The following is a 43,429-nucleotide window of genomic DNA, read 5'->3' on the forward strand; positions in this document are numbered from 1 at the left end:
CCAGCCTTCGCGGCACTGGCGATTCTGGACAGCACGCCGCCGGGTGCCCTGTGCCGTCAGCCCGAGCTCTGCTATTTACAGGAGAAACAGCAATGAAGATCACCACCCTGCGCCTGGCGCTGACCCTGTCTATGCTGTTCAACCTTGGTGTAGTCGGGGCTTTGAGCTGGCAGCAATTTACCGAACACCAGCGCTCGCAGCCCGGCGAACCGCTGCTGGTAAGGGAGCTGCAGCTCAACGATGAGCAACGCCAGCGCTGGCAGGACACCGAAGAACCTTTTCTGCGCGAGCTGACCCAGTCCGGTCTGGTGATTGAGCAGCAACGCAATCAACTGATCGAAAGCATCTTTGCCGAGCAACTGGACCACCAGCGTATCGCCACAGCACAGACAGCGCTTGCCGAACAGCAGAACCATCAGCAACGCCTGGTCATTGATCAGTTGCTGCGCGAGCGGGAGATTCTGAACGGGGCCCAGCGCCAGCGGCTGGCACAGCTGTTGAAGCACGACTCGTCACTGTCTTCGCACGCGGAAATGCTGCATAACGAATGACATTCAACAAGCAATGGAACAAAACCGGGGGCAGGTTCGTTAGTAGATATGAAGCCGGTCACAATAGCTGACCACCCCTCTTTCAGACTCGAGGTACATTATGAAAATCAAAGCACGCCAAGCTGCCATTCCCTTTGCCCTGACGACTGCCCTGCTGTTTTGCGGGGTCAGCCTGGCGGCAGACAACGCGGCCCTCCACGATCATGACCATGGAGATGCCTCTTTCGAGTTGCAACTGGATAACGGCCAGAAGTGGGCCATCGATCCTCCGCTGCGCAAGGCGATGAACGATATCAACGGGGCGATGCGCTCGTCACTGGAGGCAATTCACCAGGATCGCCTGTCAGACGAGGATTACGCCGCACTGGCCAATCAGGTGAATGACGGTGTCGCCTATATGGTTGCCAATTGTGAACTGCCACCCGATGCCGATGCCCAGTTGCACATGGTCATCGCCCAGCTGATGGCTGGCTCGCAGAAGATGACAGGCGACAGCGATGCGTCCGCCCGTGATGGGGCAGTACAGGTGCTCGGCGCCCTCGATGCCTATGCACAGTACTTCGATCACGCGGATTTTGTGCCCGCTGCGCACTGATCACCGCCCTCATCCTGATCCGGACCGGCGCGCAGCTGCGCGCCGGTTTTTTTCTGCCTAGCCTGGAGAATCCCCGGGTTCTGGCCAACAATTGGGGCATGCCATTCACTACTGTCGAGTACCTGCCATGACGACCAACGCCGCCACCGGCCAGACCACCATCGATACAGCCACCGGCGCAACAGACCTGAGTGAGTTCGAGCGTCGCAACTACAGCGGTGATCAGGATGAGCAGAGCGCTTTCGAACGGCTGGTCACATCATGCAAGGAAGTGGCCCGCCACCTGCGCGCCCAAGGGCCCGGGGTGGTAGCGGTTATCGCGGATCACGTGTGCTGGGTGTCGCCGCTCTTTACCGCCGAAGAGCCTTTAGTATCCGCGCTGGGCAAGGACCTGACGCGCACCGAGTTCACCTACGCGTTTTTTCCTTCCCATACCGAAGACCTGACAGCCCGGGAGCTGGATGACATTTCCGATGCGGTTCAGTCCTGGCTGGATGATCCGGTATTCCAGCCCCTGAACCAGACGGAACTGGACAAGGCGGTGCCGGTGATCATCGAACGCTGGACGGATGACGACTGCAGATATCTGCCCTGAAACGACAAAGGGCGGAGCCGGTCACACCGGCTCCGCCCTACAGGTCAGCCTGAACTGCCTCAGAATGCCATGCCCAGGGTCACGCCCACTTCGTTGCTTTCCAGCTCGGTGTTTGCGGCCAGTTCGCGGCGATCATCCAGTTCATAGTTGGTCTGAGTGTAGTACACACCCGCGGTGAAGCCGTTGTCCCAGAGGAAGTTCAACTCCGCGTAGGGGTTGAACTTGTCCTTCAGGTCCACGGTTTCACTGCCGACACCGTCGAGCTTGACCTTGGCTTCCCCTTCGATGCTGTAACGGGTACCCACTTCCAGGCGGGTGATCACGTTGTTGCCGCGATGGTGCAGGCCGAGAGCCGCCTTGGCAAAGGGACTCTTGTTGCTCAGCTCGACATCCCCTGCACGACGGTCATCCATCTCGAAGCGGGTCCAGTCATAACCGGCACCTACCAGAACGTCGAAGTTGGTGTTGTTATTGAGCGGCATGCGCATGCCCAGGTCCAGGTCCGCACGGGCGTCCTTCACCTCGTCATCGCCATGCTCGCCGTAACGGGCGTTGGCACCAATCTGAAAGATGACACCGGGGCCACCGGTCATCTTGTTGCCAAAGTTGTAGTACACACCAACCTTGCCCACATCTTCATCACGGCCGTCGACTCTGTCGTTATCCGAGTTCAGCTCATAATCGTTATAGGCACCAATAAGCCCCAGATTGGAAATGGGCTGTTCCGCCGCCATGGCAAGCGGGCTCAGAATCATACCGACAGCCGAAGCCTGAATCAGAGTAGTGCGAAGGCGCATAGGAATTTCCTCTTTGTTTTTGCCTGAGTAACTACCGACAGATCCGGATTTATTTAGTTCGACTTTTCCAGCGTGTCCGGTCACGAAAATGTCGACCGGATCGCTCTGGTATACTCGGCTCCCCGAAAAACCCGAGAGCAGGCCGTGACCGACCGCTACTTCGATCAGCTGGGCAGCCACTTCGCCCGCAAGATCTACTCCAGCCCGAAGGGCGCCATCCGCCTTGCCGTGCTCACCCGCGATCTGCAGGTGTGGATCCCGGAGATCGGGCGTCAGGACTCGCCGCTGCGAGTGCTGGATGTGGGTGCCGGTCTCGGCCATATCAGCGAATGGCTGCTGAACCGGGGCCACCACCTGACGGTGAGCGAGCCGTCGAGCGAGATGCTGGCAGCGGCGCGCAGCCGGCTGGATGAGGTACCGCTCCGGCCCCGCCAGACCCTGAGCTACCTGCCCCTGCCACTGCAGGAACTGCCGGCCCATACCGGCCAGCACGATCTGGTCATCTGCCATGCGGTGCTGGAATGGCTGGCGGATCCCGCCGCGGCCCTGGTCCACCTGCGGCAACTGGTCAGCCCCGGGGGCGCGGTGTCGCTGGCGTTCTATAACCGCGATGCACTGATCTACAAGAACCTCATCAAGGGCCAGTTCCGCAAGTTGCAACGCAATCAGCTGGCCGGTGAAGGCAAGCGCAGCCTCACCCCACAGCAACCCCTGGACCCCCGCCAGGTTCGGCAGTGGATGGGCGAGGCCGGCTTCGATTGTGTGCATCAGACGGGCGTGCGGGTATTTCATGACTATATGCCCGAGCCGTTCAGGTCCGAGGCCGATGAGCAGCAGGTGATCGAGCAGGAGCTGCACTACAGCACCCATCCCGCCTACCTGCATCTGGGGCGCTATCTGCACTGCTGGCTCAGGCCCGGGCGCTGAGCATCCTCAAACCGGCGGATGCATCCAGCGGTCACGCCGCCACAGCCAGACGAACCAGCCGCCGAGCAGTACGCCGCGGGCCAGCATGAACAGGTAGAAGCCCAGCCACACGCCGTGGTTGCCGGCTCCCTGCAGCAGCCAGGCCGCGGGCACGTAGATGAACAGCACTGCCAGCAACATCGCGTTGCGCATGGCGCGGGCCCGGGTCGCACCGATGAACAGCCCGTCCAGCAGATAGCTCCACACCGCCACCAGGGGCATCCAGGCCATCCACGGCAGGTAGGTAGAGGCGACGTCGCGGATAGACTCCACCGAGGTCAGCAGGCTGATGATCCAGTCGCCGAACAGGTTGAATGTCAGCACGAAGCCTGCCCCCACCACCAGCGACCAGAAGGTGCTCACCACCAGCACCCGCTTCAGCGCCTGGCGGTTGCGCTGGCCCAGCGCGTGGCCGCCGAGCGCCTCGACAGCGTGGGCCAGGCCATCCAGACCGTGGGAGGTGATCATCAGGAAGTTCAGCAGTACCGCATTGGCGGCCACCACCGAGTCGCCCATCCGCGCGCCCTGGAGCACCAGCAGGTAGAACACCAGTTCCAGCGCCAGAGTGCGGATCAGGATGTCCCGGTTGACCCGCAACAGGGGCGCGGCACCGCGCAGGCGCAGGGCGTCCCCCCAGGCCATCACCCCCGGATAACGCACCAGCACCGGGCGCAGCAGCCAGAGGCCGAGCAGCAGACCGGCGTAATCGCCCACCACGGTGGCCCAGGCCGCGCCGGCCACGCCCCAGCCCAGCACCACCACGAACAGCACGTCGAGGGCGATGTTGGTGAGGTTGGCGGTGAGCAGCATGAACAGCGGCGCCCGTCCACGCTGCGCGCCGATGAACCAGCCAATGAGAACGAAGTTGCCCAGCGCCGCAGGCAGGCTGACAAGCCGGATGTTGAAGTAGATGCGTGCCTGTTCCAGCAGCGCCTCGCTGCTGTCGATGAAATGCAGTGCGGCGCGCAGCAACGGCTCGTTGACCAGCCACACCAGCAGCGCCAGCAGCACGGCCAGCCACAGTGCCTGCAGCAGCACCAGCCGCAGACGGTTGCCATCCCGGGCGCCACAGGCCTGGGCCGCGAAACCGGTGGTGCCCATCCGCAGGAAGCCCGCGGCCCAGAGTATGAAGGTGATCAGCGTGGCGCCCACCGCCACCCCGCCGAGATAGTGGGCACCATCCAGGTGGCCGACCACGGCGGTATCCACCAGCCCGACCAGCGGCACACTGATGTTGGAAAGGATCATCGGCGTCGCCAGGCCCCACACCTGACGATGGGTCGGCCTGTGGCGAGCCGCCGCGAAGAGCCCGGACAGCGTCACGGAAAGAGAACCGCCGTCACGACATCAGCCGCCGGCTCTTCTGGTCTTGAATCCCTCGGCGGCAAGCCACTCGCAGAGCATGTCCGCCCGGTCGCCCTGAATCTCGATCACGCCGTCGACTACCGAGCCGCCGCAGCCGCAGCGGGCCTTGATGCGCTTGGCCAGCGCTTTCAGCTCGGCGGCGGGCAGCGCCAGGCCGCTGATGGTGGTGACTGTCTTGCCGCCGCGCCCCTTGGTTTCCCGACGGATTCGGGCAACGCCATCACCCGCCGGCGGCTGCGGTTCGCCGCAGCTGCATTCGGCCTGGGGTTGGCGGCACTCGGGACACATGCGGCCGCTGTCGGTGGAAAAGACCAGCCCACCAAGGCCGCCGAAACCTGTCTGACGCTTGCTCATGCCCTAACCCTGCTCCAGCAGCCGGCGCAGATCGATCAGCCCGGCATTGGCACGGGACAGATAGTTGGCCATGACCAGCGAATGGTTGGCGAAGATGCCGAAGCCGCCGCCATTGAGAATCACCGGGCTCCACATCGGCGCCTGGGTTGCTTCCAGCTCGCGGATGATCTGCCGCAGGCTGACCAGCGCGTTCTTGTTGGCCAGCACATCGGCATAATCCCTCTCCACCGCACGCAGCAGATGCACCATGGCCCAGGCACTGCCACGGGCTTCGTAGAAGACGTTGTCGATCTCCATCCAGGGCGTGCGTTTGCGCTCGCGGCCGCCATCGGTCAGCGGCACGCGGGCCACGCTGGCAGACAGCCGTTGTGACAGCGAGCCCATGCGAGTGCTGGCATCACCGATCCAGCCAGCCAGATTGTCCGCCCGTGCATAGAAGCTGGCATTGCCGCTCTCCAGACGGGTGATGTAATTTCCCAGAAGCCTGAGCCCGGTGCGGTATTCCCGCTCGCTGGCAGGCAGCGCCCAGCTGTTGTGGTCAAAATGGAACAGCGGTTCCGCCTTGGCGAGATCCGGATCCTCGGTGGACTGGGACTGCGAGCGTGCCATGTCACGGCGCATGGCGCGCGTCATGTCCCGCACCTGCACCAGCACGCCGAATTCCCAGCTGGGCATGTTGTCCAGCCAGATGCCGGGCGGCGCGATGTCATTACTGATGAACCCACCGGGCTTATCCAGCAGCACGGCGACCAGGGAGTGCAGAGTACGTGCGGTATGCGAGCCGGTGGTCAGCTCCTGCCCGGCGCCGACCGGCAACACATTGAGTTCATCCAGGTCCGGCTCCTGGCTCCAGTACCAGCCCACCAGCAGACATATCAGCAGATAGACGAGCAGAATCAGGCCAATGACCCTGCCGATGGTGCCGCCGCTGCCGGTGCCGTCCGTCGAACGGCTCCGGTTGCCCCTGAACCGTGGAAACCTCTCGGATAATCTCATCGCCACTCCCCTTTCATGGACTGCCAAGCATACCATTTAAGCACCTATTCACTGAATCGGAGCGGTCATGTCCTGTGACAACATGGCGCTGCGCAATCGCCGTCTGGCTCTGGTATTCGCGCGACCAACCACTATGATACCGCTATGCCCATTTCGGATACGCCCATGCCGCTCTACCGCTTTCTGCTGCTGACATTCCTGCTGTTCTGCAATACCGCTCTGGCCCAGCTGCCGCTGTCGGCGGGCGGCGGCGCGGGCTCTCTGCTCGGCGGGGTGGGCAGCACCGCGACGTTTCTCCCGGTCCATGAGGCCTTCCGCTACGGGATCGTGGACGCCCAGCGCGACCGCATCCAGCTGCAGTTCGACATCGCCCCCGAATATTACCTGTATCGTCACCGCCTCGGCTTCGAGCTGGTGGGGGGCGACGACAGCATCAGCCAGGTTCATCTGCCGGACGGCAAGGCCATCACCGACGAGTTCTTCGGTGATGTGGAGGTGTATTACAACAGCCTGAGCGTGCAACTGGACATCACACCGGGCAACGCGCCGGCGCGCCAGCTGCGCATCGAATATCAGGGCTGCGCGGATGCCGGCCTGTGCTATCCGCCGGAAGTCCAGCTGCTGGATCTGGATAGCGGCCCCGGCGCGGGCGCCAGCGATGCCGGCGAAGGGGCTGATGCCGGCGCCGCTTTCTGGTGGTCGGCGCTGCTGCTGTTCGCCGCCGGGCTGGCATTGACCTTCACCCCCTGCGTACTGCCCATGGTGCCCATCCTCACCAGCATGGTGCTGGGTCGCAGCGATATCGACCGCAGCCGCGCCTTCCTGCTGTCACTCAGCTATGTACTGGGCATGGCACTGACCTTCGCGCTGGTCGGCGCGCTGATCGGGCTGTTCGGCGCAGCGCTTAATCTGCAGGCACGCCTGCAATCGCCCTGGGTACTGATCACCTTTTCGGTGTTCTTCGTGATCTTCGCCCTGGCGATGTTCGATGTATTCAATCTGCGCCTGCCGGCTTTCATCCGCGATCCGGTGGAAAGGCTCGGCAGCCGGACCCGTGGCGGCTCGATTCCCGGCGCTGCAGCCATGGGCGTGCTGTCGTCGCTGGTGGTGTCGCCTTGCATCTCCGCACCCCTGGCGGGTGCGCTGGTTTACATCAGCACCACCGGCGATGCGCTCGGCGGCGCCGTGCAGCTGTTTGCACTGGCGCTGGGCATGGGCGTGCCGCTGATCATTGTCGCCATGTTCGGCAATGCCCTGCTGCCCCGCTCCGGCCCCTGGCTCAACAGCGTGAAGCAGGCCTTCGGCTTCGGACTGCTGGCAGTCGCCATCTGGCTGCTGGAACGGATCATTCCCGGCCCGGCCAGCCTGGCCCTGTGGAGTGCGCTGGCCGCCGGCGCGGCGGTACAGCTCGGCCTGTTCGACCGGCAGCCGCGACAGGGGCTGGGCCGGATTGCCCAGACCGCCGCCCTGCTGCTGGCCTTCTACTCCGCTGCCACGCTGTTCGGCGCGCTTGCCGGCGGCGCCGACCCGCTGCGCCCGCTCCAGGGCCTCAGCGTCGGCGGCGGCAGCGTAATGGCGACCGGCAGCAGCGACTACTTCAACAGAACCACCGACCCCACCGAACTGCGCCGGCAGCTTGCCGAAGCGCGCGATCAGGGCAGGCCGGCCATTGTCGAGCTGTCCGCGGACTGGTGCATCAGCTGCAAGATCATGGAGCGTGACATTCTGAATCAGCCGAGCGTGCGCAGTGCCGGTCTGGATGATTTCATCCGGGTTCAGCTGGATGTCACCGACAATACCCCGGCCCAGCGGGCGTGGATGACGGAGCAGCAGCTGTTCGGCCCGCCGGCTTTCCTGTTCATTGCCGGGGACGGAAAAGAACTGGCGGATCTGCGTATCCAGGGGGAAGTATCCCGGGAAGTGTTCGTTCGCCATATGCAGACGGCCCTCGGCGGAAACTGACCTTTCCGCGCAACTTTCAGAAAAACCCGGCCATCGTGCGGTGATCTGGTGACATTCGACTGGTTCTGGACAGCCGTTTTCTATTCCGGCAAACTCTGCCCTCATTCCTGACCGCAGAGTCAATCGCCAACCACCGCCGCGGAAAAGTGCAATGGCCCGAATCCTGGTTCTTCACGGACCCAACCTGAACCTGCTTGGCACCCGTGAACCCGGTGTCTATGGCGCAGTCACACTGGAGCAGATCAATGCTCGCCTCGCCAGCGAGGCGCGGCAGGCCGGCCACCGGCTGGATACCCTGCAGTCCAATGCCGAGCATCAGCTGATCGACCGCATCCACGCCGCGCGGGACGACGGTACCGGCTTCATCATCATCAACCCGGCCGCCTTCACGCATACCAGCGTTGCAATACGTGACGCGTTGCTGGCGGTGAGCATCCCATTCATCGAAGTGCATCTTTCCAACGTGTACAAGCGTGAACCGTTTCGCCATCGCTCCTATTTCTCGGACATCGCCGAAGGAGTGATCTGCGGACTGGGCGCCGAGGGCTATGCCCTGGCCCTGCGGGCCGCCGTGCAACGTATTGAACAGAACTGAAACACTGAAAATTGCCCTGGAGCGCAAGTATCAATGGATATCCGCAAAGTAAAGAAACTCATCGAACTGCTTGAAGAATCCGGTATCGACGAGCTGGAGATTCACGAAGGCGAAGAATCCGTACGGATCAGCCGCCACAGCCAGCAGGCTGCCGCGCCGCAGCAGTACTATCAGGCGCCGGCTCCGGTTGCGGCCGCACCGGCACCTGCCGCCGCCCCGGCCGCCGCGCCTGCCGAGCCCGCTGCACCCGCTGAGCCTTCCGGCCACCTGGTACGCTCGCCCATGGTCGGCACCTTCTACCGCTCGCCGTCCCCTGAGTCCCCTGCCTTCGTGGAAGTGGGCCAGACCGTCAAGGCCGGCGACGTACTGTGCATCGTTGAAGCCATGAAGATGATGAACCACATCGAAGCCGACAAGAGCGGCGTGATCCAGGCTGTACTGGTGGACAACGGCCAGCCGGTCGAATTCGATCAACCCCTGTTCAGCATCGCCTGAGCCCGACCCGGAGGCTGCGATGCAGAAAGTACTGATTGCCAACCGCGGTGAAATTGCACTGCGCGTGATCCGCGCCTGCAAGGAGCTGGGGTTGAAGACCGTGGCGGTGCACTCCACCGCCGACCGCGAACTCATGCACCTGGCCATGGCTGACGAAACCGTCTGCATCGGGCCGGCGATTGCTACCGATTCTTACCTGAACATTCCGCGCATCATCAGCGCCGCTGAAGTCACCGGTGCCGATGCGATCCACCCCGGCTACGGCTTCCTTGCGGAAAACGCCGATTTTGCCGAGCAGATCGAGCGCTCCGGCTTCACCTTCATCGGCCCCAGTGCCGACGTGATCCGCCTGATGGGCGACAAGGTGTCGGCCATCGAAGCCATGAAGAAGACCGGTGTACCCACTGTGCCCGGCTCCGACGGCCCACTGCCCGACGACGAGCAGGAATGCCTGAAGATCGGCCGTCGCGTCGGCTATCCGGTGATCATCAAGGCCTCCGGTGGCGGTGGTGGTCGCGGCATGCGCGTGGTGCACAAGGAAGAGGATCTGATCAAGTCGATCCGCCTGACCCGCACCGAAGCCGGTGCCGCCTTCGGCAACCCGGTGGTCTACCTGGAAAAGTACCTGACCAACCCGCGTCACGTGGAGATCCAGGTGCTGTCCGATGGTCAGGGCAACGCCATCCATCTCGGCGACCGCGACTGCTCCCTGCAGCGCCGCCACCAGAAGATCATCGAAGAGGCCCCCGCGCCGGGTATCGACGAGAAGGCCCGCGCCGAGGTGCAGGCCCGCTGCGTGCAGGCATGTATCGACCTGGGTTATCGCGGTGCCGGCACCTTCGAGTTTCTCTACGAGGATGGCCAGTTCTTCTTCATCGAGATGAACACCCGGATCCAGGTGGAGCACCCGATTTCGGAAATGGTCACCGGTATCGATATCGTCAAGCACCAGATCAAGGTATGTGGCGGCCTGCCGCTGAGCCTCAAACAGGAAGACGTGGTGATTCGCGGCCACTCCATCGAATGCCGGATCAACGCCGAAGACCCGACCAGCTTCCTGCCCAGCCCGGGTACGGTCAGTTTCTTCCACGCGCCGGGCGGCAATGGTGTGCGGGTCGACTCGCACCTGTACAGCGGCTACAAGGTACCGCCGAACTACGACTCGCTGATCGGCAAGCTGATCACCTACGGCGCCACCCGCGACGAAGCGCTGATGCGCATGCGCAATGCGCTGGACGAGCTGGTGGTCGACGGCATCAAGACCAATACGCCACTGCACCGCGAGCTGGTCCGTGATGAGGGCTTCTGCAAGGGTGGTGTGAACATCCACTACCTGGAGAAGAAGCTGGGTATCAGCTAGAACCCACAGGGGGGCTTGGAAGCCCCCCTTTTTTTGCTCAAGGAATGGCCAATGTCTTTCTCTTTAGCTTCGCTGGGACTGCGCAGCGCACTCAGGGAATCTGTGCAATGTCTCGGGCTCGCACTGCGCGATAGCCTGCGACCCACAATAGTGGTGCGCTCCTGCATGCTCTGCCTGCTTGTGTTCGCTGGCGTCACCTGGCTGTACTTTGCACACTTCGACAGTCTTGTCCTGCTGTCAGGCCTGCTGGCCGCTTATATTGTCACCGGCGGCAGCTTCTTCGTCGCCGCGACCGCCATGTTCGCTGGAACCTCTTCGGCCGCCGGCATGGCATCGCTTGCCAGTGTGGTTTTCATCTATCCCCTGTTCCTCGGCGTGGCCGTCTATATCGTGGCGTTAGCAACGATCATGCTGGTATTGCTCTTTCCACTGCTTGTGCTGCTCGGTATCCACGTAATCCTGCACGCTGCTCGGGGCGCCCTGGTTCATGGCCAGGCACGGAAACGCTACCCTCATCTCCAGCAACCTGGTCCGACCATCGAAGACCAGCGCCTCGGCGAAGCAAAGCGCTCCTGGAAAACCACAGCTGTGATCGTGATCGGGCTGTGCATACCGGGAATCAACTTTCTGGTCTTGCTGGGCCTGCTGGCCTATCTGAATATTCGCAGCCTGGTGCCATGGGCCCTGTACGATGTCGCGAATGGTGCCGAGATGCACCAGCTGATTGCGCAGCAGCGCATGAGCATGCTGCTGTTCAGCCTGATGATGCTGCCGATTGCCTGCATACCGGTCCTGAACCTGCTGCTGCCAGGTATGCTGGGCGCAGGAACCGCGCATCTGGCGTGCCGGGGGCTGGAACGTGTGCGCGCCGCCACTGGCAGCACCGCCGCGCGTCAAGTAAGCTTGGCCCCCTCTTGATTCCGCCTGCGAGGCCCCCATGTCCTGGTTGCAACTGCGTCTAGCCATCACCCCCGACCAAGCCGAGCCCATGGAGGACCTGCTTCTGGGACTGGGCGCTGTTTCGGTTACTTTCATGGACGCCGAGGACCAACCCATCTTCGAGCCGGACCTGGGCACCACCCCGCTGTGGCAGCACACCCATCTTCTTGCGCTGTTCGAGTCGGACACCGAGCGCCAGCCGCTGATCGACCAGCTTCAGCAGCTCTGGCAGGTGCCGCTGCCCGAATACCAGTTCGAGGATATTGCCGATCAGGACTGGGAGCGCAGCTGGATGGACAACTTCAGCCCCATGCGCTTCGGTCAGCGGCTGTGGATTGTGCCCAGCTGGCACGAGGCGCCCGAGCCCGATGCGGTCAACCTGCTGCTGGACCCCGGTCTGGCCTTCGGTACCGGCACCCACCCGACCACGGCGTTGTGCCTGGAATGGCTGGATGGCCAGCCGCTCCAGGGTCAACAGGTGATCGATTTCGGCTGCGGCTCGGGGATTCTGGCGATTGCCGCCCTGCTGCTGGGTGCCGACAGCGTAGTGGGTACTGACATTGACCCTCAGGCGCTGGAAGCGTCACGGGACAATGCCCGGCGCAATCAGTTGGCAGACGAGCGCCTGGCGCTGTATCTGCCCGAGGACATGCCCGGTGAACCGGCCGACGTGCTGGTGGCCAACATTCTCGCCGGGCCGCTGGTCAGCCTGGCCCCGCAGCTCGCCGCGCTGGTCAGACCCGGCGGGCGCATCGCCCTGTCCGGCATCCTCGCCGAGCAGACCGAGGACATTCTCGCCGCCTACCGGGACGCCTTCGAGCTTGATCCCGTGGCGGACAAGGATGGCTGGATCCGTGTCAGCGGCACCCGCAGGACCATGGCGAAGTGATGCGCTTGCGTGCACAATACCCGGCACCGTTCACCCAGATAATCGACTGAAGGATCCGGTCACGGCATGAGCGAGCTGCTGGTCACCCAATGCCCCCATTGTCAGACACGGTTCCGGCTGACCCCGGAGCAGTTGAGCGTGGCTGGGGGCCATGTGCGCTGCGGCGCCTGTCTGGAAGTCTTCCACGCCGCCGATGCCGCCGCCGCACTCCAGCCCGCGGCCCCCACACCGCGATCGGAGCCGCCGCAGCAGACGGCGGCCACCGCCACTGAGCCGAGCAGACCACGGCCCGCTCCGCCAGCTCCAGCCCCGATGCAGGACAGTCTGTTGCACGATGATCTCGACGAGCCCGATCTCGCTGCCCTGGGTCTGGACGAGTCAATCATCGATGAGGTGAACCCTGCGGCACAGCTGCCCAGCGTGGAGGACGACGAACCGGCATCCCCCGGACTGGCCGACCTGCATGAGGACTTCATAGCCACCCCGCCCGCCCAGGACTTCGGTCCGGATTTCGACCACAAGCGGGTCGGCCTCCCCCTGCCGGAGCCGGCGGACGAGGGATATACCGACAAGGGCATTTTCCAGCGCGACCAGCCCGCCCCGGCTGAAAAACAGCCGCAGGCACCGGCTCCCGTAACAGACGCGGAGACCGAGGCGGCGGATTCGCCTGCCCGGCCTGCCGCCGAGACCGCTCCCACCGAGCCGGCTGTCTCGCAACCTGCGCAGGCCTCCCGCTCTTCCGACATGATGCTGCCGGGGGATTCTGCGCGACCGGAACCACCGCTTACCCCACTGGGCCTGGAGCTGCTGGAAGAGGAGCTACTGGCGGCCGGTACACCCCGCCGACGGCCCCCTTCGTGGGTATGGACCGGCCTGGCGCTGCTCGCCCTGCTGGCCTTGCCGCTGCAGTATCTGATCTACAATTTCGACGCGCTGGCCCGGGATCAGGCCACCCGCCCGCTGCTGGAGAATCTCTGCCTGCTGGCCCCCTGCGAGCTGCCGGCACGGGTGGACATCAGCCGCATCCGCAGCACCAACCTGCTGGTGCGCCCGCATCCCGAATTTCCCAATGCGCTGGCCATCGACGTCATCCTGTATAACCGGGCCGACTTCGAACAGCCCTTTCCGGTACTGGACATGCAGTTTGCCGACAGCAGCGGCAGGCCTGTGGCCAACCGGCGCTTCCGGCCGGAGGAATACCTTTCCGGTGAACTGGCCGGCGTTGAGCTGATGCCGCCGCAGACGCCGATTCACGTGGGACTGAGCATGCTCGACCCGGGTCCCCAGGCCCGCAGCTACCGGCTTGAGTTCCAGAGCCCCTGAGCAGTTGGTCAAATATCAGCCAGGCAGACTTTATATGGTCATCAGGAGCGGGTATGATGGCGGCCCTCTTCACCTTTTCTGACCCTGCCCGAACGTGCCTGCAGTTCCGGGGCATATATCATTGACCGCCGAGTACAGGGATAGACCAGCAGTGATCAACATTGGCCCCCATCAATTGTCCAGTCGCGTCATCCTCGCCCCCATGGCGGGCGTGACGGACCGCCCCTTCCGGCGCATGTGCCGGGAACTGGGCGCCGGGCTGGTGGTGTCGGAGATGGTCACCAGTGATACCCGCCTGTGGAACAGCCGCAAGTCACGCCAGCGCCTCGATCATACCGGCGAGCCCGGGCCACGCTCGGTGCAGATTGCCGGCGGTGATCCGCAGATGATGGCCGAAGCGGCGCGGATGAACCGTGACAACGGCGCGCAGATCATCGACATCAACATGGGCTGCCCGGCGAAGAAGGTCTGCAACAAGGCGGCCGGGTCTGCCCTGCTGCGTGACGAGCCGCTGGTGGCTGCCATCCTCGAGGCGGTGGTGGCGGCGGTGGACATTCCGGTTACCCTGAAGATCCGTACCGGCTGGGATCCGGCCAATCGCAACGGCGTGCGTATTGCGCGCATTGCCGAGCAGAGCGGCATCCAGGCCCTGGCTGTCCATGGCCGCACCCGCAGCGAGCTGTATACCGGCGAGGCCGAATATGACACCATCGCGCAGATCCGCCAGGCCATCAGCATTCCCCTCTTCGCCAATGGCGATATCGACTCGCCGGAAAAGGCCCGGCAGGTGCTGGACTACACCGGTGCCGATGCGGTGATGATCGGTCGCGCGGCCCAGGGGCGCCCCTGGATCTTCCGTGAAATAGACCATTATCTGCGCCATGGCGAGCGGCTGCCCGAGCCCGGCCTGAGTTGGCAGCGTGACCTGTTGCTGCAGCACCACCAGGCGCTGCTGGAATTCTACGGTGCCGAGCAGGGGATGCGGATCGCCCGCAAGCATGTCGGCTGGCAACTGCGGTCGATGCCGGGCGCAGAGGAGTTTCGCCGACGCTTCAACCGCATTGAATGCGCCGCCGAACAGCGTCAGGCCATTCAGACATTCTTCGACCGCCTGTTGCAGGGAGGCCTCGCGGCATGAACCAGATTACACCACCCTTGAACGACGGAAACCTGACCGTGACCGAGACCACCGACCCAGACCTGTCCGTCACCCCCAGCGACGCGCTGGCCACCCCGCAGACCCTGCGCGACAGCGTCGAGCTTGCGCTGAGAAACTACTTCGAGCACCTGGATGGCCAGGACGTGACCGACGTGTACAACATGGTGCTGGCAGAGGTGGAGGCCCCGCTGCTGGAAAGCGTCATGGATTACGTACGCGGCAATCAGACCCGGGCGTCCGAGGTCCTCGGCCTCAACCGCGGCACGCTGCGCAAGAAGCTGAAGCAGTACGGCCTGCTCTGAACAAATCAACCACCTACCTGATATGGACCCAAGATGACCGACCAAAGCACCCGCCTGCCGGTACGTCGCGCGCTGATCAGCGTTTCCGACAAGACCGGTATCGTCGATTTTTCCCGTGAACTCAGCGCCCGGGGAGTGGAAATTCTCTCTACCGGCGGTACCTACAAGCTGCTGCGGGATAACGGTATCGACGCCGTGGAAGTGGCCGATTACACCGGCTTCCCCGAAATGATGGACGGGCGGGTCAAGACGCTGCATCCGAAGATCCACGGCGGCATTCTCGGCCGCCGTGACCGGGACGGCGCAGTGATGGCCGAGCACGGCATCGATCCCATCGACATGGTGGTGGTCAATCTCTATCCCTTCGCGGCCACCGTGGCCCGTGCCGATTGCACGCTGCCCGATGCCATCGAGAACATCGACATCGGCGGCCCGACCATGGTGCGCTCCGCTGCCAAGAATCACAGGGACGTTGCCATTGTGGTCAACGCCAGTGACTACGACAGCGTGCTGGCGAATCTGGCCGAAGGCGGTCTCACCTATGCCCAGCGCTTCGACCTGGCGCTGAAGGCCTTCGAACACACCGCCGCCTACGACGGCATGATCGCCAATTATCTGGGCACCATCGACCAGACCCGGGACACCCTCAGCACCGAAGGCCGCGCGGCCTTCCCCCGCACCTTCAACAGTCAGTTCATCAAGGCGCAGGACATGCGCTACGGTGAGAACCCGCACCAGAGCGCAGCTTTCTACCGCGAGGCGCAGCCAGCCGAGGCCTGCATTGCCACCGCCGTTCAGCTGCAGGGCAAGGAGCTGTCCTACAACAACGTGGCCGATACCGATGCGGCGCTGGAGTGTGTGAAGAGCTTCAGCAAGCCGGCCTGCGTCATCGTCAAGCATGCCAACCCCTGCGGCGTCGCCGTGGTACCCGAAGAGGACGGAGGCATCCGCAAGGCCTATGATCTGGCGTTCGCCACCGACAGCGAATCCGCCTTCGGCGGCATCATCGCCTTCAACCGCGAACTGGACGCCGCTACCGCCAGCGCCATCGTCGAGCGCCAGTTCGTCGAGGTCATCATTGCCCCCAGCGTCAGTGCCGAGGCGCGCGAGGTGGTGGCTGCCAAGGCCAACGTACGGCTGCTGGAGTGCGGTCAGTGGCCCGCCGAGCGGGTGCAGGATCTGGACTACAAGCGGGTCAATGGCGGGCTGCTGGTACAGAGCCGCGATACCGGCATGATCACCGAGGCAGACCTCAAGGTGGTAACCCGCCGCGCGCCGACCGAGCAGGAGATACATGATCTGATCTTCGCCTGGAAGGTGGCCAAGTTCGTCAAGTCCAATGCCATTGTCTACGCCAGCAACCGCCAGACCATCGGCGTCGGCGCCGGCCAGATGAGCCGGGTCAACTCTGCCCGCATCGCTGCCATCAAGGCCGAACATGCGGGGCTCCAGGTAGCCGGGGCGGTCATGGCCTCCGACGCCTTCTTCCCGTTCCGTGACGGCATCGACAATGCCGCGGCAGCAGGGATCCGTGCCGTGATCCAGCCGGGCGGCTCGATCCGTGATGACGAGGTGATTGCGGCCGCTGACGAGGCGGACATCGCCATGGTGTTTACCGGCATGCGCCACTTCCGTCACTGACGGTCTGGCCAGCGATTCTGAGGATTGAAGATGAATGTTCTGATTATCGGCAGTGGCGGGCGCGAGCACGCCCTGGCATGGAAAGTGGCGCAGGATGCACGCGTCGAGAAGGTGTTCGTGGCGCCGGGCAATGCCGGTACGGCAACCGAAGCCAAGTGCGAGAACGTGGCCATCGATGTGCTCGAACTGGACAAACTGGCTGATTTCGCCGCGGCCAATGTCGCACTGACCATCGTCGGGCCGGAAGCACCGCTGGTGGCCGGCGTGGTCGATCTGTTCCGCAAGCGCGGACTCAGATGCTACGGACCCACCGCCGGAGCCGCCCAGCTGGAAGGCTCCAAGGCCTTCACCAAGGACTTCCTCGCCCGCCATCGCATCCCGACTGCCGGGTATGCCAACTTCACCGAGGTCGAGCCGGCACTGGCCTACCTGCGGGAAAAGGGTGCGCCCATCGTGATCAAGGCCGACGGCCTGGCTGCCGGGAAAGGCGTGATTGTCGCCATGACCCTGGAGGAAGCCGAAGCGGCGGTGACCGACATGCTCTCCGGCAACGCCTTCGGCGATGCCGGCTCGCGGGTGGTGATCGAGGATTTCCTGGAGGGCGAGGAAGCCAGTTTCATCGTCATGGTCGATGGCGAGAACGTGCTGCCCATGGCCACCAGCCAGGACCACAAGCGCGTCGGCGACGGCGATACCGGCCCCAATACCGGCGGTATGGGCGCCTACTCCCCTGCCCCGGTGGTCACCGATGCGGTGCACCAGCGGGTGATGGACGAGGTGATCTGGCCCACCGTGCGCGGCATGGCCGCCGAGGGCAACATCTACACCGGCTTTCTGTACGCCGGACTGATGATTGACAGCAGCGGCGCGCCCAGAGTCATCGAATTCAACTGCCGCTTCGGCGATCCGGAAACCCAGCCCATCCTGCTGCGCCTGCAGAGCAGCCTGGTCGAGCTGGTCGAGGCCGCACTGGACGGTCGGCTGGACCAGACCGAAGCGCAATGGGACCCGCGCCCGAGCCTGGGCGTGGTGCTGGCGGCCGGCGGCTACCCCGGTGATTACCGCAAGGGCGACGTTATCAATGGCCTGGACGAGGCCACCAGCGACGATGGCAAGGTATTCCATGCCGGAACAGGCCTGCGTGACGGCAAGGTGGTCACCCAGGGAGGGCGTGTACTGTGCGCCACGGCACTGGGGGACACGGTGGCCGCGGCCCAGCAGGGCGCCTATGCGCTGGCCCGGAAAATAAGCTGGGAGGGCTGCTTCTACCGCTCGGATATCGGCTACCGGGCGATAGCGCGCGAATCCTGACGGGATCGGCCGGGGGACAGGATGTCATCCGGCCAGTCTTGCGCTCGGCATCCCCCCTGCGCAGAATAAAGCCCGATTGACCAGGGACAGGATGAACAAGGTGAAGAGTCGCATTCTCGGATTGCTGCTGGGCGGCCTGGCGGTGCTGAGCCTGATGATCGGCTCCGGCCCGGCGATGGCTGTCGGCTCGACCGGCGGTTACCAGACCTTTGTCGACACCACCGGTCAGCTTACCCTCAACGACATCCTGTCCAACCGCTACGCCAATCTGTTCGTCCCCAGCACCGAAGGCAGCATCAAGCTGCCCGGCGACGGCGCCGCCATCTGGGCCAGCGTTCCGCTGGAACACCCCACCACCTATCTGCTGGAACTGCATAACCCGAGCATTGCGCGGATCAACGTCTATCTGCTGCAGGACGATTTTCTGCGCGTAAGCTATTCCGGCGGCCTGGCTGACCCCCACACCAGTATCCCCCTGCCCCACGGCGGCTTCGCCTTCCCGATCAACGTGACCGACACCCAGGGCAAGAAGCTGCTGATCCGGCTGCAGAACGATTACCCGATCAGCAGCCACCTGAGCATGGTTCCGCTGAGCGAGATCTAACGCATCCATATCCGCCATCAGGCGCTGCAAGGCATGCTGGTGGGCCTGCTCCTGAGTACGGCGCTGGCGGCCATCGTGCTCGGCGCTGTGCGCCGGCAACCGCTGCATCTGCTGGTGGGCCTGTCCGCAGTGCTGTTCGCGCTCAGTGGCCTCAGTGGCGTCGGCTGGGCACTGCATAACTGGGCATTCCTGCATGGCCAGACCGGCAGTCTGCTGCGGCTGGCCGGTTTCGTCCTGCTCGCCACCGCACTGCATGGGGCCATGCCGGCGCCCGGCACCAGCGGCGGGCGGGCCGAGCGCATCGGCTTGCTGCTGGCCGGGGCGCTGCTGATCATCATCGGCATTACCCAGCCGGCCACCGTGCAACCGATCCTGACCGCAATGCGCATAGCGCTGCCCCTGTGGATGCTGGCTCTGCTGGGGTTGACGCTGCTGCAGCGGGAGCGTTTCGAGCCGCTGCTCGGCCTGGCGACGCTGTTGCTGGCGGCCAGCTGGCTGCTCGAATATCTGATCGGCCGCACGCCCCATGGGCTGGTTCAGCACATCTCCGAAATACTGCTCTGGGGCGCGGTGATGTGTTACTCATGGGGACTTTTCCGCCGTCAGCAGCTGGCTGCCCTGGAGCGCGTCCGCCAGCAGCATGCTGAAACTGCCTTTCTCGAGCAGCGGCGCGCCCGGGCCCGCTTTCTGGCCCGTATCAGCCATGAGATCCGTACTCCGATGAACGGCGTGCTGGGCATGTCCGAGTTGCTGCTGGACACGGCGCTGTCCGCCAAGCAGCGGGATTACGTCGCGACCATCCACAGCTCGGGCAATGACCTGCTGGGGCTGATCAACGACATCCTCGATATGTCCCGGCTGGAGGCCGGCAGGCTGACCCTGGAGCAGCTGCGCTTCGACCTTCATTCTCTGATTGATGACTGCTTGGAAGGTTGCCGCCACCGTCTCACCCAGAAACCGGTGGAGTTGATCAGCTTCATCCATCCGGATGTACCCAGGATGATGGAAGGCGACCCGGCTCGACTGCGCCAGGTGCTGACCAGCCTGCTGGGCCAGGCCTGCCAGAATACTGCCGAGGGCGAGATCCTGCTGGTGACAGCACTGGAAAAGCAGGCCGACGCGACCCCGCTGGTGCGTTTCGTTGTGCAGGATACCGGCCAACCGATCAGCGAAGAATGCCGCAACAGCCTGCTGGACCCCTTCGTGCCCAGCGGGCTGCTGGTGGACATGCTGGAACGTCAGGGCCAGCTCTCACTGTATGTCGCGCAGCAGCTGGTGCGCATGATGCGCGGCCAGGTGGGAATCAAGGAATCCTCCGAACAGGGCAACGCCGTGTGGGTACTGCTGCCCGCCGACTTCGTCGACAGCCCGGTAGAAGCGGACCTTCAGGGCCGCTGTCTGGTGGATCGCAACATACTGATCGTCGATGACAACGAAACCTGCCGCAAGGTACTGCAGCAGCAGGCCAGCGCCTGGAACATGGCGCCGCGCACGGCTTCCAGCGGGCGCGAGGCACTGGCGATGCTGCGGGCCCAGGCCAACCTCAACACGCCCTTCGAGATACTGCTGGTCGACCAGTCAATGCCCGGCATGAGCGGCCTGGAGCTGGCAAGCAAGATCAAGGACGATCCGCTGATCGGCGAGGACCTGCTGATCATCATGCTCAGTGGCGTCAACCAGTTGCCGAGCCGTATCGTGGCGCGCAATGCGGGTATCCGCCGGGTGCTGAACAAGCCGGTCTCCGGCTACACGCTGCGCTCGACCCTGATCGACGAGTGGTTGCAGCACAGCCAGCGCAGCCGCTCGATCGTCCGCGACGAAGCCACCCCGGATGAGGGCGAGGAAGACTTCCGCGTGCTGGTCGCCGAAGACAATGCAGTGTCCACCCGGGTGATCAAGGGCATGCTGTCGAAACTGAAGGTGGCCTGCGACACGGTCAGTGACGGCCAGCAGGCGGTACTCGCCGTACAGCAGAGGGCCTATGACCTGGTACTCATGGATTGCGAGATGCATGGGATGGATGGCTTCACCGCCGTCGAGCACATCCGCGAGTGGGAGCAGCAGCACGGGCTGGCGGCGGTGCCCATCATTGCCCTGACCGCGCACATCCTCCCCGAACACCGGGAGCGCGCACGCCTCTGCGGGATGAATGGCCACATGGCCAAACCGGTGGATCTGAATCAGCTCAGGTCACTGCTCGACTACTGGAAGGCCCAGCGTACGCCCTGACAGCCCCTACGAGGTCATTGCCGCCGCAGTGGAAATATCGGTTCCGCTACTCGCGGCGGCCAGACTGGCCAGTACGGTCTGTACCAGGCTCGATGTGCTCATGGGTGCTCCTCCTGTTGCGATGCGGCCATGGTGGCGCAGCGAGGCCGCAGCGGCCATTGAAGTTTCTCAATGGCCGCCATAGGAGCATGGCGCTCAGCGCGCCGGGCGACTGGTACTGCGCGGCTTGCGACGCCTGGCAGCACCGTTGTCCCGGGGCGGCAGGCCGGTATGCTGGGTCAGCAGACGTCCACCTCCCTTGCCTGGCCGCCCCGCTCCACGCGACTGCCCGCCCTCCACCGCCGGCTGCCAGGTCGGGATCAGATGATGCTTGCTGTTACCGATCAGGTCCGCACGGCCCATCTCGGTCAGCGCCTCGCGCAGCAGCGGCCAGTTCTTCGCATCGTGATAGCGCAGGAAGGCCTTGTGCAGACGGCGCTGACGCTCACCCTTGACGGTACCCACCGCCTCGCTCTTGTAATCCACCTTGCGCAGCGGGTTCTTGCCCGAATGGTACATGGCCGTGGCCGTGGCCATCGGGGACGGATAGAACGCCTGCACCTGATCGGCACGGAAGCCGTTGCGCTTGAGCCAGAGCGCCAGGTTCATCATGTCCTCATCGGTGGTGCCCGGATGGGCGGCGATGAAATACGGGATCAGGTACTGCTCCTTGCCCGCTTCCTTGCTGAACTTGTCGAACATCTTCTTGAAACTGTCGTAGCTGCCGATGCCGGGCTTCATCATCTTCGACAGCGGCCCTTCCTCGGTGTGCTCCGGAGCGATCTTCAGGTAGCCGCCCACGTGGTGAGTAACCAGCTCCTTGACGTATTCCGGTGAACGCACCGCCAGGTCGTAGCGCAGCCCGGAGGCAATCAGCACCCGCTTCACGCCCGGCAGTTCCCGTGCCTTGCGGTACAGGCCGATAAGCGAGGAGTGGTCGGTATTCAGGTTCTCGCAGATGCCCGGCCAGACGCAGGACGGCTTGCGGCAGGAGGCCTCGATTTCAGGGCTCTTGCATGCCAGCCGGTACATGTTGGCGGTCGGCCCGCCCAGATCCGAGACCGTACCGGTAAAGCCCGGCACGTCGCGCATCGCTTCGATCTCGCTGAGGATGGACTCATGGGAGCGGCTCTGGATGATGCGCCCCTCATGCTCGGTGATCGAGCAGAAGGTGCAGCCACCGAAGCAGCCGCGCATGATGTTCACCGAGAAGCGGATCATGTCGTAGGCGGGAATCTTCGCGTCGCCATAGGAAGGGTGTGGTACGCGGGCATAGGGCAGCCCGAATACGTAATCCATCTCCTCGGTGCTCAGGGGCACGGGCGGCGGGTTGAACCACACGTCCCGTTCGCCATGGCGCTGCACCAGCGCGCGGGCGTTACCCGGGTTGGTTTCCAGATGCAGCACGCGGTTGGCGTGGGCGTACAGCACCGGGTCGTTGCGTACCTTTTCATAGGACGGCAGGCGAATCACGGTGCGATCACGCGCGATACGCGGGTTGGGCAGCAGCTCCAGCACCTGCACGCCGTCATCCGCTTCACCCTGCGCCGCCGGCTCGGCTTTGGACTGCTCCACCGCGCAGGCCGCCGCGTCCTGAGTGTTGACGTAGGGGTTGAGGATCTTGTCCACCCGGCCCGGGCGGTCCACCCGGGTGGAATCCAGCTCGAACCAGCCCTCGGGGGTGTCGCGACGCATGAACGCCGTGCCGCGAATGTCGGTGAGCTGGGTGACCGGCTCGCCGTTGGCCAGGCGGTGGGCGACTTCTACCACTGCACGCTCGGCATTGCCGTACAACAGCAGATCGGCCTTGGTGTTGATCAGCAGCGACGGCCGCACCTTGTCCTGCCAGTAGTCATAGTGGGCGATGCGGCGCAGCGACGCCTCGATGCCACCGAGGATGATCGGTACATCCTTGTAGGCCTCGCGACACCGCTGGGCGTAGGGCACGCTGGCGCGGTCCGGGCGCTTGCCGGCCTTGCCGCCGGCGGTGTAGGCGTCATCGGAGCGGATCTTGCGGTCGGCCGTGTAGCGGTTGATCATCGAGTCCATGTTGCCGGCGGCTACACCGAAGAACAGGTTCGGCCTCCCCAGCTTCATGAAGTCATCCTTGCTGTGCCAGTCCGGCTGACTGATGATGCCCACGCGAAAACCCTGGGCTTCCAGCACGCGGCCGATGATCGCCATGCCGAAGGATGGGTGGTCCACGTAGGAGTCACCGGTAACGATGATGACGTCGCAGCTGTCCCAGCCCAGCAGGTCCATCTCCTCGCGACTCATCGGCAGGAAAGGTGCTTCGCCGAAGCACTCGGCCCAGTAACGGGGATAATCGAACAGGGCTCGGGCCCTGGGCATGCTTAACGCCATGAGTTACTCCTCCCCGTAGCCCTGGTACGTACCGGGCGCGAGGTTTTCAAATCGTGTGTATTTGCCCAAGAAGGCCATCCGGCAGGTGCCGATCGGGCCGTTCCGCTGCTTGCCGATAATCAGTTCGGCAATGCCCTTGTCCTGAGTATCCGGGTGATAGACCTCATCCCGGTAGACGAACATGATGACGTCGGCGTCCTGCTCGATGGCACCGGATTCACGCAGGTCAGAGTTGATCGGCCGCTTGTTCGGCCGTTGCTCCAGCGAGCGGTTGAGCTGCGAAAGTGCCACCACCGGCACGTTGAATTCCTTGGCCAGGGCCTTGAGCGAGCGGGAGATCTCGGAGATCTCGTTGGTCCGGTTCTCGGAGGCTGCACCGCCTATGCGCATCAGCTGCAGGTAGTCGATCATGATCAGCGACAGGTCGCCGTGCTCGCGCACCACCCGCCGCGCCCGGGCACGCATTTCCATGGGCGACAATCCGGCGGTGTCATCAATGAACAGCTTCTTGTCATTGAGCAGGTTCACGGCGGAGGTCAGCCGCGGCCAGTCCTCGTCATCCAGCCGTCCGGAGCGCACCTTGGTCTGGTCGATGCGCCCCAGCGAAGACAGCATCCGCATGATCAGCGACTCGCCGGGCATCTCCAGGGAGAACACCAGCACGGCCTTGTCGTTGTTCATCACCGCGTTCTCCACCAGGTTCATGGCGAAGGTGGTCTTGCCCATGGAGGGGCGTCCGGCGACGATGATCAGGTCCGCCGGCTGCAGCCCGGAGGTCATGTTGTCCAGATCGGTGAAACCGGTGGAAAGACCGGTGATGGAGCCCTCGCTGTTGAACAGCGTATCGATACGGTCGATGGCCTTGGTCAGCAGGCTGTTGACCGACTCGGGACCGCCGGTCTTGGGTCGGCTTTCCGCGATCGCGAAGATCTTGCGCTCGGCCTCGTCCAGCACCTCGCTGGGCTGCATCCCCTGGGGGTTGAAGGCCGTGTCGGTGATCTCGGTGCTGACACTGATCAGCTGACGCATGGTGGCCCGCTCGCGGATGATCTGCGCATAGGCGCCGATATTCGCTGCCGAGGGCGTGTTCTTGGCCAGCTGGCCCAGATAGGCGAGCCCGCCGACCTGGTCGATGAGTCCTTCCCGGTCGAGTTCTTCGGCGACGGTCACCACATCGATAGGCTGGTCACGCGAGGCGAGGCTTACCAGCCCACGGAAGATGAGCCGATGATCATGGCGATAGAAGTCCGAGTCGCTGACCAGCTCCGCTACCCGTTCCCATGCGGTGTTATCCAGCATCACCCCGCCGAGGACCGCCTGCTCGGCTTCAATGGAGTGCGGCGGTATCTTGAGGGCCGCGGTCTGGAGGTCCAGTTCGGGACGCTGGGCGTAGATCTGATCACTCATGGTTACTGGCTCTGGAGAATTGACGACTGCTTGAAACGACAACACGGCGCCTGTCCGGGGACAGGCGCCGTGTCGAGTCTACCAGAGCAGGTCACCCAGCCGCGACCAGGGGGTGGTGCGACGGAAGACTGCTCCTGCTGAAGCGGAATCCGCTCAGCCGGTAACCACAACCACCTTGACGGTGGTTTCAACGTCGGTGTGCAGTTGCACAGCCACGTCGAACTCGCCGACAGTGCGCAGCGGGCCTTCCGGCAGACGTACTTCGCTCTTCTCCAGCTCAACGCCAGCGGCGGTTACGGCATCAGCGATGTCGCGGGTACCGATGGAGCCGAACAGCTTGCCTTCCTCACCAGCGTTGGCGCTGATGGTGACGGTCAGATCAGCCAGCCTGGCTGCGCGGGCTTCAGCCTCGGCGGCCTTTTCGGCTGCGATCTTTTCCAGCTCAGCGCGGCGCGCTTCGAAGGCTTCGATGTTTTCGGCAGTGGCCGGAGTTGCCTTGCCGAACGGCAGCAGGAAGTTGCGAGCATAGCCAGCTTTCACGGCGACCTTGTCGCCCAGGCTGCCCAGATTCGCGATCTTTTCGAGCAGAATAACTTGCATTTCGATGACCTCTTTGAATTCAACCTTGACTGCTCGGGTCGTCATCATCGCGTGACGGCGTGTTGCGCCGCATGCGTGAGCGAAAATCGAACAGACTGTCTACAAACGCCAAAAACATAATCAGGGGGTACGCAAAGCGGACAAACAGCACCAGCAGGACATACAGCCCGATCAGCCAGCCCTTGCCCAGATTCCGTGCTCCGACCACTCCATGCAGCAGCGCCAGACCGGCCAGCAGCAGCGGCACACTGGCCACCGGCGAGAGCATCGCCAGCGCGGGCCACTGCGGCGCCAGCACGACCAGTGCCAGCAGACCGATACTCGCCAGCGGCGGCAACCGCAGCTGGTGAAACTCCTGACGAAAACCGCCGGGGTTGTACAACCCGGCCTGCCAGTAGCGCGCCAGCATCAGGCTGACCAGCACCATCAATATATGCATGGCGCCGAGTACACCGCCGAGCACCGGGATCATCAGCTGGTCGAGACGGGACAGCAGCACTGCCCGGTTCGCCTCATCCAGCTGTACACCCATCTGCTCCAGCAGCTCCGGCAACATCTCGCGGAAACTGCCCGCCAGCTGCTGAAGCGGCTCACTCAGTGCGCTCAGCAGTACCAGGGCAAACACCACACCCACAGGCACCGCCAGCAGCAATACGCGGACCCAGTCGTTGTGCTGTCTCAGCACAACGGCCAGCCCGGCACTGCCCACTATCACCAGCAGCGGGGTGAGGTCTCCAACGACCGCCCAGACCACAGCCGGCAACAGGCCCCACACGAGAATCGGCACGGCGTCCGACAGGCCACGGCGCAATACGACCAGTGCCACGGCCGCTGCACTGAACCAGAACAGCAGTGGAATGGCTGCGGCGATCGCTACGGCAAGGGTTGCTTCCCTGCGACCGCGCATGATGTATTCAGCCAGACCACGCATACCTATTCAGTACCCCTGATTACAGGTTCAGGCTGCCTATCAACGACCGTGACTGTCGGTGTAGGGCAGCAGAGCCAGGTAGCGGGCGCGCTTGATGGCAACGGCCAGCTGACGCTGGTACTTGGCTTTTGTACCGGTGATGCGGCTGGGTACGATCTTGCCGGTTTCGGTGACATAGGCCTTCAGAGTGTTGAGATCCTTGTAATCGATCTCTTTTACGCCTTCAGCGGTAAAACGGCAGAACTTTCTGCGACGGAAAAAACGTGCCATGGCAGCGTCTCCTTTTAACTGGAATGGGAACCGAAAAACTTACTCGTCGTCACCGGCATTGGCGTCGTCGGCATCATCGTTGCCGTCATCAGCCTGATTGCGGTTGTCGTTGTCATCGGAACGCTCACGACGCTCGCGACGCTCGCCACGACCAGTGTCTTCAGGCTTGAGCATGTCAGACTGTTCGGTGATGGCTTCGTCACGACGGATGACCATGTTGCGGATGACCGCGTCGTTGTAACGGAAGTTCTCGGTCAGCTCTTCCAGTGCCTTCGCGCTGCACTCGACGTTGAGCATGATGTAGTGAGCTTTGTGGATCTTGTCGATCGGGTAAGCCAGTTGACGGCGGCCCCAGTCTTCCAGACGGTGGATCTTGCCGCCGTCTTCTTCGATCAGCTTGGTGTAACGCTCAACCATGCCGCCGACTTGCTCACTCTGATCTGGATGAACCAGAAATACGATTTCGTAATGACGCATTAGGTGCTCCTTACGGGTTATAGCCAGCCACCCAAAATGGTCTGGCAAGGAGTAGAACTCAGGTTTGGGGCGGCCATTCTAGGGAAGAGGCGGGACACTGGCAAGGAAAAGCGTGTTTCCGCGCCTTGCCTAACTCTTCATACCCCGCTGACGCACCGCCTCAAACAGACAGATGCCCGCCGTCACCGACACGTTGAGACTGCTCACCGCGCCGGCCATCGGCAGCTTTGCCAGATAGTCGCAATGCTCACGGGTCAGGCGGCGCATCCCGGTGCCTTCCGCACCCATCACGATCACTGTAGGCACCTTGAGATCAATCTCGTACAGAAGCTGCTCAGCCTCACCGGCGGTACCGACCACCCACAGCCCGCGCTGCTGCAGCTGCTTGAGAGTACGCGCGAGGTTGGTGACAGCCACCAGCGGAACGGTTTCAGCGGCACCGCAGGCTACCTTGCGCACGGTTGGTGACAGGGTGGCTGACTTGTCCTTCGGAATGATCACCGCGTGGGCGCCGGCAGCATCGGCACTGCGCAGGCAGGCCCCCAGGTTGTGCGGGTCAGTGACGCCGTCCAACACCAGCAACAGCGGCACGCCTTCTTCTTTATCCAGCAGATGCCCGAGCATTTCCTCGGACCACAGCTGGCTTGGGGTGACCAGCGCCACCACGCCCTGGTGAACGCCACCGTCAGCCAACCGATCCAGCTCGTCGGGCATGACCCTTTCGACATCCACCGACTCAGCACTGGCCTGATCCAGCAACGCCTGCATGCGGGCATCAAGACGACCGCGCTGCACCTTCAGCTGACGCACCCGCTTCGGCGAGCGCTCCAGCATTGCCTGCACCGCGTGCAGGCCATATACGTATTCCCTGTCACTCATCATCAGCACCGGACATCAGTTGCGGGCCTTGCGCTTACGCGGACCAGCGGAGGAGCCCCTGCCGTCTGAACCGGACTGCGGCGAGCGATCAGCCTTCTTGCGACTGGCTGCCGGTGCACTGCCGGCGCCCTTGCCCTTCCGGCTGCCGTCCCGACCCGAGCCAGAACTGCTGCCGCCGCGGTCCTTGCGCGGGCCGCGGCCCTTGCCGCCGCGATCGGATGCTTCAGCCTTGCGGGCTTCCTGCAGCAGCTTTTCTCGCACGGCGCGGCTGTTGCTGACGTCCGGCGCCTTCGGCTGGTCGGAGGCCATCTCGAAGTCGATCTTGCGCTCGTCCAGATCCACCCGCACCACCTGCACACGGATCGAGTCGCCCAGGCGGAACACCCGCCCTGACCGCTCGCCCACCAGAGTGTGATGCACCTGGTCGAAGTTGTAGTAATCCGCAGGCAAGGCGGTGATATGCACCAGACCTTCGACGTAGATGTCGGTCAGCTCGACGAACAGGCCGAAACTGGTCACCGCCGTCACCAGTCCGTCGAAGTTCTCACCGACACGGTCCTGCATGAACTCGCACTTTAGCCAGCTGACCACATCGCGACTGGCCTCGTCGGCCCGACGCTCGTGCTGCGAGCATTGTTCGCCAAGGCGCTCCAGGGCGGCCAGATCGTAGGGGTAGATCGCCGCCTTCGGCAGCGTACCCGCACCGCTGCGACGCACCAGATCGGTCTTGCGCCGGGAACGGATCACCGAGCGAATGGCACGGTGCACCAGCAGATCAGGATAGCGCCGGATCGGCGAGGTGAAGTGCGTGTAGGCTTCGTAGTTCAAGCCGAAGTGCCCGGCGTTGTGCGGGGTGTACACGGCCTGACTCAGGGAACGCAGCATCACCGTCTGGATCAGCTGGGCGTCCGGCCGGTCCTGCACCTTCTGCAGCACCGCGGCGTAATCCTCGGGAGTCGGGTCGCCTTTCTTGCGAGTCAGTGACAGTCCCATGGAACCCAGAAACTGGCGCAGGCGCTCCACCTTCTCCGGCTTCGGACCATCGTGAACACGATACAGACCGGGAATATCCAGCTCCTGCAGGAAGCGCGCAGTGGCCACGTTGGCCGCCAGCATGCACTCCTCGATGATCTTGTGCGCATCATTGCGCACGGTCGGCAGGATCTCGGTGATCTTGCGATCCTCGCCGAACAGCATGCGCGTCTCGGTGGTTTCGAAATCGATCGCACCCCGCCCGTGCCGAGCCTTGGCGAGGGCCTTGTACAGGTCATAGAGGTGCTTCAGGTGCGGCAGCACCTCGGCATACTCTTCACTCAGCGCCTTCGCTTCGCGTGTGCGCGGATTCTCCAACATTGTCGAGACCTTGTCATAGGTCAGCCGCGCATGGGAGTGAATGACTGCCTCGTAGAACTCGAAGTCAGTCAGCTCGCCGGATTTGGAAATGGTCATCTCACAGACCATCGCCAGGCGGTCGACACCGGGCATCAGGGAGCACAGCCCGTTGGAGATCGCCTCCGGCAGCATCGGGATCACTTCGCTGGGGAAGTACACGGACGTGCCACGCAGCTCCGCTTCTTCATCCAGTGCCGAACCAAGGGGTACATAATGCGAGACGTCGGCGATGGCCACGTACAACTTCCAGCCGCCGGCAAACAGACGCCAGCCGCTGGCCTTGCGCGGCTCGCAGTACACGGCGTCGTCAAAATCACGGGCATCCTCACCATCAATGGTGACCAGCGGCAGGTGGCGCAGATCGACCCGCTTGGCCTTATCCTTCTCCACCACGTGATCGGGCAGGCGCGCCGCCTCGTCGAGCACTTCCTGGGGCCAGATGCTGGGAATATCGTAGCTGCGCAGAGCAACCTCGATCTCGACGCCCGGCGCCATGTAGTCACCGACCACTTCGATCACTTCACCCTGGGCCTGCCGACTCATGGTCGGCCAGTGGGTTATGCGCACTTCGACATACTGGCCAGGCTCCGCCCCGCCCTTGCTCGCCGGCGGGATCAGCACTTCCTGCTTGATCCGGGCATTGTCCGCGGCAACAAAACCGATGCCGCCTTCTTCGTAATAGCGGCCAACCAGGATCTCATGGGCGCGCTCAATCACTTCAACAATGGCGCCCTCGCTGCGGCCACGGCGGTCGACACCGGTAACCCGGCCGAGCACGCGGTCGCCATCGAAGACAATGCGCATCTGAGCGGGGCCGAGGAAAAGGTCTTCCCCACCCTCGTCCGGCACCAGGAAGCCGAAGCCGTCCCGGTGACCCTGAACCCGACCACTGATCAGATCCAGCTTGTCCACCGGCGCATATGCGCCGCGGCGTGTATAGATAAGCTGCCCATCACGCTCCATGGCCCGCAGGCGACGACGCAGCGCTTCGATGCTGTCTTCGTCCGACAGGCCGAACTCCTGCTGCAACTGCGCACGCGTTGCCGGTGCACCGCGCTCGGCCAGCAGGCTGAGGATCAGTTCACGACTGGGGATGGGGTTTTCGTATTTCTCTGCTTCACGCTGTGCTGCAGGATCCAGTTCGATCCAGCTTGTCGAATCCGCAGAGCCTGATTCGGCAGCATTGCTCGGTACAGGTACCGAGGCTTGAGGTTTGGTCTTTTTCGTCATAGACGCCTATTGAACCGCGAAACGCGGCTACTTGCACCATATATTTCCCGAGGGAGAATTATTTTTGCAAACAGGGCTTTACAAGGTTTTACCTGCTGCGTATCATTCGCGCCGTCAACACGACATCGTTGCACCGCGAGCCAGACAGGTTCAGCATAGCAGAGATGCCGAAATGACATGCCCAGGTGGTGAAATTGGTAGACACGCTAGCTTCAGGTGCTAGTGGCTTCACGGCCGTGGAAGTTCGAGTCTTCTCCTGGGCACCAATTCGAAAAACCGGACCCCGTCCGGTTTTTTCAGTTTGAATGCCGCGTCTGGCATGATCCGCAGCATCAGCTGATGATCGAATGACGAGCCCAGGTGGTGAAATTGGTAGACACGCTAGCTTCAGGTGCTAGTGGCCTCACGGCCGTGGAAGTTCGAGTCTTCTCCTGGGCACCAATTCAGACAAAGCCGAGCCTATGCTCGGCTTTGTTGTTTCTGGGTGTTGCACTTTCCCCGCCAGCACCTCCCTTCACCCGCGCTTTAGTCCCTGGGATCATTAACCCGCCCGCTCCACTCCTAACCAGCAGGCCGATATCTCCACATCAGATCAGGACGGTTCATGTTGACGGACGAGGTGTCGCCTATTTCCTTCAACTTTTTATCGAAGGTCTTCTCGTCCATATCCCGCCAGAAGCGCGGCGGGCGAGCATTGCGCCGATCATACTCGGCGGTGGTGGGATCCAGATGCCTGTACTGCTCCAGAATGGGTATATCAGGCAACGGCTGGCTGATATCCATGTACCGCTGCCAGAAGTCCCACATCGCCATACAGGGTTCGACCAGTCGTTGCTTTCCCATGACGACACTGAAATCGATCCCCACGGGCGTATATCGGTGCAGCAGATTGAGCATGTTCCAAGGCATACCTTGATGATCAGGGATGGTGTGAATAGCAGCGTCAAATTCGAAGAAAGGCGCTATGAAATTGCCTTCTATGCCGTACTTACGGAACTGTCCTTTCTTCCGCGCGAAGATGGTGACCATACCGGTCTGGCGGTTCATTTCCCAGACTGGCCCCTTGCGAGAGGGTTTTTCCAGATGCTCTTCGGGAATATAAGTCAGCCCCAGATACCCTAAAATCCAAGCGGCCATGCATGGACCGGAAACCCACATCGCGACTTCCAGCGTGGACAGCAAAATGTCTGCTGCAGTATCTTCTTCCAGTGAGAGCAAGGTAATGGGAAGAGAGAGAAGAAAGGCTCCCAATGTGAGAAAAAAGAACCATCTCCCCAGCCCTTCCATATATAGCCAGAAGTTGGACCATACAGACGCCGGTGCATACCTAACGCATCGATGATCAAAAGCAGTGCCAAATTTTTTCGACAGTCTCGCTGCACGTCCTGGCTCTTTACGCTCACGCCCCTCCACCTCACGTAAATATTTGGGACGCATATGGTGCCAGAAGGTAGGCGGAATAATTTCTTGCGTGCTCCCCCAAGGCAACGGCAACGATAAGGCTCCAATGCGGGCCGCTCGGGGACGAGGCTGTATAGGAATATTGGCTGAATTGAAGGCGTGGTCGCCGTAATAGTGTTGCTCGCTCATGCTGTTGCGTCGACCTCATATTGAGTTTCATCGGCCAAGGGCGGCCACGCCGATAATACGAACACTTCAAGTAGACTCAGTCACAGGATGTCATGGCGCTCAGGAATACGTCACGTATTGCGCCATCAAGTCGGGGCGAGAGAACGTATCGATTCTGTCCACTCTGGCACGCATCCTTTTCTGCTCTTCCCTGAACGTCGCCTCGTCCATGTCGATCCAATAACGCGGGTTGCGCCCAGTCTGCCGGTCATGCTCGGCTGTAGTGGGGTCATTCTTCCGGTGCTCCTCGAACAGGGGTGCGTCCGGCAGCGGATGGCTGACATCCATATAGTTCTGGAGAAAGTCCCACAAAGCACATAGCTGTTGAGTGGTGCGATCCGGCGGCTGGATATCACCAAAGAAGATACGGATATCCGAATAGCGATGCTCCAGGCTCAAGACATTCATCGGCAAGCCCTGGCGGTCGGGCGTGGTGTTGATGTAGGCATCGAACTCGTGGAAGGGCGCGCGCTTTTCAATGACCTTTTTTCGGCGGTACTCGAACAGAGTGATCATGCCGGTACGGCGGTTGAGCTCCCACTTGGGGCCTTTGCCGGGCTTGACCCAGACGCGGGGAAATTTGTGGATGATAAGAAAAGCCAAACCCCATAAAAATAAAAATGGCAATAAAAACCAATATAAAACAACTTCAGCAGTCATCCAAAAGGATATAAAAAAACCCTCCCCTTTAAACCCATCCAACAAAGCAACCAATGTTCCAAAAAAAAGAAAAAAGAAAAAACCACCTTTTCCGAAGCTGATCAGGTAAATCCAGAACTGTGACCGGCCTGACCAAGGTGCATGACGAAAATGTTCATGGTCACAACGGTCATGAAAATCAATATGCTCCATCGGGGCGGGTTTATAAGTACCTTCGGCTAGCTTCTCTTCCTTTTCCCGTTTCATTTGCTCGTTATCACGTAGCGCATCCGGTTCCGGCGTCATAAAAGCATCAGGTATCAGCTCTTGAGTATTGCCCCAGGGCAGGCGCCGGCCAGTCAAGCGTTTTAATCCGGAGCGAGGGGCAGCAACTGATTGGCGTTTCAATTTCTGAGGGGCGTAGGCAGTAGCTAAATAATCATTTGGATTCACGTCCTGTCTCCCGTTACGCCGTGGGTTTTCTGGTCAGCCCATAACAGCTGGTCGGTTTTATTGCCGGAACACAGTACGGACTTATTACTACACCGAATAGTTGACATACTTCGCCATCAGATTGGCACGAGTGAAGGTATTTATCCTGTCCACCCTGGCCCGCATATTTTTCTGCGCCAGTTTGAAAGTGGCGTCATCCATATCGATCCAGTAGCGGGGATGGCGGCCGGTAGTTCTGTCATGCTCGGCGGTGGTTGGATCCTTCTGGCGGTGCTCCTCGAACAGGGGCGCATCCGGCAATGGATGGCTGGTATCCATGTAGTTCTGAATGAAATCCCATAGCGCACAGAGCTGCTGGACATTGCGATCCGGCGGCTGAATGTCGCCGAAGAAGATACGGATATCCGAATAGCGGTGCTCCAGGCTCAGCACGTTCAGCGGCAAGCCCTGGCGGTCGGGGGTGGTGTTGATGTAGGCATCGAACTCGTGAAAGGGGGCGCGCTTTTCAGTGACCTTTTTTCTACGATACTCAAATAGCGTGATCATGCCGGTACGGCGGTTAAGCTCCCATTTAGGGCCTTTGCCGGGTTTGACCCAGAGGCGGGGGAATTTGTGAATGATGAGGGAGCAGAACATCCAGACGACGAAGCACGGGAGCGTTATAGTAAAAAAAATAGTATTGAATGATTCAATAAGAGTATCCATATAATTCTTGGATGCACTAACAGTTTCGGTTAATGCCACCAAAACACCCAAGAAAAGAAACATAAAGAAGCCACCCTTTGCAAAGCTGATCAGGTAGATCCAAAGCTGCGCTCGACCTGACCAAGGAGCGTGACGAAAATGCTCATGATCACAACGGTCATGAAAATCGATATGCTCCATCGGGGCGGGTTTATAAGTACCTTCGGCCAGCTTCTCTTCTTTCTCCCGTTTCATTTGCTCGTTATCACGTAGCGCATCCGGTTCCGGCGTCATGAAAGCATCGGGTATCAGGTCTTGAGTATTGCCCCAAGGCAAACGCCGGCCAGTCAAGCGCTTTAATTCAGAGCGAGGAGTAGCTGCTGATTGACGTTTCAGTTTCTGAGGGGCATAGGCAGTAGATGGATAATCAGTTGAGCTCACGTCCTGTCTCCCGTTAGGCCGTGGGTTTCCTGGTCAGCCCATAGCAGTTGGCCGGTTTGATTACCGGGCCACAGTACGGACTTATTACTACGCCGAATAGTTGACATACTTCGCCATCAGGTTGGGACGAGAGAACGTATCGATTCTGTCCACTCTGGCACGCATCCGTTTCTGCTCTTCCTTGAAGGTCGCATCATCCATATTGATCCAGTAGCGCGGGTTGCGCCCGGTGCGGCGGTCATGCTCCACCGTAGTGGGGTCGTTCTTTCGGTGCTCCTCGAACAGGGGCGCGTCCGGTAACGGGTGGCTGACATCCATATAGTTCTGGATAAAGTCCCACAGTGCGCATAGCTGTTGAGTGTTGCGATCCGGCGGCTGGATATCACCGAAGAAGATCCGAATATCGGAGTAGCGATGTTCCAGGCTCAGCACATTCATTGGCAGGCCCTGGCGGTCCGGCGTGGTGTTGATATAGGCATCGAATTCGTGGAAGGGGGCGCGCTTCTCCGTCACTTTCTTTCGGCGGTACTCGAACAGGGTGATCATGCCGGTGCGGCGATTGAGTTCCCATTTGGGGCCTTTGCCGGGCTTGACCCAGACGCGGGGAAATTTGTGGATGATGAGGGAGCAGAACATCCAGACGACGAAGCACGGGAGAGTAGCAGCAAAAAAAATGACATTGAATGATTCAATAAAAGCTTGCAGATAATCTTGCGATGCATTTATTGCTCCCGATAAGGCTCCCCAAGTACCGAAAAAAAGAAAAAGAAAAAACCCGCCCTTTGCAAAGCTGATCAGGTAAATCCAGAACTGTGACCGGCCTGACCAAGGAGCGTGACGAAAATGCTCATGATCACAACGGTCATGAAAATCGATATGCTCCATCGGGGCAGGCTTGTAAGTACCTTCGGCCAGCTTCTCTTCTTTTTCCCGTTTCATCTTCTCGTTCTCACGCAGCGCATCCGGTTCCGGCGTCATAAAGGTATCCGGTATCAGCGACTGCGTATTACCCCATGGCAAGCGCCTCCCGGACAAACGCTTCAGCCACGACCGGGACCCACGAGCCCGCTGATGCTCCAAGGACCTGGACGAGTATGCAGTGGACAAATACGACCCCATAAAAGAATACTTCTCCCAAGCGCGTGTAAGGCCGAAGGCAAGACCGCCCTGTCCCTAGCCTCGCATCCGCCCCTTTGAGTTATTAACCGGTATGGCCTCTTCTAACCAGCAGGCCGATATTTCCCCATCAGATCAGGACGGTTCATGTTGATGGACGAGGTATCGCCCATTTCTCTCAACTTTTCTTCAAAGGTCTTCTCGTCCATATCCCGCCAGAAGCGTGGCGGGCGAGCATTGCGTCGATCATACTCGGCTGTGGTAGGATCCAAATGCCTGTACTGTTCCAGCAAGGGTATATCAGGCAACGGCTGGCTGATATCCATGTACCGCTGCCAGAAGTCCCACATCGCCATACAGGGTTCGACCAGACGTTGCTTGCCCATGACAACACTGAAATCGATCCCCACAGGGGTATATCGGTGCAGCAGATTAAGCATGTTCCAGGGCAGGCCTTGGCGATCAGGGATGGTATGGATAGCCGCATCAAATTCATAAAAAGGAGCTATGAAGTCTCCCTCAACACCGTACTTACGAAACCGACCTTTCTTGCGAGCAAAAACTGTAACCAAACCAGTTTGACGGTTCATTTCCCAAACCGGGCCTTTGCGAGAGGGCTTATAGATATATACATCGGGCACGTAAGCCACAACCAGAGAGCCGACCAACCATACGACGGCAGCAGCCCCGCCGCCCCACAACCAAATAATAAAGGTAGTTTTAAGTTGCTCAACGAAGGGCGAATCATCTACAGGAAGTAGGACAAGGAAGCTAACAACAAGGATGCTTGTTATAACATAAAAAGAAACTTTACCCACCCCACCCATATACAACCAAAAACCGGTCCACGCAGACATCGGAGCGTATTTTATATACTGATGATTAAATGCCGCACTAAACTTCTCCTCGAGCTTTAAAGCTCTCCCCTCACATATCCTTTCAAGCTCTTCTTCCCCTCTTAGATTAGTAGGTCTTATGTAGCTCAAAAATCCAACCGGGACGATATTCTGAGGACATCCCCACGGTAAAGGCTGCGACAACGTGCCGATTTTGGTTGTTCTGGGCCGAGGCTGTTGAGGAATATTGGCCGAGTCAAAGGCTAGATCGCTGTAATAACTCTGATCGGTCATGTTTCGGTTCCGTAATGAGCTTCATCCGCCCTAAAATCCCGCTTCGTTTTCAAAAGTAATTATTCCCCGTCGCGCGTGGTACGCAGCAGTCCTTTGCTGTAATGAGAGCACCGCCTCTATGGATGGTGATCGTTCGGTTTCTTGAGACCCTGGCTGGAAGACCTTTGGGGGCGGGCGTAATGCCCAAGAGAGGGCACATTATTAAAGCGATTTAAGGCCAGCGGCGACAGAGTCGATCCATAGCCCAATCCATAGACGCGCTCTTCAAGCTCACTAGAAAAATACACTACGATCAATTTCACTAACGTTCCACGGGAGAATCTCTTGCTCCATCGGGTATCCCCGATCCATTTTGTCTGATAAATTTTCAGACGTCCGCCACTCGGTACGCCACATTAAATACCCCTGACTTAAACCCGTCTGCTATCGCATCTGGCATGAGAACCCAAGCCTGCCGCTTCGGTGCGCCTTCATTGGCCCATTAGTGACGCGGCTGACAAACCGTGCCATGACGGTTTGGGCATCATCAGTCGTCAAGACCTCTCGGCAAACGCAAATTTGTAGCTTCGCTCCACCATTGTGGCGCGATCTGGCATTTTCTTTTTAAACAACTCCAACACTTGCCGTTCCTGTGTCTTATCAAAATAAATTCGAGTCAGATAACGGTGGTGTGCTGGATCTTCGAAGTCGATCTCATGGTCGTGTATACAGTTATCAGGACTCGAAATACTTAGAGCCAATATCCCCTTATCAACATCCAACATAGCTCGGTCAATATCCTCCCACTTAAAATCACGCTGCCGGAACCTTTTATGGGCTGCCTTATAACTTGAGGCACTTCCTACTGACCCCACGAGGACAGCAACCAAAGCCGGGCCAGCCAGGGCAGCAATTGAAATAACTGGATTGTTTATGAAAGCCATTGCGATGATGCCTGTTGCTATAAAAGGAAAAACTCTAAGAAAGGTAAACACCAGGTCTGGTATATCTTGCCACTGGAAAATTTCTAATCGTTCGCACGTGGCACGGTATACAAAGACAGTTCTTTCCATACCAACCTTATAGAACAAAAATAAAGCAAAAACCAAGGCAGCCAGCGCAATACCGGAGGGCATGTTATGTCCCTTCAACAAAAAAACGCAGAATGCTATGAACGAAATTGAAATAGGAAGCACGAAGGGCAATAAGTGGAAAAGAACATTTCGATCAAGAGCCTTAACGGTCCAAGCCAGTATCTCTGGCTCTAACAGATACTCCCATTCCATTTTATTTGATAAGTTTGTAGCCGTGCGCCAGCCTGTTCGCCGCATCATATAACCTCCAAACTCAATATAGACTTCGACCGCGCTGGTATAGTCTCCAACACCAGTGAGCCAGTATTTTCTCGGGGATCGGTCAAGCCCCCACGGACATAAGGGTTCTCATGGAGTTCGCCAAAGTTAGCGCCATTTAGATCGACGGTGAAGCGATATCCTCGATCGTCAGGCCGACGCATCATAGCCGGGGGGGTAACGTATTTCTAATTCCATACGGTCCATACCTCGGGTACGCGGAACATGGACAAGCCAGACTCTCCAGTCTTTACTATGGTACTCAGCAGGTGCGCTGCTTTTCAGTTTTTGCATCTCAAAAGAACTCCATTCATCGGCCTTGCCCAGCGGCACCCAGTTGCCGTCGCTGAAGTAGCCAGTGTACATACCCGCTCGGTATGTAGCTTCCCTGTCGCTCCTGAACCATCCGCCCTCCCTAATCATGATAGGGAGTATTTCGATCCTGTGACCGGCTAGATCTGGGGGCAGCAGTATTTTCAGCCAAACACCGTTTTGATCTGGACTATTATCTTCTACTCGAGTACGCGCAAGGACAGTAGGACGCAAAAGAACCTCCTGAAGAGCACGCAGCTCATCCTTATTACCTTCCTCGGTATCCGGCCAGTATCCAGTGCTCGACTTTGCCCAGCTACTGCGTTGCAACCACAGCTTCATACCTTCTAATTTTATGCTCTGTGCTATAACGGAAAGCATCAAATAAATCACGCCGGTTACAGCCAGCCCTATTACTATCCAAGGTGCAAAAATAGCCCCAGCGGCTGCGCCTCCAAATAGCCCTATCGTGGCAGAACCCAGCTGAGCTATTGTTGGAACCCCCATTAAAACAACAGCCCCAAGTTTTGACATATGTAATAATTTTTCTGTCTCACTGCGAGAGGCTGATATATCGCCCCAAATCTGCCTCGCCTCAATGATCGTTGCGATCAAGGCTAACCCAGATACAACTATCGCCCGTGATGAAAACGTCCTAAACAGCCTCTTATGTTGAGAATAGTCCGGAGCCCAGTACCGAGCTGCCGCGTCGACGAGACGCACGCTGATTCTCTTCTGCTCAACCACGACTTCGCCGGCCAACTGCGACAACTTCGCCCATAGAGGCATCATCGTCAGCGCAACAAGACCGCTGAGCATCGTGGTGGCTGCGTTACCGACCGCCAACTGATCATTTCGGGTCCACTCTCCGCTCGCTCCAGCATCGGCCATTGCGGTATGGAAATTCCAGATATTAAGTATGGTGATTAGTCCGGTAAGTCCTTTAGCCGCATTACTTTTTACCCAGTCGTTCACTCTCTTTATGTAGCCACCGTACTCTCTGGCTTTGGCTTCCAGTTGCTGCGCAAACTCCGCACGCCCAAGTGTCTCAATCACTATGAGGCGCTGCTGGTACTCGGTTGTGATGGTTTGTGTATGAATCACTCCTCTGGCGAGGATTCTTGCTGGCATTTCTAGGGTAAGCTTTTCCAGCTCGCGCTTCAGCTTTCCCACATCTCTGGCAGCAGCTCTTTGGTCGTGTGGCCGACCAGTTTTCATCACCCGCGTCTGCGCTTCAAGTTTTCGGCTAACTATGAGTACTCGCCTGCTCCAGCGGGCATGCTTTTGTTCATATTCAGGATCAACAACAACGTAGGGCTTATATTCATCCACTATGCTTTGCACGGCCACGGTGATGGCGATAAAGCGCACAGGCTTCCACTGCGGGCCCAGCTTTGCACTGACAGCGGGGAGTAGCTTGTATTCGAATGATTCCCACAGGTCTTCGAAGTGTTGGCTGGCGACTTTGAGTAACGTGTCGTAGGCACGCTGGGTTGGCCGAGCCAGGCGCTGGAATATGGCGCTGTTGCGGATGGTTTCGTTACTGAGTACGCCTGCAAGTTCCTGCGCTCGCTTTGCTACAGAGCCGGTGAGTTCAAGATTGAGCGTTCCTTGCTCGGTGTACTCCTGAGCTATACGGTCAATGGCGGACGCCAGCTCTTCGTCAAAATTGTAATGTGCCAGACCCAGCAGGGTGCTTGGCTCAGCGTATTCCTTGATAAACCAGGCACGTCCCGTTTCATGTTGGCTCAACAGGCCCAGCCACGCATCTGCATGCTCCAGGAGGCTCAGCGATTGGGCTTCATCCGTCTGGTCGTGGAATATCGCAAGGGTATTGGTCTGTACGTGCTCGAGCCACACGATCAGATCTTCGAGGCAGACAGTCAAGGAAGTCTGGAGTGCGTCCAGCTCTGCCTGTTTTTCCAGGACAAACTGCTGGGCTTCTTCAAAACGTACCTGGGCGCGCAGTGGGTCTCTCGCTCGCCATTGGTCAGTCAGCTCATCCACTCGGCTGACTACCTTCTCGCCATACTCTTCAGCCAGTGCAGCCCTTTCCTCCGATGCATTCCACAGTCCAACGGTGCCTCCAGTGACACCATCAAATTGGCGCAATAGCACCGTATCCAGATAGCGCTGCGCCTTCTGTTTGAATTTGTGGAAATCGTCAGGACTCAGAGCCAGCATCGTTTGCAGTTCAGAAAAATCCGCCCCCGACAGCATCTCGACATATTGAGCGACCGTCAGTCGATGCATATGCTGCTCTTCAAACATGGCCAGTGCCTGAGCAGGCCCCGCTGCCTGCATGCTCAGATCTTCGAGGATACCCAGCGGGTCATCCAGAGCTACAAACAGGGCCGAATCCTGATCCGGCACACCGCCCAGCAGGGAATCGCTGCCCAAAGCCGGCTTGTTCTCCCGGTCGGTATCATCGGCTTGGGTAGGTAGCATGGTGCTGCCGAAACGGCTCACTGCTTGCGCGGCGCCGACATCAATATCAGCAACATGATCGGCGATTACTTTCAGAGGGGCGCAATGGAGCGCCTGCATGGAGCGGCTGTAGTCAGCTAGGTCGAGTCGGCGCATCCAGCGCTCTCGTGACACCTTGTCAGCCATGCGTTCGCGAGTGTAGTCCGTCCATCTGACGCTGGAGTAGGCCATCCGCAGGTCATGGTCGCGGGGATAGAGCAGAAAGGCTTCGGCCTGCCCACCGTTGCCATCTTCCGACGTGATTTTCTGAAAGCCTGCTCCCTCTACCCGGTATTCATCCAACGTCTCAGTGGTCTGATCAAATACATAAAGCCAGCCATTCCTCAGCTGGCGTAACGTATAGGTTCGGTTATGCAGTACAGGCAGGTCTCGATGGCCCTTCCATGTGTCGGGAATGGGGTTTGGACCCGGCTCCCCCGCAGCTTCCGGAGCCTCATCGAGCGCATAGCGCACCGGGAAGATGGCGATCTCTTTCTGCTGCAGAGGACATGCAGCCATGAATTGCACTGGTGTATCCGCGAAAGCGGCCTGCAGACTGTCAGCTATCTCATTAGTAGGCATCTTCATGGATGTCATGTTCTCGATAATCCCTTGGTTGCACTCATCCTGAAACGATAATATTGCTGTAGCCGCTGATCCGGCGTTGGCGGGAGCAGACCTGCCTGTTCCTTCAGCCACTGCTGGTAAGTCCCTTCGGATAGGGTAAAGTCCTGCTCCTGACATAGATCCAACGCGCACCAGATAACTGTGCTGCGCTCAGTAAGCAGTCCCGAGGTTTCCGCCCGCTGTAAGCAGGCCTCCAGCCAGGCGTCCATATCCTCCCCGCCCTTACGCTGCAGCTCCGCTGCATGATGAATGCGCAACCATTCATAAATGCGGTTTTTCAGCTGCCAGCGATATGCCAGGTTGAGCGCATTCACCTGTGCCGAGCCCAAGAGATCTGCTGGGCAGTTTTTTGCTGGCGCTGGTGGCGCAAATTCCTGCCATTCTGTTGCTTGAGATCGCGTCCATGACGCCTGTGGACGCACCACGCGCCAGTGGGTTACTGGCCCCATTACCCTGCCCAGTTCGGCAGCACCGAAGCTCCCTAGCCAGAACCACGCTACCAACGGGTCTGCATAGCGCAGCAGACAATGGTTGCCTTGGCTATCAGTCAGATGATTGAACTGCCTGAGCTGCATGGACACTTCTGATAATTCGGCATCGCTCGTCAATATCGCGGCGGCATGTTGCATGGCGCCGTTCTCGACTTCCTCCCAGAGCATCGAGTTATTGCCCGGCATAAGCAAAATCGGTCCCAGATCCGCCACCTCCTGCCATGGCGTATTGGTATACAGAGGCTCGATCAGCAGCTCTTCATCAAGCATATACAGGCGTTCCAAAGCCTGCTCGTAGCACACTCCGTCAATCAGAATGAAACGCCTGCTCACGGTTTCTCAATCTCGTCAGGCATTTCACATATCGCACAGGCCGGTGCACGCTGAAGGAGAGCCTGTCGTTGCGCTGGAACCAGAATATTTATCGGCGCCCTGACGAGTTCTGCTCCCTCCGTTGAAGCATCAGCGTAGGCGGAATTCTCCGGCAATTTAGGCGCAGTCCCACTGCCCTGGCCCGCACTCCCGCCGGAATTCATCTTCACGCTGGGCCCGACCAGTGTCACCCCACCGGGATCAAGTTTGACGAAGCTGCCACCCACCTTGAAGGTGATTTCGCTGCCCGCTTCGAGTACCACTTTCATGCCGCTGGACAGGTGGATTTCCTGACCGGCTTCGATGAACTGGCCTTGACCGAGTTTGATGTGCTGGTTGTTGGCGACAGTCAGGTGGTCATCGGCCTTGATTTCGGTTTTGCGGTCGGCGTGGGTGGTGTGGTGTTCCTCGGCCAGGTTCTCGGTGTAGCGGTTGGCTTCGATGCGTTCGTGGCGTTCGTTGCCGACGCGGATTTTCTGGTCGTGCTGGATGTTCTGTTCCCAGTCGCGCTGGGCGTGGATGAAGATCTGTTCCTCACCGGCCCGGTCCTCGATGCGCAGTTCGTTGAAGCCGTTGCCGCCGGGGCTGCTCAGGCTTTTGAAGACTGCTCGGGTTTTATGCTCGGGCAGCTCGTAGGGCACCGGGTGGGCGCTGTTGTACAGGCAGCCGGAGACCAGGGGCTGGTCCGGGTCGCCTTCGAGGAAGCTGACCAGCACTTCCATGCCGATGCGCGGGATGGTGATGCTGCCCCAGTGGTTGCCGGCCCAGTTGCTGGCCACCCGCAGCCAGCAACTGGTGTTGGCGTCGGCCTGGCCTTCGCGGTCCCAGTGGAACTGGACTTTGATGCGGCCTAGGTTGTCGCAGTGGATTTCTTCGCCTGCGGGGCCGGTGACGGTGGCGGTTTGGGTGCCCAGGACTTTGGGTTTGGGGTGAGCGAGGGCTGGGCGGTAAGGGGTGGCCCAGGGGGTGGCGGTGAAGTGGTTGCGGTAGCCTTGGGTGAAAGTTGTTTCCCCCTCTCTGTGCAACCGGAACATGGGTAACACTTTAAACCGGGAACATGGGTTACACCTCTCCCCCCCGCGTGCCACTGGCACGCGGGCTCTAATCGCGATGTCCTGAGG

Annotated in this window: 38 protein-coding genes, 2 tRNA genes and 1 pseudogene (1 of these 41 running past the window's edge); 20 read left to right on the plus strand and 21 right to left on the minus strand. The window is 60.4% G+C overall.

All coding sequences use genetic code 11. From position 1 onward, the window contains the following. From IEW63_RS07685 to IEW63_RS07700, 4 genes are all read left to right on the plus strand, one after another. Nucleotides 1-96, plus strand: partial view of a zf-HC2 domain-containing protein gene (locus IEW63_RS07685; protein WP_188636013.1) — the end only. Its footprint begins 342 nt before the window's first position; only the last 96 of its 438 coding nucleotides appear in the window; the start codon falls outside the window, past its left edge; its stop codon occupies nucleotides 94-96. Next, nucleotides 93-551, plus strand: coding sequence for a periplasmic heavy metal sensor (locus IEW63_RS07690; RefSeq protein ID WP_188636014.1), 459 nt, complete (start codon nucleotides 93-95; stop codon nucleotides 549-551). Before IEW63_RS07685 ends, IEW63_RS07690 begins: the two co-directional genes overlap by 4 nt. Before the next feature lie 100 nt (nucleotides 552-651). After that, on the plus strand, nucleotides 652-1,146 hold the full coding sequence (locus IEW63_RS07695) for a hypothetical protein (protein ID WP_188636015.1): 495 nt from the start codon (nucleotides 652-654) through the stop codon (nucleotides 1,144-1,146). A 127-nt stretch (nucleotides 1,147-1,273) separates the two neighbouring features. Further along, nucleotides 1,274-1,741 (plus strand): hypothetical protein, encoded by a 468-nt coding sequence (locus IEW63_RS07700; RefSeq protein WP_188636016.1) that lies wholly within the window; start codon nucleotides 1,274-1,276, stop codon nucleotides 1,739-1,741. A gap of 59 nt (nucleotides 1,742-1,800) precedes the next feature. On the opposite strand, the gene IEW63_RS07705 is transcribed toward IEW63_RS07700, so the two are convergent. Further along, nucleotides 1,801-2,538 carry an outer membrane beta-barrel protein gene (locus IEW63_RS07705; RefSeq protein ID WP_188636017.1) on the minus strand — a complete coding sequence of 246 codons (738 nt, stop codon included), beginning with the start codon at nucleotides 2,536-2,538 and terminating at the stop codon, nucleotides 1,801-1,803. Nucleotides 2,539-2,682: 144 nt separating this feature from the next. Between IEW63_RS07705 and IEW63_RS07710 the strand changes: the two genes are divergently transcribed. After that, nucleotides 2,683-3,465, plus strand: a complete 783-nt coding sequence (locus tag IEW63_RS07710; protein ID WP_188636018.1) for a methyltransferase — start codon at nucleotides 2,683-2,685, stop codon at nucleotides 3,463-3,465. A gap of 6 nt (nucleotides 3,466-3,471) precedes the next feature. On the opposite strand, the gene IEW63_RS07715 is transcribed toward IEW63_RS07710, so the two are convergent. The 3 genes from IEW63_RS07715 to IEW63_RS07725 are packed head-to-tail and all read right to left on the minus strand — an operon-like array spanning nucleotide 3,472 to nucleotide 6,219. Beyond that, a complete protein-coding gene (locus tag IEW63_RS07715; RefSeq protein ID WP_188636082.1) occupies nucleotides 3,472-4,821 on the minus strand; it encodes an MATE family efflux transporter in 1,350 nt (449 codons plus the stop codon). A 30-nt stretch (nucleotides 4,822-4,851) separates the two neighbouring features. Then, nucleotides 4,852-5,223 carry a translation initiation factor Sui1 gene (locus IEW63_RS07720; protein WP_188636019.1) on the minus strand — a complete coding sequence of 124 codons (372 nt, stop codon included), beginning with the start codon at nucleotides 5,221-5,223 and terminating at the stop codon, nucleotides 4,852-4,854. Between the two features lie 3 nt (nucleotides 5,224-5,226). Further along, nucleotides 5,227-6,219, minus strand: coding sequence for a DUF2333 family protein (locus IEW63_RS07725; RefSeq protein WP_188636020.1), 993 nt, complete (start codon nucleotides 6,217-6,219; stop codon nucleotides 5,227-5,229). 165 nt (nucleotides 6,220-6,384) lie between these two features. Here IEW63_RS07725 and dsbD point away from each other — a divergent pair, with 165 nt between their 5' ends. The 13 genes from dsbD (at nucleotide 6,385) to IEW63_RS07790 (ending at nucleotide 21,028) form a co-directional block, all read left to right on the plus strand. Continuing rightward, nucleotides 6,385-8,181, plus strand: a complete 1,797-nt coding sequence (gene dsbD, locus IEW63_RS07730; RefSeq protein ID WP_188636021.1) for a protein-disulfide reductase DsbD — start codon at nucleotides 6,385-6,387, stop codon at nucleotides 8,179-8,181. 151 nt (nucleotides 8,182-8,332) lie between these two features. Beyond that, a complete protein-coding gene (aroQ, locus tag IEW63_RS07735) occupies nucleotides 8,333-8,776 on the plus strand; it encodes a type II 3-dehydroquinate dehydratase (RefSeq protein WP_188636022.1) in 444 nt (147 codons plus the stop codon). Between the two features lie 33 nt (nucleotides 8,777-8,809). Next, nucleotides 8,810-9,271: an acetyl-CoA carboxylase biotin carboxyl carrier protein gene (accB, locus tag IEW63_RS07740; RefSeq protein WP_188636023.1), complete on the plus strand. Its 462-nt coding sequence runs from the start codon at nucleotides 8,810-8,812 to the stop codon at nucleotides 9,269-9,271. A 19-nt stretch (nucleotides 9,272-9,290) separates the two neighbouring features. Further along, nucleotides 9,291-10,631, plus strand: a complete 1,341-nt coding sequence (gene accC, locus IEW63_RS07745) for an acetyl-CoA carboxylase biotin carboxylase subunit (RefSeq protein ID WP_188636024.1) — start codon at nucleotides 9,291-9,293, stop codon at nucleotides 10,629-10,631. 15 nt (nucleotides 10,632-10,646) lie between these two features. Beyond that, the gene (locus IEW63_RS07750; protein WP_188636025.1) at nucleotides 10,647-11,549 is read left to right on the plus strand and encodes a hypothetical protein; all 903 of its coding nucleotides are present in this window, start codon (nucleotides 10,647-10,649) and stop codon (nucleotides 11,547-11,549) included. A 19-nt stretch (nucleotides 11,550-11,568) separates the two neighbouring features. Beyond that, a complete protein-coding gene (gene prmA, locus IEW63_RS07755) occupies nucleotides 11,569-12,459 on the plus strand; it encodes a 50S ribosomal protein L11 methyltransferase (RefSeq protein ID WP_188636026.1) in 891 nt (296 codons plus the stop codon). A 66-nt stretch (nucleotides 12,460-12,525) separates the two neighbouring features. Beyond that, entirely contained in the window at nucleotides 12,526-13,782 is a 1,257-nt protein-coding gene (locus IEW63_RS07760; protein WP_188636027.1) for a DUF3426 domain-containing protein, read from the plus strand. A 151-nt stretch (nucleotides 13,783-13,933) separates the two neighbouring features. Beyond that, nucleotides 13,934-14,920, plus strand: a complete 987-nt coding sequence (dusB, locus tag IEW63_RS07765; RefSeq protein WP_188636028.1) for a tRNA dihydrouridine synthase DusB — start codon at nucleotides 13,934-13,936, stop codon at nucleotides 14,918-14,920. Beyond that, complete coding sequence (fis, locus tag IEW63_RS07770; RefSeq protein WP_188636029.1) at nucleotides 14,917-15,243, plus strand: DNA-binding transcriptional regulator Fis; 327 nt, start codon at nucleotides 14,917-14,919, stop codon at nucleotides 15,241-15,243. The genes dusB and fis overlap by 4 nt, the downstream gene beginning before the upstream one ends. Nucleotides 15,244-15,276: 33 nt before the next feature. Beyond that, nucleotides 15,277-16,884, plus strand: a complete 1,608-nt coding sequence (gene purH / locus IEW63_RS07775; protein ID WP_188636030.1) for a bifunctional phosphoribosylaminoimidazolecarboxamide formyltransferase/IMP cyclohydrolase — start codon at nucleotides 15,277-15,279, stop codon at nucleotides 16,882-16,884. Between the two features lie 30 nt (nucleotides 16,885-16,914). Continuing rightward, nucleotides 16,915-18,195, plus strand: a complete 1,281-nt coding sequence (purD, locus tag IEW63_RS07780; RefSeq protein WP_188636031.1) for a phosphoribosylamine--glycine ligase — start codon at nucleotides 16,915-16,917, stop codon at nucleotides 18,193-18,195. 100 nt (nucleotides 18,196-18,295) lie between these two features. After that, complete coding sequence (locus IEW63_RS07785) at nucleotides 18,296-18,799, plus strand: 7TMR-DISMED2 domain-containing protein (protein ID WP_188636032.1); 504 nt, start codon at nucleotides 18,296-18,298, stop codon at nucleotides 18,797-18,799. 39 nt (nucleotides 18,800-18,838) lie between these two features. Next, nucleotides 18,839-21,028 (plus strand): response regulator, encoded by a 2,190-nt coding sequence (locus tag IEW63_RS07790; RefSeq protein ID WP_188636033.1) that lies wholly within the window; start codon nucleotides 18,839-18,841, stop codon nucleotides 21,026-21,028. Nucleotides 21,029-21,223: 195 nt separating this feature from the next. Here the strand turns inward: IEW63_RS07790 and IEW63_RS07795 are convergent, their stop codons facing one another. The 8 genes from IEW63_RS07795 to rnr form a co-directional block, all read right to left on the minus strand. Further along, nucleotides 21,224-23,419, minus strand: a complete 2,196-nt coding sequence (locus IEW63_RS07795) for a YgiQ family radical SAM protein (protein WP_188636083.1) — start codon at nucleotides 23,417-23,419, stop codon at nucleotides 21,224-21,226. Between the two features lie 15 nt (nucleotides 23,420-23,434). Continuing rightward, entirely contained in the window at nucleotides 23,435-24,838 is a 1,404-nt protein-coding gene (gene dnaB, locus IEW63_RS07800) for a replicative DNA helicase (RefSeq protein WP_188636034.1), read from the minus strand. Between the two features lie 153 nt (nucleotides 24,839-24,991). Next, nucleotides 24,992-25,438, minus strand: coding sequence for a 50S ribosomal protein L9 (rplI, locus tag IEW63_RS07805; RefSeq protein WP_188636035.1), 447 nt, complete (start codon nucleotides 25,436-25,438; stop codon nucleotides 24,992-24,994). A gap of 19 nt (nucleotides 25,439-25,457) precedes the next feature. Then, complete coding sequence (locus tag IEW63_RS07810; protein ID WP_188636036.1) at nucleotides 25,458-26,369, minus strand: YybS family protein; 912 nt, start codon at nucleotides 26,367-26,369, stop codon at nucleotides 25,458-25,460. 39 nt (nucleotides 26,370-26,408) lie between these two features. After that, entirely contained in the window at nucleotides 26,409-26,639 is a 231-nt protein-coding gene (gene rpsR, locus IEW63_RS07815; protein ID WP_188636037.1) for a 30S ribosomal protein S18, read from the minus strand. A gap of 39 nt (nucleotides 26,640-26,678) precedes the next feature. Further along, complete coding sequence (rpsF, locus tag IEW63_RS07820; protein ID WP_188636038.1) at nucleotides 26,679-27,116, minus strand: 30S ribosomal protein S6; 438 nt, start codon at nucleotides 27,114-27,116, stop codon at nucleotides 26,679-26,681. 129 nt (nucleotides 27,117-27,245) lie between these two features. Beyond that, complete coding sequence (gene rlmB, locus IEW63_RS07825) at nucleotides 27,246-27,995, minus strand: 23S rRNA (guanosine(2251)-2'-O)-methyltransferase RlmB (RefSeq protein ID WP_188636039.1); 750 nt, start codon at nucleotides 27,993-27,995, stop codon at nucleotides 27,246-27,248. Nucleotides 27,996-28,010: 15 nt separating this feature from the next. Then, nucleotides 28,011-30,617: a ribonuclease R gene (gene rnr / locus IEW63_RS07830; RefSeq protein WP_188636040.1), complete on the minus strand. Its 2,607-nt coding sequence runs from the start codon at nucleotides 30,615-30,617 to the stop codon at nucleotides 28,011-28,013. 179 nt (nucleotides 30,618-30,796) lie between these two features. Between rnr and IEW63_RS07835 the strand changes: the two genes are divergently transcribed. Both IEW63_RS07835 and IEW63_RS07840 read left to right on the plus strand, forming a co-directional pair. After that, nucleotides 30,797-30,883 (plus strand) — tRNA-Leu (locus tag IEW63_RS07835). An 88-nt stretch (nucleotides 30,884-30,971) separates the two neighbouring features. Then, nucleotides 30,972-31,058: transfer RNA gene (locus tag IEW63_RS07840), tRNA-Leu, on the plus strand. A 120-nt stretch (nucleotides 31,059-31,178) separates the two neighbouring features. On the opposite strand, the gene IEW63_RS07845 is transcribed toward IEW63_RS07840, so the two are convergent. The 9 genes and pseudogenes from IEW63_RS07845 to tssI form a co-directional block, all read right to left on the minus strand. Then, a complete protein-coding gene (locus tag IEW63_RS07845) occupies nucleotides 31,179-32,207 on the minus strand; it encodes a hypothetical protein (protein ID WP_188636041.1) in 1,029 nt (342 codons plus the stop codon). 99 nt (nucleotides 32,208-32,306) lie between these two features. Further along, nucleotides 32,307-33,338, minus strand: coding sequence for a hypothetical protein (locus IEW63_RS07850; protein ID WP_188636042.1), 1,032 nt, complete (start codon nucleotides 33,336-33,338; stop codon nucleotides 32,307-32,309). Nucleotides 33,339-33,425: 87 nt separating this feature from the next. Beyond that, a complete protein-coding gene (locus IEW63_RS07855) occupies nucleotides 33,426-34,463 on the minus strand; it encodes a hypothetical protein (RefSeq protein ID WP_188636043.1) in 1,038 nt (345 codons plus the stop codon). 87 nt (nucleotides 34,464-34,550) lie between these two features. Continuing rightward, nucleotides 34,551-35,441 carry a hypothetical protein gene (locus IEW63_RS07860; protein ID WP_188636044.1) on the minus strand — a complete coding sequence of 297 codons (891 nt, stop codon included), beginning with the start codon at nucleotides 35,439-35,441 and terminating at the stop codon, nucleotides 34,551-34,553. A 242-nt stretch (nucleotides 35,442-35,683) separates the two neighbouring features. Continuing rightward, a complete protein-coding gene (locus IEW63_RS07865) occupies nucleotides 35,684-36,709 on the minus strand; it encodes a hypothetical protein (RefSeq protein ID WP_188636045.1) in 1,026 nt (341 codons plus the stop codon). A gap of 533 nt (nucleotides 36,710-37,242) precedes the next feature. Next, complete coding sequence (locus tag IEW63_RS07870) at nucleotides 37,243-37,824, minus strand: hypothetical protein (protein ID WP_188636046.1); 582 nt, start codon at nucleotides 37,822-37,824, stop codon at nucleotides 37,243-37,245. A 366-nt stretch (nucleotides 37,825-38,190) separates the two neighbouring features. After that, nucleotides 38,191-41,415 (minus strand): T6SS effector BTH_I2691 family protein, encoded by a 3,225-nt coding sequence (locus IEW63_RS07875; RefSeq protein WP_188636047.1) that lies wholly within the window; start codon nucleotides 41,413-41,415, stop codon nucleotides 38,191-38,193. Further along, nucleotides 41,412-42,269: a DUF4123 domain-containing protein gene (locus IEW63_RS07880; protein WP_188636048.1), complete on the minus strand. Its 858-nt coding sequence runs from the start codon at nucleotides 42,267-42,269 to the stop codon at nucleotides 41,412-41,414. The genes IEW63_RS07875 and IEW63_RS07880 overlap by 4 nt, the downstream gene beginning before the upstream one ends. Then, nucleotides 42,266-43,309 (minus strand): annotated as a pseudogene (gene tssI / locus IEW63_RS07885) (type VI secretion system tip protein TssI/VgrG); the annotation flags it as partial. The pseudogene tssI and the gene IEW63_RS07880, both read right to left, overlap by 4 nt. Nucleotides 43,310-43,429: the final 120 nt, after the last annotated feature.

Origin of the sequence: Halopseudomonas pertucinogena, assembly GCF_014646575.1 — a bacterium.
GTDB lineage: Bacteria > Pseudomonadota > Gammaproteobacteria > Pseudomonadales > Pseudomonadaceae > Halopseudomonas > Halopseudomonas pertucinogena.

Bases quoted from the DNA above. Each gene is read 5' to 3' on its own strand.
- IEW63_RS07700 (WP_188636016.1), top strand. From the start codon at position 1,274: ATGACGACCAACGCCGCCACCGGCCAGACCACCATCGATACAGCCACC.
- prmA (WP_188636026.1), top strand. From the start codon at position 11,569: ATGTCCTGGTTGCAACTGCGTCTAGCCATCACCCCCGACCAAGCCGAG.
- IEW63_RS07865 (WP_188636045.1), bottom strand. From the start codon at position 36,709: ATGACCGATCAGAGTTATTACAGCGATCTAGCCTTTGACTCGGCCAAT.
- fis (WP_188636029.1), top strand. From the start codon at position 14,917: ATGAACCAGATTACACCACCCTTGAACGACGGAAACCTGACCGTGACC.
- IEW63_RS07760 (WP_188636027.1), top strand. From the start codon at position 12,526: ATGAGCGAGCTGCTGGTCACCCAATGCCCCCATTGTCAGACACGGTTC.
- IEW63_RS07875 (WP_188636047.1), bottom strand. From the start codon at position 41,415: ATGACATCCATGAAGATGCCTACTAATGAGATAGCTGACAGTCTGCAG.
- dnaB (WP_188636034.1), bottom strand. From the start codon at position 24,838: ATGAGTGATCAGATCTACGCCCAGCGTCCCGAACTGGACCTCCAGACC.
- IEW63_RS07845 (WP_188636041.1), bottom strand. From the start codon at position 32,207: ATGAGCGAGCAACACTATTACGGCGACCACGCCTTCAATTCAGCCAAT.
- dsbD (WP_188636021.1), top strand. From the start codon at position 6,385: ATGCCGCTCTACCGCTTTCTGCTGCTGACATTCCTGCTGTTCTGCAAT.
- rplI (WP_188636035.1), bottom strand. From the start codon at position 25,438: ATGCAAGTTATTCTGCTCGAAAAGATCGCGAATCTGGGCAGCCTGGGC.
- IEW63_RS07690 (WP_188636014.1), top strand. From the start codon at position 93: ATGAAGATCACCACCCTGCGCCTGGCGCTGACCCTGTCTATGCTGTTC.
- IEW63_RS07795 (WP_188636083.1), bottom strand. From the start codon at position 23,419: ATGCCCAGGGCCCGAGCCCTGTTCGATTATCCCCGTTACTGGGCCGAG.
- rlmB (WP_188636039.1), bottom strand. From the start codon at position 27,995: ATGAGTGACAGGGAATACGTATATGGCCTGCACGCGGTGCAGGCAATG.
- IEW63_RS07810 (WP_188636036.1), bottom strand. From the start codon at position 26,369: ATGCGTGGTCTGGCTGAATACATCATGCGCGGTCGCAGGGAAGCAACC.
- IEW63_RS07870 (WP_188636046.1), bottom strand. From the start codon at position 37,824: ATGCCCTCCGGTATTGCGCTGGCTGCCTTGGTTTTTGCTTTATTTTTG.
- IEW63_RS07720 (WP_188636019.1), bottom strand. From the start codon at position 5,223: ATGAGCAAGCGTCAGACAGGTTTCGGCGGCCTTGGTGGGCTGGTCTTT.
- IEW63_RS07725 (WP_188636020.1), bottom strand. From the start codon at position 6,219: ATGAGATTATCCGAGAGGTTTCCACGGTTCAGGGGCAACCGGAGCCGT.
- IEW63_RS07705 (WP_188636017.1), bottom strand. From the start codon at position 2,538: ATGCGCCTTCGCACTACTCTGATTCAGGCTTCGGCTGTCGGTATGATT.
- IEW63_RS07860 (WP_188636044.1), bottom strand. From the start codon at position 35,441: ATGACGCCGGAACCGGATGCGCTGCGTGAGAACGAGAAGATGAAACGG.
- IEW63_RS07695 (WP_188636015.1), top strand. From the start codon at position 652: ATGAAAATCAAAGCACGCCAAGCTGCCATTCCCTTTGCCCTGACGACT.
- aroQ (WP_188636022.1), top strand. From the start codon at position 8,333: ATGGCCCGAATCCTGGTTCTTCACGGACCCAACCTGAACCTGCTTGGC.
- purH (WP_188636030.1), top strand. From the start codon at position 15,277: ATGACCGACCAAAGCACCCGCCTGCCGGTACGTCGCGCGCTGATCAGC.
- purD (WP_188636031.1), top strand. From the start codon at position 16,915: ATGAATGTTCTGATTATCGGCAGTGGCGGGCGCGAGCACGCCCTGGCA.
- accC (WP_188636024.1), top strand. From the start codon at position 9,291: ATGCAGAAAGTACTGATTGCCAACCGCGGTGAAATTGCACTGCGCGTG.
- rpsF (WP_188636038.1), bottom strand. From the start codon at position 27,116: ATGCGTCATTACGAAATCGTATTTCTGGTTCATCCAGATCAGAGTGAG.
- accB (WP_188636023.1), top strand. From the start codon at position 8,810: ATGGATATCCGCAAAGTAAAGAAACTCATCGAACTGCTTGAAGAATCC.
- rpsR (WP_188636037.1), bottom strand. From the start codon at position 26,639: ATGGCACGTTTTTTCCGTCGCAGAAAGTTCTGCCGTTTTACCGCTGAA.
- rnr (WP_188636040.1), bottom strand. From the start codon at position 30,617: ATGACGAAAAAGACCAAACCTCAAGCCTCGGTACCTGTACCGAGCAAT.